General features: G+C 63.0%; 48 protein-coding genes, 1 tRNA gene and 1 pseudogene (2 of these 50 only partly in view). 21 read left to right on the top strand and 29 right to left on the bottom strand.

The features are described 5' to 3' along the window. The 4 genes in view from NKJ90_RS00775 to NKJ90_RS00760 are tightly spaced (each overlapping or abutting the next) and all read right to left on the bottom strand, a layout consistent with a single transcriptional unit that may run on beyond the window. Nucleotides 1-308: the beginning of an enoyl-CoA hydratase/isomerase family protein gene (locus NKJ90_RS00775; RefSeq protein ID WP_023759720.1), read on the bottom strand. The gene continues 469 nt to the left of window position 1, outside the view; 308 of the gene's 777 nt are visible here — the first part of the coding sequence; the start codon lies at nucleotides 306-308; its stop codon lies beyond the left edge, outside the window. Then, nucleotides 301-1,902 carry an acyl CoA:acetate/3-ketoacid CoA transferase gene (locus tag NKJ90_RS00770; protein WP_023759721.1) on the bottom strand — a complete coding sequence of 534 codons (1,602 nt, stop codon included), beginning with the start codon at nucleotides 1,900-1,902 and terminating at the stop codon, nucleotides 301-303. Before NKJ90_RS00770 ends, NKJ90_RS00775 begins: the two co-directional genes overlap by 8 nt. Beyond that, complete coding sequence (locus NKJ90_RS00765; RefSeq protein WP_023759722.1) at nucleotides 1,899-2,915, bottom strand: Gfo/Idh/MocA family protein; 1,017 nt, start codon at nucleotides 2,913-2,915, stop codon at nucleotides 1,899-1,901. The genes NKJ90_RS00770 and NKJ90_RS00765 overlap by 4 nt, the downstream gene beginning before the upstream one ends. Continuing rightward, on the bottom strand, nucleotides 2,912-3,970 hold the full coding sequence (locus NKJ90_RS00760) for a LacI family DNA-binding transcriptional regulator (RefSeq protein WP_352485531.1): 1,059 nt from the start codon (nucleotides 3,968-3,970) through the stop codon (nucleotides 2,912-2,914). Before NKJ90_RS00760 ends, NKJ90_RS00765 begins: the two co-directional genes overlap by 4 nt. 244 nt (nucleotides 3,971-4,214) lie before the next feature. Here NKJ90_RS00760 and NKJ90_RS00755 point away from each other — a divergent pair, with 244 nt between their 5' ends. Next, nucleotides 4,215-5,369 carry a dihydrodipicolinate synthase family protein gene (locus NKJ90_RS00755; protein WP_352485530.1) on the top strand — a complete coding sequence of 385 codons (1,155 nt, stop codon included), beginning with the start codon at nucleotides 4,215-4,217 and terminating at the stop codon, nucleotides 5,367-5,369. Nucleotides 5,370-5,490: 121 nt separating this feature from the next. Here the strand turns inward: NKJ90_RS00755 and NKJ90_RS00750 are convergent. Together NKJ90_RS00750 and cpdR are read right to left on the bottom strand one after the other, a co-directional pair. Beyond that, a tRNA-Val gene (locus tag NKJ90_RS00750) sits at nucleotides 5,491-5,565 on the bottom strand. Nucleotides 5,566-5,681: 116 nt separating this feature from the next. Beyond that, nucleotides 5,682-6,044, bottom strand: a complete 363-nt coding sequence (cpdR, locus tag NKJ90_RS00745; protein ID WP_006199474.1) for a cell cycle two-component system response regulator CpdR — start codon at nucleotides 6,042-6,044, stop codon at nucleotides 5,682-5,684. Nucleotides 6,045-6,206: 162 nt separating this feature from the next. Between cpdR and NKJ90_RS00740 the strand changes: the two genes are divergently transcribed. Further along, entirely contained in the window at nucleotides 6,207-7,148 is a 942-nt protein-coding gene (locus tag NKJ90_RS00740; RefSeq protein WP_023759723.1) for an N-formylglutamate amidohydrolase, read from the top strand. Between the two features lie 392 nt (nucleotides 7,149-7,540). Continuing rightward, entirely contained in the window at nucleotides 7,541-8,314 is a 774-nt protein-coding gene (gene hisN / locus NKJ90_RS00735) for a histidinol-phosphatase (protein ID WP_023759724.1), read from the top strand. A 57-nt stretch (nucleotides 8,315-8,371) separates the two neighbouring features. Here hisN and NKJ90_RS00730 read toward each other — a convergent pair whose 3' ends face one another. Further along, nucleotides 8,372-9,349 carry an alpha/beta fold hydrolase gene (locus NKJ90_RS00730; protein ID WP_023759725.1) on the bottom strand — a complete coding sequence of 326 codons (978 nt, stop codon included), beginning with the start codon at nucleotides 9,347-9,349 and terminating at the stop codon, nucleotides 8,372-8,374. Nucleotides 9,350-9,820: 471 nt separating this feature from the next. Here NKJ90_RS00730 and NKJ90_RS00725 point away from each other — a divergent pair, with 471 nt between their 5' ends. From NKJ90_RS00725 to NKJ90_RS00710, 4 genes are all read left to right on the top strand, one after another. Next, entirely contained in the window at nucleotides 9,821-10,288 is a 468-nt protein-coding gene (locus tag NKJ90_RS00725; protein WP_023759726.1) for an Hsp20 family protein, read from the top strand. Nucleotides 10,289-10,587: 299 nt separating this feature from the next. Next, entirely contained in the window at nucleotides 10,588-11,076 is a 489-nt protein-coding gene (locus NKJ90_RS00720) for a Csu type fimbrial protein (RefSeq protein WP_084025440.1), read from the top strand. Nucleotides 11,077-11,113: 37 nt separating this feature from the next. Beyond that, nucleotides 11,114-11,845 carry a fimbrial biogenesis chaperone gene (locus NKJ90_RS00715; protein WP_352485529.1) on the top strand — a complete coding sequence of 244 codons (732 nt, stop codon included), beginning with the start codon at nucleotides 11,114-11,116 and terminating at the stop codon, nucleotides 11,843-11,845. Nucleotides 11,846-11,865: 20 nt separating this feature from the next. Next, a complete protein-coding gene (locus tag NKJ90_RS00710) occupies nucleotides 11,866-14,229 on the top strand; it encodes a fimbria/pilus outer membrane usher protein (protein WP_156938557.1) in 2,364 nt (787 codons plus the stop codon). A 19-nt stretch (nucleotides 14,230-14,248) separates the two neighbouring features. Here the strand turns inward: NKJ90_RS00710 and NKJ90_RS00705 are convergent, their stop codons facing one another. Both NKJ90_RS00705 and NKJ90_RS00700 read right to left on the bottom strand, forming a co-directional pair. After that, nucleotides 14,249-15,187 (bottom strand): Csu type fimbrial protein, encoded by a 939-nt coding sequence (locus NKJ90_RS00705; RefSeq protein ID WP_050589535.1) that lies wholly within the window; start codon nucleotides 15,185-15,187, stop codon nucleotides 14,249-14,251. Between the two features lie 137 nt (nucleotides 15,188-15,324). After that, nucleotides 15,325-16,374 (bottom strand): threonine aldolase family protein, encoded by a 1,050-nt coding sequence (locus tag NKJ90_RS00700; protein ID WP_023759731.1) that lies wholly within the window; start codon nucleotides 16,372-16,374, stop codon nucleotides 15,325-15,327. 487 nt (nucleotides 16,375-16,861) lie between these two features. On the opposite strand from NKJ90_RS00700, the gene gltB reads away from it, so the two are divergent. Then, nucleotides 16,862-21,613 (top strand): glutamate synthase large subunit, encoded by a 4,752-nt coding sequence (gene gltB, locus NKJ90_RS00695; protein WP_023759732.1) that lies wholly within the window; start codon nucleotides 16,862-16,864, stop codon nucleotides 21,611-21,613. A 140-nt stretch (nucleotides 21,614-21,753) separates the two neighbouring features. Next, the gene (locus NKJ90_RS00690; RefSeq protein ID WP_352485526.1) at nucleotides 21,754-23,208 is read left to right on the top strand and encodes a glutamate synthase subunit beta; all 1,455 of its coding nucleotides are present in this window, start codon (nucleotides 21,754-21,756) and stop codon (nucleotides 23,206-23,208) included. Nucleotides 23,209-23,238: 30 nt separating this feature from the next. Here NKJ90_RS00690 and NKJ90_RS00685 read toward each other — a convergent pair whose 3' ends face one another. After that, entirely contained in the window at nucleotides 23,239-24,453 is a 1,215-nt protein-coding gene (locus NKJ90_RS00685) for an SGNH/GDSL hydrolase family protein (RefSeq protein ID WP_023759735.1), read from the bottom strand. Between the two features lie 77 nt (nucleotides 24,454-24,530). Then, the gene (locus NKJ90_RS00680) at nucleotides 24,531-25,751 is read right to left on the bottom strand and encodes a lytic murein transglycosylase (RefSeq protein ID WP_023759736.1); all 1,221 of its coding nucleotides are present in this window, start codon (nucleotides 25,749-25,751) and stop codon (nucleotides 24,531-24,533) included. Nucleotides 25,752-25,960: 209 nt separating this feature from the next. Here NKJ90_RS00680 and galU point away from each other — a divergent pair, with 209 nt between their 5' ends. Beyond that, a complete protein-coding gene (gene galU / locus NKJ90_RS00675; protein WP_352485525.1) occupies nucleotides 25,961-26,863 on the top strand; it encodes a UTP--glucose-1-phosphate uridylyltransferase GalU in 903 nt (300 codons plus the stop codon). Nucleotides 26,864-26,915: 52 nt separating this feature from the next. On the opposite strand, the gene NKJ90_RS00670 is transcribed toward galU, so the two are convergent. Next, complete coding sequence (locus NKJ90_RS00670) at nucleotides 26,916-28,709, bottom strand: outer membrane beta-barrel protein (RefSeq protein WP_031260316.1); 1,794 nt, start codon at nucleotides 28,707-28,709, stop codon at nucleotides 26,916-26,918. Nucleotides 28,710-28,959: 250 nt separating this feature from the next. Here NKJ90_RS00670 and NKJ90_RS00665 point away from each other — a divergent pair, with 250 nt between their 5' ends. After that, nucleotides 28,960-29,961 (top strand): KpsF/GutQ family sugar-phosphate isomerase, encoded by a 1,002-nt coding sequence (locus NKJ90_RS00665; protein ID WP_023759739.1) that lies wholly within the window; start codon nucleotides 28,960-28,962, stop codon nucleotides 29,959-29,961. A gap of 4 nt (nucleotides 29,962-29,965) precedes the next feature. Here the strand turns inward: NKJ90_RS00665 and NKJ90_RS00660 are convergent, their stop codons facing one another. The 13 genes and pseudogenes from NKJ90_RS00660 to NKJ90_RS00600 all read right to left on the bottom strand — a co-directional run bounded on the left by NKJ90_RS00660 (nucleotide 29,966) and on the right by NKJ90_RS00600 (nucleotide 44,683). Continuing rightward, nucleotides 29,966-30,430, bottom strand: a complete 465-nt coding sequence (locus NKJ90_RS00660) for an NfeD family protein (RefSeq protein WP_023759740.1) — start codon at nucleotides 30,428-30,430, stop codon at nucleotides 29,966-29,968. Nucleotides 30,431-30,507: 77 nt separating this feature from the next. Beyond that, nucleotides 30,508-31,458 carry an SPFH domain-containing protein gene (locus tag NKJ90_RS00655; RefSeq protein WP_023759741.1) on the bottom strand — a complete coding sequence of 317 codons (951 nt, stop codon included), beginning with the start codon at nucleotides 31,456-31,458 and terminating at the stop codon, nucleotides 30,508-30,510. Between the two features lie 87 nt (nucleotides 31,459-31,545). Then, a complete protein-coding gene (locus tag NKJ90_RS00650) occupies nucleotides 31,546-32,790 on the bottom strand; it encodes an NAD(P)/FAD-dependent oxidoreductase (protein ID WP_023759742.1) in 1,245 nt (414 codons plus the stop codon). Between the two features lie 152 nt (nucleotides 32,791-32,942). Continuing rightward, nucleotides 32,943-34,007 (bottom strand): ferrochelatase, encoded by a 1,065-nt coding sequence (gene hemH, locus NKJ90_RS00645; protein WP_023759743.1) that lies wholly within the window; start codon nucleotides 34,005-34,007, stop codon nucleotides 32,943-32,945. A gap of 136 nt (nucleotides 34,008-34,143) precedes the next feature. Continuing rightward, nucleotides 34,144-36,147: pseudogene (locus NKJ90_RS00640) on the bottom strand (5'-nucleotidase C-terminal domain-containing protein). Nucleotides 36,148-36,333: 186 nt separating this feature from the next. Beyond that, nucleotides 36,334-36,711 carry an outer membrane lipoprotein Omp10 gene (gene omp10 / locus NKJ90_RS00635; protein ID WP_023759745.1) on the bottom strand — a complete coding sequence of 126 codons (378 nt, stop codon included), beginning with the start codon at nucleotides 36,709-36,711 and terminating at the stop codon, nucleotides 36,334-36,336. 187 nt (nucleotides 36,712-36,898) lie between these two features. Beyond that, nucleotides 36,899-38,344: a homospermidine synthase gene (locus NKJ90_RS00630; RefSeq protein WP_023759746.1), complete on the bottom strand. Its 1,446-nt coding sequence runs from the start codon at nucleotides 38,342-38,344 to the stop codon at nucleotides 36,899-36,901. Between the two features lie 128 nt (nucleotides 38,345-38,472). Then, nucleotides 38,473-39,411, bottom strand: coding sequence for a heme-dependent oxidative N-demethylase family protein (locus NKJ90_RS00625; RefSeq protein ID WP_352485521.1), 939 nt, complete (start codon nucleotides 39,409-39,411; stop codon nucleotides 38,473-38,475). Beyond that, nucleotides 39,408-39,695: a YciI family protein gene (locus tag NKJ90_RS00620; protein WP_023759748.1), complete on the bottom strand. Its 288-nt coding sequence runs from the start codon at nucleotides 39,693-39,695 to the stop codon at nucleotides 39,408-39,410. Before NKJ90_RS00620 ends, NKJ90_RS00625 begins: the two co-directional genes overlap by 4 nt. A 14-nt stretch (nucleotides 39,696-39,709) precedes the next feature. Beyond that, nucleotides 39,710-40,372: an aminotransferase class IV family protein gene (locus NKJ90_RS00615; protein ID WP_031260321.1), complete on the bottom strand. Its 663-nt coding sequence runs from the start codon at nucleotides 40,370-40,372 to the stop codon at nucleotides 39,710-39,712. Beyond that, nucleotides 40,321-41,466, bottom strand: a complete 1,146-nt coding sequence (locus tag NKJ90_RS00610; RefSeq protein ID WP_023759750.1) for an aminodeoxychorismate synthase component I — start codon at nucleotides 41,464-41,466, stop codon at nucleotides 40,321-40,323. Before NKJ90_RS00610 ends, NKJ90_RS00615 begins: the two co-directional genes overlap by 52 nt. A gap of 227 nt (nucleotides 41,467-41,693) precedes the next feature. Beyond that, complete coding sequence (locus NKJ90_RS00605; RefSeq protein WP_023759751.1) at nucleotides 41,694-42,473, bottom strand: helix-hairpin-helix domain-containing protein; 780 nt, start codon at nucleotides 42,471-42,473, stop codon at nucleotides 41,694-41,696. Between the two features lie 362 nt (nucleotides 42,474-42,835). Beyond that, nucleotides 42,836-44,683 (bottom strand): M3 family oligoendopeptidase, encoded by a 1,848-nt coding sequence (locus tag NKJ90_RS00600; protein ID WP_502904881.1) that lies wholly within the window; start codon nucleotides 44,681-44,683, stop codon nucleotides 42,836-42,838. A 160-nt stretch (nucleotides 44,684-44,843) separates the two neighbouring features. On the opposite strand from NKJ90_RS00600, the gene NKJ90_RS00595 reads away from it, so the two are divergent. Then, nucleotides 44,844-46,379 (top strand): sigma-54-dependent transcriptional regulator, encoded by a 1,536-nt coding sequence (locus tag NKJ90_RS00595; protein WP_023759754.1) that lies wholly within the window; start codon nucleotides 44,844-44,846, stop codon nucleotides 46,377-46,379. Between the two features lie 367 nt (nucleotides 46,380-46,746). Further along, nucleotides 46,747-48,576, top strand: a complete 1,830-nt coding sequence (gene mepK, locus NKJ90_RS00590; protein WP_023759755.1) for a peptidoglycan L,D-endopeptidase MepK — start codon at nucleotides 46,747-46,749, stop codon at nucleotides 48,574-48,576. A gap of 194 nt (nucleotides 48,577-48,770) precedes the next feature. Here the strand turns inward: mepK and NKJ90_RS00585 are convergent, their stop codons facing one another. Next, entirely contained in the window at nucleotides 48,771-49,409 is a 639-nt protein-coding gene (locus NKJ90_RS00585) for a 2-dehydro-3-deoxy-phosphogluconate aldolase (RefSeq protein WP_023759756.1), read from the bottom strand. A gap of 261 nt (nucleotides 49,410-49,670) precedes the next feature. Here NKJ90_RS00585 and trhO point away from each other — a divergent pair, with 261 nt between their 5' ends. The 4 genes from trhO (at nucleotide 49,671) to NKJ90_RS00565 (ending at nucleotide 52,512) form a co-directional block, all read left to right on the top strand. Then, nucleotides 49,671-50,591 (top strand): oxygen-dependent tRNA uridine(34) hydroxylase TrhO, encoded by a 921-nt coding sequence (gene trhO / locus NKJ90_RS00580; protein ID WP_023759757.1) that lies wholly within the window; start codon nucleotides 49,671-49,673, stop codon nucleotides 50,589-50,591. 120 nt (nucleotides 50,592-50,711) lie between these two features. Then, complete coding sequence (locus NKJ90_RS00575) at nucleotides 50,712-51,449, top strand: tellurite resistance TerB family protein (protein WP_023759758.1); 738 nt, start codon at nucleotides 50,712-50,714, stop codon at nucleotides 51,447-51,449. A 122-nt stretch (nucleotides 51,450-51,571) separates the two neighbouring features. Beyond that, nucleotides 51,572-51,754: a hypothetical protein gene (locus tag NKJ90_RS00570; RefSeq protein ID WP_031260322.1), complete on the top strand. Its 183-nt coding sequence runs from the start codon at nucleotides 51,572-51,574 to the stop codon at nucleotides 51,752-51,754. A 2-nt stretch (nucleotides 51,755-51,756) separates the two neighbouring features. Continuing rightward, on the top strand, nucleotides 51,757-52,512 hold the full coding sequence (locus NKJ90_RS00565) for an SDR family oxidoreductase (protein ID WP_023759759.1): 756 nt from the start codon (nucleotides 51,757-51,759) through the stop codon (nucleotides 52,510-52,512). On the opposite strand, the gene NKJ90_RS00560 is transcribed toward NKJ90_RS00565, so the two are convergent. After that, nucleotides 52,513-52,887 (bottom strand): YciI family protein, encoded by a 375-nt coding sequence (locus NKJ90_RS00560; RefSeq protein WP_023759760.1) that lies wholly within the window; start codon nucleotides 52,885-52,887, stop codon nucleotides 52,513-52,515. Between the two features lie 58 nt (nucleotides 52,888-52,945). After that, nucleotides 52,946-54,130 carry a pyridoxal phosphate-dependent aminotransferase gene (locus NKJ90_RS00555; RefSeq protein WP_023759761.1) on the bottom strand — a complete coding sequence of 395 codons (1,185 nt, stop codon included), beginning with the start codon at nucleotides 54,128-54,130 and terminating at the stop codon, nucleotides 52,946-52,948. Between the two features lie 83 nt (nucleotides 54,131-54,213). On the opposite strand from NKJ90_RS00555, the gene NKJ90_RS00550 reads away from it, so the two are divergent. The 4 genes from NKJ90_RS00550 to denD all read left to right on the top strand — a co-directional run bounded on the left by NKJ90_RS00550 (nucleotide 54,214) and on the right by denD (nucleotide 57,183). Beyond that, a complete protein-coding gene (locus tag NKJ90_RS00550; RefSeq protein ID WP_023759762.1) occupies nucleotides 54,214-54,900 on the top strand; it encodes a GNAT family N-acetyltransferase in 687 nt (228 codons plus the stop codon). 26 nt (nucleotides 54,901-54,926) lie between these two features. Then, entirely contained in the window at nucleotides 54,927-55,898 is a 972-nt protein-coding gene (locus tag NKJ90_RS00545) for a cation diffusion facilitator family transporter (protein WP_023759763.1), read from the top strand. A gap of 78 nt (nucleotides 55,899-55,976) precedes the next feature. Further along, nucleotides 55,977-56,189 carry a hypothetical protein gene (locus tag NKJ90_RS00540; RefSeq protein ID WP_023759764.1) on the top strand — a complete coding sequence of 71 codons (213 nt, stop codon included), beginning with the start codon at nucleotides 55,977-55,979 and terminating at the stop codon, nucleotides 56,187-56,189. A gap of 16 nt (nucleotides 56,190-56,205) precedes the next feature. Further along, nucleotides 56,206-57,183 carry a D-erythronate dehydrogenase gene (gene denD / locus NKJ90_RS00535; protein ID WP_023759765.1) on the top strand — a complete coding sequence of 326 codons (978 nt, stop codon included), beginning with the start codon at nucleotides 56,206-56,208 and terminating at the stop codon, nucleotides 57,181-57,183. Between the two features lie 24 nt (nucleotides 57,184-57,207). Here the strand turns inward: denD and NKJ90_RS00530 are convergent, their stop codons facing one another. After that, on the bottom strand, nucleotides 57,208-57,671 hold the 3' portion of the coding sequence (locus NKJ90_RS00530; RefSeq protein WP_023759766.1) for a nickel/cobalt transporter. Its footprint extends 724 nt past the window's final position; the window shows 464 of its 1,188 coding nt (coding positions 725-1,188); its start codon lies off the right edge, out of view — the gene reads right to left on this strand; the stop codon is at nucleotides 57,208-57,210.

Below are 57,671 nucleotides of genomic sequence, written 5' to 3'. Positions count from 1 at the left end.
ACGGCGATGGTCGGCTGCCGCAGCTGCGCCAGCCGGTCGAACACCCGGTGGCCGTAGCGCACCCATTGCACCTGGAAATCGGCCGCGCTCATCTGCGCCCAGGCCTCGACATCGCCGCCGGCGCAAAAGCCCTTGCCCTCGCCTGAAAGCAGCACGACGCGCACGCCTTCCGCCAACTCGGCCGCGTCGAGCGCCGTCTCCAGCGCCCGCAGCATCGGGATGTCGAGCGCGTTGAATTTTTCCGGCCGGCGCAGCGTGACGGTGCCGATGGCGCCATGCTGCTCGAAGGTAACGAGACGTTCAGCCATGCGCGCCTCCGAGCGAGGCGCCGCCATTCAGCGACAGGCCTATCGGCTGGTCCAGGTAGAGCGCCTCTGGTGTCGTCTTGAGGTCCTTGGCGACGCCGAGCGGGATCTCTGCCTGCGCCAGCACATCGCGCTGCAGATCGATGCCCGGGGCGAGTTCGGTGACGACCAGACCTTCCGGCGTCAGCTTCATCACGCAGCGCTCGGTGACATAGGTGATGTCCTGCCCCTGCGCGACCGCCCGCTTGCCCGAAAACGAGATGTGCTCGACCTCTGCGACGACCTTCTTGATCTTGCCCTCCTGGTCGATGCGGATGCCGCCATCGGCCAATGAGAGCTTGGCGCCAGCGTTGAAAAAGCCGGAGAAGACAATCTTCTTCGCCCGTGCGGTGATGTCGACAAAGCCGCCTGCGCCGGCTGTCACATGCGGCCGCGCCGAAAGCTTCGAGACGTTGACCGAGCCATGACGGTCGATCTGCAGGAAGGACAGCAGTGACGCATCGAAGCCGCCGGCCTGGAAATAGATGAACTGGTGCGGCGAGGGCATGAAGGCGTCGGCATTCGACGAGCAGCCGAACTTGAAGTCGAGCAGCGGCACGCCGCCGACCGCGCCCTGTTCGATGACCCAGGTGACCTTGCCGTGCTGGCCTTCCTCGAGAAGGATGCGCGGCACATTGGCCGAAATGCCGAAGCCGATGTTGACGGCCATGCCGTCGCGCAATTCCATGGCGACGCGGCGCGCGATCACCTTCTGGATATTCATCTCCGCGTTGCGGAAACTCGACAGCGGCCGGAAGATCTCGCCCGAGATTGCCGGATCGTAAGGCGTCAGCGTCGTCTGCAACTGGTCGGGCGCGACGACGATATGGTCGACCAGCACGCCGGGCACGCGTACGTCATGCGGCTTCAGCGTGCCGTTCTCGACGACGCGCTTGACCTGCGCGATGACGATGCCGCCATTGTTGCGGGCAGCAAGCGCCTGCTCCAGCCCGCCGAGATAGGCGCCCTCATGCTCGTAGGTGAGGTTGCCGCGCTCGTCCGCCGTGGTGGCGCGGATGATCGAGACATCCGGCACGATGGAGCGGAAATAGAGCCATTCCTCGCCGTCGAACTGCTGCACGGAAACGATCGGCTCGCTGGCGGCGGCGTTCATGGCGCAGCCTTGGTGGCGGGGATCGGCGAAGGTGTCGAGACCGACCTTGGTCAGCACGCCCGGCCGCTTGGCGGCAGCCTCGCGGTGCATGTCGAACAGGATGCCGGACGGCACGTTGTAGGCGGCGACCGAATTGTCGCCGATCATCTTCCAGATCTGCGGCGGTTCGGAAGAGGAGGGGCCGGACGGGTAGGAACCGCACAAAGTCCGCTTCAGCAGGCCGGGCTTGGCCAGATGGTCGATACCCCTGACGCCATACATGTCGCCCGCGGCGATCGGATGCAGCGTGGTGATGTTCTTCGGATGGCCTTCCCCATCGAAGCGCTCGCCGATGGCGGCCAGCACGGCGTCCGGGCAGCCGAGGCCGCTTGACGAGGACACCGACACGACCATGCCGTCCTTGATCAGGCTTGCGGCTTCAGATGCGGAAACGACCTTATTCAATTCATGCTCCCGAGTTTCGGGTCGATCTTGACGGCCTTGCCGGAACTTGCCGATTGCAGCGCTGCTTCGGCAGCGGTCAGCGACCAGATGCCGTCCTCTCCGGTTGCGGCAGGCTGGCCCTCGCCACGGATCGCGGTGTGGAACTGGCGCACGGAGCGCGCATAAAGATCCTCGCGGTCGAAGCTCAATTCCTCTTCGCCTGCTGCCGTGCGCAGCAGCACCGAGCCGATCGGCTTCTGAGTCATCACGTTGCTGGCGATCAGCGACCCTTCCGAACCGTGCACCTCGAAGCCGGTGCCGGCGAATTTGGTGGTGAAGCCTTCATGCGACTGCGCAATGACGCCCGATTTGAAGCGCCAGATGCACATGGCGCCATCCTCCAGCCCGCTGCCGGCCATGCCGGCCGACTGCGTGAAGCAGGAAACCTCGACCGGATCGTCGCCGAGCACGAAGCGCAGCGTGTCGGCATCATGCACGGTGATGTCGAGCACCACGCCGCCGCCCGCTTCGGCTTTGGTGATGCGCCAGCCCTGCAGATTCTCAGGCAGATAGACGGAATGGAAGACGCGCGCGGCAATCGGCTTGCCGATGCGGCCGGCGGCGATCGCCTCGCGCATGGTGCGGTGCGCGCCGGCGTTGCGTAGATGATGGTTGGTGCCGAGCACGACGCCGGCGGCCTTGGCGGCGGCAACCATCTTGCGGGCGTCGCTGCTGCTTAGCGCCAGCGGCTTTTCGCACAGCACGTGCTTTCCCGCCCTGACGGCGGCGAGCGCCTGCTCGAGGTGCAATTCATTGGTGGTCGAGATGTAGACGGCGTCGATATCGGCGCCGAGGAGGCCATCGAGCGTCGAAACGGCAAGCGGAATGTTGTTTTCCCCGGCATAGGCCATCGCGCGCTCGGGGCTGGCACTCATCACCGCCGCGATCTCGCCATCGCCTTGCGCGCGGATGGCGTTGATCATGAACTGTCTGGCGATCGTGCTGGCACCGATCAAGCCCCATTTGACGCTCATGCCGCGCCCCCCGAACCCGCGGGCCTGTTTCGGGTGCGGCGATCCGGGCCGCAGCTTTCCCTGACCACGAGATTGACCGCGCCGATATGGTCCTCGGCCCGCGTGGTGCGCGACTGGATCATTTTCAGCATGACATGCGCGGCACGTTCGCCCAGGCCCGCCGAGTCCACCGCGACGCTGGTCAGGGCCGGCATATGATGCTCGGCCTCGGCCACGTCGTCGAAGCCGACGATGGCGAAATCAGCGCCCGGCTCAAGCCCACGCTTGCGCAGCGCCAGCATCGCGCCAAAGGCGACGGCGTCATTAAAGCAGAGTGCCGCGGTCGGCGGTTCAGCCATCGCGAGAGCGGTCTCCAGGCACGCGATACCACCTCTGCGGCTGGTCTCGCCTTCGACGACAAGTGCGTCCCGGGCGGCGATCCCCTGCGTCTCACAGGCTTCGCGAAATCCGCCAAGCCGCTCATGATAGACCACCAGATCGGACGAGCCGCCGAAGAAGACCAGCCGGCGATGTCCCTTGCCGATCAGATGAGCGGTGGCGAGATAGGCGCCGCGATGATTGTCCGGCGCGATCACGGGGATGCGGCTTTCCGGCAGCCGGCGCATGGCGAAGACCACAGGCAGGCCCGCCGTTTCGATCCGCCGAAAGGCGCCCGGCGTCGTGCCGCGGGCCGGCGACACGATGAGACCGGCGACACCTTGCTCCATCAGCGATTTCAGCACTTCCTCCTGGCGCACCGGATTTTCAGCCGTGTTGGCGATGAATGGCACGATCCCGGCCGACTGGAAGACGCGTTCCATGCCGACCGCCAGTTCTGCGAAGAAAGGATTGGTGAGATCGTTGATGACCATGCCGATGACGTTGGAGTGAGCCTTGCGCAGGTTGGCGGCGCCGCGGTTGTAAACGTAACCGACATCGTCGATCGCCTTGCGAACTTTGCTTGCTGTCTCAGGCCGGATCAGCCCGCTACCCTGGAGCACGAGCGATACCGTCGATTTGGACACGCCTGCTTCACGGGCGATGTCGAATATCGTCGCCTTGGCCCGGCTGGCCATTCAGATGCATCCTCCCAACTTTATGATCGCGTTTTATTGGAACGTTCTAATCATCGGTTGGATCTTGAGTCAACCCCAGATCTTTTCCCGGTCGGGAACGATCGATCGTACGTACTCCAATGTCATATTGTATAAGGCTTTTATCTGTTGCAATGCAGCATTTGCCTGTGAATGAACTCTGAATCCTAAAGGTTCTTGATTTATTGGAACGTTCCATTTATAGGCGCGGGAAAGGGAGAGATCGATGGACATTTCCTTGCCTGGCGAGGATGGCCGCAGTGCCCGCTACGCGCTTGCCGGCCAGCCGGTGCAGCCGGTGATCGGCGCGCGGTTTACGCGCATCGCCTATGCCGCCGCACACGTCGTTGCCGATCCGCTTGCGATGACCGATCCGTGGTCTAGGCCGGTGGTCGACTGGGACAGGACGATGGCGTTCCGGCACCACCTGTGGCGGCTAGGCTTTCGCATCGCCGAGGCGATGGACACGTCGCAGCGTGGCATGGGTTTCGACTGGACAAACGCGCAGGAATTGATCCGCCGCTCGATCGCCGAGGCGCGTACCGTCGATGGCGCCGACCTGGCCTCGGGCGCTGGCACCGACCATCTGGCGCCGGCCGCTGCCAGAACGCTCGACGATGTCATCACCGCTTATGAGGAGCAGCTCGGTTTTATCGAAGGGCTGGGCGGCAAGGCGATCATGATGGCCAGCCGGGCGCTCGCGGCGACAGCCAAGGGCCCGGCTGACTATGTGCATGTTTACGACCGCATCCTCGGCCAGGCCTCCGGCAAGGTCATCCTGCATTGGCTGGGCGACATGTTCGATCCGGCGCTCAAGGGCTATTGGGGCAGCAGCGATTTCGAGGCCGCGCTCGACACCGTCGTCGCCATCATCGACCGCCACGCCGGCAAGGTGGACGGGATAAAAATCTCGCTGCTCGATGCCGGCAAGGAGGTCGCGCTCAGAAACCGCCTGCCGGACGGCGTCGTGATGTTCACCGGTGACGACTTCAACTACCCCGAACTGATCGCCGGCGACGAGCAAAGGCATTCGCATGCGCTGCTCGGCATTTTCGACGCCATCGCGCCGGTCGCCAATGCCGCATTGGCGAAACTGGCGGAGGGGAATCGCGCCGGCTATGACGCATTGATGGCGCCGACCGTGCCGCTAGCGCGAAAAATCTTCGAGGCGCCTACCGAATATTACAAGGCCGGCATCGTCTTCATGGCCTGGCTGAACGGCCATCAGGACCATTTTGCTATGGTCGGCGGCATGCAGTCGGCGCGCGGCATCCGTCACTATGCCGATGTGTTCCGCCTTGCCGACCAAGTCGGATTGCTGGCCGATCCAGACCTAGCGGTTGCCAGAATGAGGAGCCTCTGCGCCGTCGCGGGCGTCTGAGCCGGAGGGTCCCTCACGGAACCAATGTCCTGGCTTCTAACGCAGGTATCTCACGCAGGCCCGCTCTGGTCAGTGCCGGGACGGGCGCATTGCGCTCAAGCTCGCCAATGTCTGGATTGGATGGTGGGCGTGACAGGGATTGAACCTGTGACCCCTGCAATGTCAATGCAGTGCTCTCCCGCTGAGCTACACGCCCATCCGAAGCCGCGCATACACCATTTTTGATCCAGCGCGTCAATAGCAGGAAAAAGGAAAGAAGGCGTCGTCTCGCCGCAGTGGCGAAGAGGTGCGGCGCCTCGCTTGGAAAGCGGCTCAGGCCGCCTGAAGCATCTTCTCGACCTCGTTGACGAGATCGCGCAGATGGAATGGCTTCGACAAGACCTTGGCGTCTTTCGGCGCCTTGGAATCCGGGTTCAGCGCAACGGCGGCGAAACCGGTGATGAACATGACCTTCAAATCAGGATCGATCTCGGTGGCGCGGCGTGCCAGCTCGATGCCGTCCATCTCCGGCATGACGATGTCGGTCAACAGCAGCGAAAACGGCTCCTCGCGCAGCCGCTCATAGGCGCTGGCGCCATTGTCGAAATCGCTGACCTGGTAACCGGCGCGCTCCAGCGCCTTGACGAGGAACCGACGCATATCGTCGTCGTCTTCCGCCAGAAGAATGCGTGCCATGATGTCCCGTCCGAATCACCCGCCCGAGATTGCCGTTGGGCAAGCCCGTTAACCATCCTGTATATGAGGAGGTGAGGGTAAACATCAAGTGAACGCGGACGGCGATGATCCATATTTGCCCGGCGGCTCGACCCCTGAAATGCTGGACACGCGGCCAGCAAGGTGGCACTTTCGCATCATGATGCACTGGTGTTTTCGGGTTCGTTCAAATTGAAGACGGCAGCCGAGGATTTTTCGGTCTTTCCGCCCTTCGAAATCCGGTCGGGCGCCGAGCAGCGCGTCCCCTTCCTCTTCAACTCACCGCATAGCGGCCGCTACTATCCCGAACGCTTCCTGGCCATGGCAAGACTGGATCGCAACGCCATCCGCCGGTCGGAGGACTGTTACGTCGATGAGTTGTTCGGCGGCGCCGTCGCGCTCGGCGCACCGATGCTGGCGGCGAATTTTCCGCGCGCCTATCTCGACGTCAACCGCGAGCCTTGGGAACTCGATCCGCGCATGTTCGCCGAGCCGGTGCCGTCCTTCTGCAACATCCGCTCGGCGCGGGTGGCCGGCGGACTTGGCACGGTGCCGAAACTGGTCGGCGAGGGGCTCGACATCTATCCCGGCCGCTTGCCTCTGGCCGAGGCGGTCGCCCGCATCGAGGCCGTCTACAAGCCTTATCATGAGACGCTGAAGCGGCTTTTGACCAGGACCCATGCGCGTTTCGGCTTTGCCGTGCTGATCGATTGTCATTCGATGCCGGCGAGCATTCGTGTCGGCGACAACGGCTTGCGGCCCGACTTCATCATCGGCGATCGTTTCGGCATCTCGGCCACCACGGCCTTGACCGAGGCCGCGATCGGCCTGCTCACCGCCATGGGCTATGCGGTCGCTCACAACAAACCCTATGCTGGCGGCTTCATCACCGAGCACTACGGTCGCCCGGCGCGCCATCTGCATGCGCTGCAGATCGAGGTCAATCGCGGGCTCTACATGAACGAGCGGACATTTGAGAAGGTCGCCGGCTTTGACGCTCTGGCCGACGATTTGACGCGATTTTCAGCTGACCTGATGTCGATGCCCGACCATCATTTCGTCGACCTGCCGCTGGCTGCGGAGTGAAGTTCGCCTTGTTGGTGCATGTCGTTGGCCCAAAACCGCTGCGCACCTCGGGTCAGGCCCGTGGGCACGCTTTTGGGCGACATGCCTTGGAAATCCCGGCGTAAAAAAAGACCGCATCGTTTGCACGATACGGTCGAAGTCTAGGGAGGAAACGCCCAAGGAGGGCATGGACAGGATAAGCTGTCCGAGAACAAGGGTATTGTGCGCTGCACAAATGTCAAGCGACCTTCAGGCTTTTTTAATTCACTGTGATGTGGAAATTGCGTTTCGAAGATGCTTGTGTGACATCCGGGCAACAGATGTCGTCGCGGAAAAATCATCGAACACCCTTGTTTTGGGACAAAATTGTCGGCAGAGCACGGCTCGGGCATGCCGCAATGCGGGAGAATCAGTTGGACATCAGCATCGATTTCATGCGCCGCATAGCGCAGGCGGCGGCGGCGGAGACCTTGCCGCGCTTTCGCAGCCAAGGCGCTGTCGCCAACAAGGAAATGGGCAGTTTCGACCCGGTCACCGAGGCCGATCGCGAGGCCGAGCGCGCTATCCGGACGCTGATATCGGCGCAATATCCCGACCATGGCATTCTCGGCGAGGAGCACGGCAGCGAGAACATTTCGAGCCGGCATGTCTGGGTGATCGACCCGATCGATGGCACGCGCGCCTTCATTTCCGGCCTGCCGGTATGGGGGACGCTGGTCGGGTTCACCGTCGACGGAGACGCCGTTGCCGGCATGATGTCTCAACCCTTCACCGGTGAACTGTTCTACGCCAACGCCTCGGGTTCTCACTATGAGGGTCCAGGTGGCTCGCGAAAACTGACAACCCGCAAGACGACGAAGCTGGCCGAGGCGACGCTGTTCACAACCACGCCGGCACTGTTCAAAGGCGAGGCGCGCAATCGCTACGACCAGTTCGAAAAGCAGATCCAACTCGCTCGCTACGGCGCCGATTGCTACGCCTTTGCCATGATAGCCTCAGGAAGCGTCGACATCGTCGCCGATCCCGGCTTGAAGCCTTACGACATCGTCGCGCTGATCCCGATCATCGAGAAGGCAGGCGGCGTCGTCACCACATTCGACGGCGGGCCGGCGGAACAGGGTGGCGATGTGCTGGCAGCGGCGACGCCGGAGCTCCATGCCGCGGCCATGGCCGCCTTACGCGGCTGACCGCTTCACGCTTTTCTCGAAATTGCCTCAGCGCGACCTGAACCAGTGATCGGCGCTTCAGGCAGTCGGGTCGTCGCTGCCGGGAATGAAGGCATCGAAGGCGGCGAGCAACTGCTCACGGTAGATGTCGGCTTCCTGCAGGATTTCGTGACGGGAACCGTCGATCATCAGCAGCGAACCGAGCCGCAGACGCCTGGCGTAGGCTTCCACGGCCTTGGTCGAGACGACCTGGTCGGCGCCGGCTGCGATTATCAGCAGTGGAATCTGGATCCGAGCCATGAAGTCGGGGTCGCTGACGGCTTCAGAGGCTTTCGCGGCTGCCCGCAGCCAACGGATCGTGGGTCCACCAAGTGCCAGTTGCGGGTACTCTTCGTAGATCCGCGTGTTGCGCCGATAGCGCACCGGGTCGCTCGTCAGCTTGTTGGTCTCGAACGGGGCCGTCACCTTCGGCCGCGGGCCCCAGGCGGCATAGAGCCGGCCGAGGCCGACAGCGCAGAATAACGAACAGACGCGGCGAACCGTCGATATCGAGACCGGCAGGTCGGGCAGCGTCAGGAATGGCGCGATCAGCACCATGCGCCGCACGCGGTTCATCATTGACCGTGCGGCAAGCAGCGTGATCAACGCCCCTGCCGAATGCGCCAGGATGTAGTACGGCCCTCGGCAATCGGGCAGCACGATCTCCTCGAAAAACTGTTCGAGGTCCGCGGTATAGTCGCGGAAGCGCTTGACATAGCCGCGCTGGCGATCGCGGATCAGCCGGTCGGAACCGCCCTGGCCGCGCCAGTCGAGGGTGGCGACGCCAAAGCCGCGATCGGCGAGGTCGCGGATGGTTTCGAAATATTTCTCGATGCACTCGTTGCGGCCAGACAGCAGGACCACGGTGCCCTTGATCGGGCGGGCGACCGCGCCGAACAGGCCGTAGCGGATCTTCTTGCCGTCGCGCGTGGTGAAGAAGCCGGCAGAGGCGTTTTCCGGCCGCGGATTGCCCTCAATTTCGTGAAAAAGGCGGTTGTCGTTGAAAAGATCCGTCATTCGGCGCTTCGTGCTTGGCGTCTCGCATGCCTGCCTGTGCCGGCCGGCTCTGCTAAGGTGATAGACGCCCATGCGCCAAAAGCAAAGCAATTCACGGCAACGGAGGCTGTAACGGGGAAGGCCGGAAGCCGCTTGAAAGCATGCTTCCGGCCCCTGTCGATCCGGGAGGAAGGGACGTTGACACCCGGTCGGCCTCGTCGCGGTGCCTGTCGGCGCCGCCAGTCCTTGATCCTGGAATGCACTTTAGCGCCGGCTGTCTGAACGCGCGCCGAAGCGCCGGTTCATCTGCCGTTCATCAAGGCATCAGCCACACGGTTTTTTGCCGCCGGATGTAATCTTGAAATGCATTCGATTGCTCCCCAAATGTCTGATGCGGCCGCCAATGTTGGGGTCGCTGGTCCAGCAGAAATGCCGCTCAAGGGTTTCGCACCGGCCATACGCAAACCATGTTGCTCAACAGGAGAACACCCCATGCGTCACGTTGATTTTTCCCCGCTTTATCGTTCGACCGTCGGCTTCGACCGTCTCTTCACCATGCTCGATTCGCTTGCGCAGCCGGATGGCGCGCAGACCTATCCACCCTATAACATCGAGCGTACCGGCGAGGATTCCTATCGCATCTCGATGGCGGTTGCCGGCTTCTCGGACGAGGAAATCTCGATCGAAGCCCATCGGAATGTGTTGACCGTGAAGGGTGAGCGCAAGGACGAAGGCACCGGCGAAGGGTCCGAACTGCTCTATCGCGGTATCGCCTCGAGGGCTTTCGAGCGCCGCTTCCAGCTTGCCGATCACGTCGAAGTCGTCGGCGCCGCGCTGAAGAACGGCCTGCTCTTCGTCGATCTCAAGCGCAACATTCCCGAGGAACTGAAGCCCCGCAAGATCGCGATCACCTCGGCTCCGGCCAAGGCCAAGCAGATCGAGGCCAAAACCGCCAATTAAACCTGCAGCCTCCCAAGGCAAAGGCGGCGCTGAAAGGCGTCGCCTTTTTTTGTATCAGTTCGCTCGACGAGAGGCCGGAACTGCGCAGTCTTTGACTTGAGGGTGATCGCGCTCGCCGGATGGGGCGACCAAAGGATTTCGCGGGAAACGAGCGCGATTGTTACTTTAGCGTTATCTAAATAAGTAATCCCTTTTTAACCAAGTTCGAACATATTTAGCTCGGCCAGTCCACAGGCCCCGGAGGCTCCAACGCCCGTTTCACCTTCTCTCCGGAACCATCGAAAAAGGACTCTCGACGAATGTGGCGAAGAAAAACGGCAGCGTGCCTGGCGATCCTGGCGCTTCTCGGCGCCGAGGCACGCGCGACGACGACGACATTAAACATGACCGTGCAGATGACAATCACCGCATCCTGCACCATTGGCAGCGCATCGACGCTGAACTTCGGCTCATCGGGCCTCATTGCAGCCAATGTCGACCAGACATCGACGGTTCAGGTTCAATGCACGAACACGACCCCCTATAATATTGGTTTGGACGCCGGCACTGGATCGGGCGCGACGGTTGCCGCGCGCAAGATGACCAATGGCGCCGCCACTGTCACCTATTCTCTTTACAGCGACAGCGGCAGAACGACCGTCTGGGGAAACACAATAGGAAGCAATACGGTCTCTTCGACGGGTACCGGATCTTCACAAAGCTTTACCGTGTATGGACGCGTGCCAGCGCAATCAACACCTGCGCCAGCCCTTTACACAGATACGGTGACGGTCACGGTCACTTACTAGGTCTGCCGCATCGACGGTCGACGCCCGGGGGGTGCAAATGAATTTGGCAAGGCTGACTTTGGCTTTGATGGGAGCATTGTTGTTCGGCGGTGCGCAGGCGCACGCGGAATCGCTTCAAGTGCAGCCTGCTCTCGTCGATGTCGTCGCTCCCGGCGCGGCGTCGACGATCACGCTGCGCAATGACGGGCAGACGCCAAGCAACGTGCAGATTCGTGTTTTTCGCTGGTCGCAAGCTGATGGCCAGGAGAGCCTGCTGCCCACGCAAGATGTGGTCGCCTCTCCTCCGGGCGCTACACTTCAGCCGGGCGCCGACTATGTGGTTCGCATCGTGCGCGTGGCCAAGCGGCCGATTGCCTCTGAAGAGGCTTATCGCCTCCTTGTCGACGAGCTACCGGACGCCAGCCGGGCCAAGACCGGCACGGTTAGATTGTTGGTTCGCCACTCGATCCCAGTCTTCTTCAGTTCGCCGGAAAGAACGCCACCGGCCGTGGACTGGACCGTATCGAAGCAGGACGGCAGGCTGATCGTGTCGGCCCACAACAAAGGCAGTACACGCCTGCGTGTCTCCGCACTCTCGCTGCGCGACGCGGGCGGACACAAGATCTCGTTCGGGGGAGGGCTCGTCGGCTATGCGCTCGGTCAGTCGACCATGCGATGGACGGCGCCTGCTGGCGGGCGCAAATTCGCCGCGAAGGGATCGATCTCGATCGCCGGTCAGGGAAATGATGGTGCCATCGAGGCCACAGCGCCGGTTGTCGCCGCGCCGTGAATCCGGCTTGCTTGCTGGCCATGTCGATCCTGATCGCTGCACTGACGCAGTCCAATCAGGCAGCCGGAGCGGTCCAGCAGCTTCAACTCGAAGTCTTCATCAACGACGCTCCAACCAATCAGATCGCGGCATTCATTTCTACCGACGGGCAGCATATCGGCGCCACGCCTGATGAGCTGCAGGCATTGGGGCTGGATCTGGGCAAGGGTCGATCCACCGCCACAACCATCATGCTCGACGGTGTCCAGGGCCTGACTTACCGCTACGAGGCGGCGCAGCAGCGTATTTTCCTGACCGTAGGTAACGGCCTGCGCGGGACGATATCCTATGACGCCGCGCCCGATCGCGAGGCATCGCCTGACGTTCACGCGGGGTTTGGCGGCGTCCTCAACTACAATCTGTTCGCGGCGTCACGACAGGAGCCGGACGCAAGCGGCTTCTCCTTCAGCGGCGTGTCCGCAACCCTGGACGCCAGGGCATTTTCGCCGGTCGGCACGTTCAGTCAGTCGGCGATCATGCGGCTGACGGACAACGGACGGACCGATGCGCTGAGGCTCGACACCGCCTATACTTATTCCGACCCGGCGAAGCTGGTGACGTATCAGGCTGGCGATGTCATCTCCGGTGGTTTCGCCTGGACCAGGCCGATCCGCGTCGGCGGGCTTCAGGTGCGCCGCAATTTCGGGCTTCGCGCCGACCTGATCACGCAGCCGCTGGCCTCGGTGAGCGGCAGCGCGGCGGTGCCGTCGACGGTCGACGTCTACGTCAACGACTTGAAAACCTATTCACACCCAGTCGACACGGGTCCGTTCCAGATCACCGACATTCCCGTCACCACGGGCGGCGGGCAGGCACTTGTCGTGCTGCGCGATGCCGCCGGCCATGAAACGCGCACGAGCGTACCGTTCTACGCCTCACCCAGTTTGCTGAGGCCGGGCCTCTTCGACTTTTCGCTGGAGGCTGGCATGCCAAGGCTCGGGTATGCGACGACGTCGGATGCCTACGCCGTCAATCAGCCCGTCGTGTCGGCAAGCCTGAGAAAAGGCATCTACGACTGGTTGACGCTGGAGAGCCATGCGGAGGCCGGCAAGGATCTGGTCAATGGCGGAATAGGCATGGCGATGCGAACCGGCTCGCTTGGCGTCGCCTCGTTCGCGCTGGCCGGCAGTCATGGCCGGGCCGGCAACGGCCTGCAGGCCTATGCCTCCTACGAGATCAGGATCGGGACCCTCAGCGTCAATGCCAGTTCGCAGATGACGCTCGGTTCCTATGACGATCTCGCCTCGGTGACCGACCGGCTTCAGGATAGCGAAGCGCCCAGTCACGCGTTCTTCAATCTATCGTCGTTCGATCCGGAAGCGACGGACGCGGTGGCCAGATCCAGGCCGCCCAAGAGGGTGAACAGCATTTCCGTCGGAACGCCACTGTCCTTCGACAGCGGCAGCGTCAGCGCAAGCTACATCGACCTGACATCGGCCGGCGGCGAGAGCTCCAAGGTCGTCACTGCGTCCTACTCGCGCACGCTGCCTTTCGGCTACCTCAACGCCACGGCCTTCGCTGAGCTTGGCGGGCGAAGGAGCGCCGGTCTCTTCGCCGGACTGTCGATGCCGATCGGCGGCGATGCAATGGCATCGACGGCTGTCTCGGCCGGCAAGGACGGGCTCGACATGATTGCCGACGTGAGCAAGCCGCTCGGCGAGGAACCGGGCAACGTTGGCTGGCGGACAAGCCTTAGCCAGGGCGGATCCGCGGAGGGCTCCGCAGCGATTGCCTATCGCTCTTCCCATGGCCGTGCCGATGCCGCCGTCGGCCGTTCAATCTCGGGCACCACGGCGACAGCCCAGTTCGATGGGGCAATCGCAACGATGGGATCCGGCGTCTTCCTGACGGACCGCATCGACGACAGTTTCGCCGTCGTCGAAACAGGCGTGCCCGATGTCGGCGTGTTGTACGAGAATCGACCGGTGGGGGTTACGGATGGCAAGGGCCGGCTGCTGCTGCCGGGCCTGCGCTCCTATCAGAAAAACAGAATCGCCATCGATACCACCAACCTGCCGATCGATGCCGATGTATCCACAACGCAGGATGTCATCGCGCCGGCCGACCGGGCCGGTGTACGGGCCGATTTCCGGATTCGCACGAATGTGGACGCCGCAGTCCTGGTCCTGTCAGGCCCGGACGGACAGCCGCTCATGGCGGGGTCGCACGGCACGATCAACGGCAAGCAGGACTTCGTCATCGGCTATGACGGGCGTGCCTATGTCGAGGGGCTGGCGCGCAAGAACACTGTCGTGGCCGAAACCGCCAGCGGTACGTGCAGTGCTGCGTTCAACTATACGCCGAAGACAAACGCGCAAGTGGTCGTCGAGATTTCCTGCCGTTGATGCCGGCGGTCGCCGGATGTCAGTAGGTGACGGTGACGACGACCGTGTCGGTGTAAGTTCCTGGCGCGGGGGTCGTCTGTGCGGGCGCCTCGGCATATACGGTGTAGGGCTGGTCCAACCCGGTGCCGGTGCCGCTGGCGGTGTCGGTGCCGATCGTGTTCCCCCAAACCGTAGCCATGCCGCTGTCGCGGTAAAGCGAATAGCTGACGAGCTTGGTGCCGCTCGTCATCTTCCTGGCGGCGATTGTAGCTCCGGAACCCGTTCCCGCACTGAGTCCGATAGAGTAAGGCGTCGAATTGGTGCAGCGGACGGTGACCGAACCTGTCGAATCGACATTCGACGCCAGTACCCCGACGGAGCCAAAATTCACGTTGGTGGCCGAGACGTTGCAGTTCGCGTTGATTGTCGCGGTCCAGGTGGAGCCGCTTGAGACGGCTTGTCGGCTGCCTGTCGGGCACGCCGTTGCCGTCACGTAGTCGTAGCCAATCGCCGGCGCGGAGGTCATGGTCCAGATGTATGATCCGGGTCCGGCGGTGGTCTGGTTCGCGGCCACCCTGCCATAAACCGTCAGCGTGGCATTGGCGCTACCGGAGAAGCCCATGTTGAGATCGTAGGTCGTTCCGATGGGATGGAGGGCATAGGCCGTCGTGGCCAGGCCCCAGGATCCCCAGATCGTCGTTCGCGCCGCGTCGCTGTAGAGCTCATGCACCAATCGTTGGGTGCCCGACGCCAGCCGGCGATTGCCGGCCGTGTTGGTCTGGCCGGGCGAAAGTTCGACGCACAGGCGCACGGTCGAGAAGATCACGCCCGAGCAGCTGATCGAGAAGGTCGCAGTCGTGTCGTCGACGGCACCACTTAGGATATCGACAGCGCCGTACGACCCGCTGACGGCCGTGACGGAGCAGCTCTGGGACCAAGCCCCTTGCAAGCTGGAAACGAGAAATATCGTGACCAGCACTGCCCGTAGCCGCACTGTCCAGTGTAGCGCACGGCGTAGCGGTCTCCCGAAACCCGATCCCTTGCCAACCATTATGTCTGCCTATCACGGCCCAGGCTAATTCGAAACGGGCTCCGAGCTCTTTCGGGAGAAACCTATCAGGCGAGCATGAGGCCAAACCGGTCGACGTCTTCCGCGGTCGTCGCGAAGCTGGTGACGAAGCGATAGAGCAGCTCGTCCTCACTGATGTGGCCGTCAAAGCCATGTGGCCTGTGCCAGTCGTAGAAGGCAGCGCCGGCTGCCTGCAGCCTTTCGGCCTCGGCTTTCTTGATCACTGCGAACACCTCATTTGCCTGCGGCAACCATGCCAGCTTGGCCGTGGCCGAATCCTCGATCGCCGCAGCAAGGCGCGCGGCCATGGCGTTGGCGTGGCGGGCGGTGTCCAGCCACAATCCGTCCTTGAAATAGGCCTCGAACTGCGCGGCGACGAAGCGCGATTTCGAAAACAGCTGGGCGGCGCGTTTACGCAGGAAGGCCAATTCCTTGGCGCGATCAAGATCGAACAACACGATTGCCTCGGCGCACCAGCAGCCGTTCTTTGTGCCGCCGAAGGAGAGGATGTCGACGCCGCGTTTCCAAGTCATTTCGGCAGGCGTGGTGTCGAGCGCGACCAGCGCGTTGGCAAAGCGGGCGCCATCCATGTGCAGGGGCACCGAATGTTGTTTGGCGATCGCCGAGATCGTCTCGATTTCATTCAGCCCGTAGACGGTGCCGACCTCGGTCGACTGGGTGATCGAAACAGCCATCGGCCGTCCCCAATGGACGATTTCGGGCGCAAAACGGCCGATGGTCCGTTCCAGATTGTGCGGGTCGACCTTGCCAAGCGCGCCGTCGATCTCATGCAGGCGCGAACCGCCGGAAAAATATGACGGCGCGCCGCATTCGTCCTCGATGACATGCGATTCGCGGTGGGCGAAGGAGATGCCGCCAGGCTTGTTATAGGCGGTCAGCGCCAGAGAGTTGGCGGCAGTGCCGGTTGCGACGAAGAACACCGCGACCTCTCGTTCGAAGATCTCATTGAAGCGCTGATAGACGGCTTGGTCGAGTGCACCGTCGCCATAGGCGGTGGAATAGCCCCCCGCATTGGCCGACAGGCCAGCAACGATATTGGGATGGGCGCCTGCCCAATTGTCGGAAGCGAAGAACATTCATCTGCCTATGTCTAGGGAAATCGGGTTTTGGGGAAGTCAGCCTGAAGTTGACCGGTTTCGCATGCTGATCGCAAGGGGGCCGGGCGCCGAAAAATCGGTAAAGCCAGCCAGCCGACAGAAGAGAGATTGGCGACTGAACCTTACGTTTCTCCCCGGCTTCACGTAATTTTCTGTCGCAAGAGGCCCAAGTTTTTTGTGAATCGATCTTGTATGCGTCCGGGATTTCTGTCATAAAAATTTAGGACAGTAGTGCTGTCTTATTTTGTCGCACAAAACGAGCTGGATTGGCGTATCATTTGGGCCTCTCCGGCTGTTGCTGCGAGCGACAGGTGGACGGCCCCGATTTGGCCTGTACGAATACGAACCATGCGGAAAGCCGCCTGGTCCGGTAAGGATTTCGCAAGACGTGCCGCAAGGATCAGGGTGAGCCAAGCGCTTGCCGAGGCAAACCAGCGCCCGAGGGGCTGGGAACGGAGGACAGGAGATGACGGACATGACGCAATCTGCGACGAACGGCCAGGCCGCGCAGACGAAAGCGGCAACCGTCAAAAATACGTCCCTGACCAATCTCGGCCGATCCAACAACGGTCGCACCGTCAACGGCTTTTCCGCCCGAGGTCTCTACGACCCGCGTAACGAGCATGACGCCTGCGGCGTCGGCTTCATCGTCAACATGAAGAGCGTGAAGTCGCATCAGATCGTCAAGGACGGACTTGCCGTGCTCGAAAACCTGACGCATCGCGGCGCCGTCGGCTCGGATCCCCTGGTCGGCGACGGCGCCGGCGTGCTGGTGCAGCTTCCCGATCGTTTCTTCCGCGAGGAAATGGCGGCCCAGGGCATCGACCTGCCACCGGCGGGCCAATACGGCGTCGGCCACTGGTTCATGCCGCAGGATGCGGCACTTCGCGCCCATGTCGAGGACATCATTGCCGAATCGGCGCAATCCGAGGGGCTTCCGCTCATCGGTTTCCGTGACGTGCCCGTCGACAATTCGTCACTGTCGAAGGCGGCTGATATCGTCGCGTCGGAACCGTTCCATCGGCAGATATTCATCGGCCGCACGCCAGACATTACCGACGACGAGGAGTATGAGGCCAGGCTCTATCTGCTGCGCAAGGTCATATCCGGCCGGATCTATGCCGAGAACGACAACAAGGACATCGGCGCCTATTGCGTGTCTTTGTCGGCGCGCACCATCGTCTACAAGGGCATGTTCCTGGCCTATCAGGTCGGTGCCTATTACAAGGACCTCAAGGATTCGCGCTTCGAGACCGCGCTGATCCTCGTCCACCAGCGCTTCTCGACCAATACGTTCCCGTCGTGGAAGCTGGCGCATCCCTATCGCATGGTCGCCCACAATGGCGAGATCAACACCGTGCGCGGCAACAACAACTGGATGGCAGCGCGGCAGGCTTCGGTCGATTCCGAACTGTTCGGCAACAACATCTCGAAGCTTTGGCCGATCTCCTATGACGGTCAGTCCGACACCGCCTGCTTCGACAATGCGCTCGAGTTCCTGTTCCAGGGCGGGTATAGCCTCAGCCACGCCATGATGATGCTGATCCCGGAAGCCTGGGCCGGCAACAAGCTGATGGATGCCGACCGCAAGGCCTTCTACGAATACCATGCGGCCCTTATGGAGCCGTGGGACGGACCGGCGGCGGTCGTCTTCACTGACGGCCGCCAGATCGGCGCTACGCTCGACCGCAACGGATTGCGCCCGGCGCGCTACATCGTCACCGACGACGACCGGGTCATCATGGCCTCGGAAGCCGGCGTGCTGCCGGTGCCGGAGGAGAAGATCGTCAAGAAGTGGCGGCTGCAGCCCGGCCGCATGCTTCTCATCGACCTGGAAAAGGGGCGCATCGTCTCCGACGAGGAGCTCAAGTCGGAAATCGCGGCCAAGCATCCCTACAAGACCTGGCTCGCCAACACGCAGCTCATCCTGGAAGATCTGAAGCCGGTCGAGCCGCGCGAACTGCGCAAGGACGTCAGCCTCCTCGATCGCCAGCAGGCGTTCGGCTACAGCCAGGAAGATACCAAGCTGTTGATGTCGCCGATGGCGACGACGGGCCAGGAAGCGGTGGGCTCGATGGGTACCGACACGCCGATCTCGGCCATGTCGGACAAGTCGAAGCTTCTCTACACCTATTTCAAGCAGAACTTCGCCCAGGTCACCAACCCGCCGATCGATCCGATCCGCGAGGAACTGGTGATGAGCCTGGTGTCCTTCATCGGGCCGCGGCCGAATATCTTCGACCTGGTCGGCAATTCGCGCCGCAAGCGGCTCGAAGTGCGCCAGCCGATCCTGACCAATGGCGATCTCGAAAAGATCCGCTCCATCGGCCACACCGAGGACCGCTTCGACACCAAGACGATCGACATCACCTATGGCTCCGCCGAAGGGGCGGCAGGCATGCAAGGCGCCATCGACCGCCTGTGCGAGCGGGCGGAGGCGGCGGTCGCCGGCGGCTACAACATCATCATCCTGTCGGACCGCCAGGTCGGGCCGGACCGCATCGCCATCCCGGCGCTTTTGGCGACGGCCGCGGTCCATCATCACCTGATCCGCAAGGGGTTGCGCACCTCGGTCGGCCTCGTCGTCGAATCCGGCGAGCCGCGCGAGGTGCATCATTTCTGCTGCCTTGCCGGTTATGGCGCCGAGGCGATCAACCCGTACCTCGCCTTCGACACGCTGCTCGACATGCACAAGCGTGGCGAGCTGCCGAAGGAAGTGGACGCCTACGAAGTCGTCTCGCGCTACATCAAGTCGATCGGCAAGGGCATTCTCAAGGTGATGTCCAAGATGGGCATTTCGACCTACCAGTCCTATTGCGGCGCCCAGATATTCGACGCCGTCGGGCTGAAGACCGATTTCGTGCAGCGATATTTCACCGGCACCGCTACGCTGATCGAAGGTGTCGGGCTGGACGAGATCGCGGCCGAGACGCTCAGCCGCCACAATGACGGTTTCGGCAACGACCCGGTGCTGCGCAACAGCCTCGAGGTCGGCGGCGAATACATGTTCCGCATGCGCGGCGAGGCGCATATGTGGTCGCCCGACGCGGTCGCCACATTGCAGCACGCCGTGCGCCAGGGATCGTGGGAGACGTTCAAGGACTATTCCGCCCAGATCGACAGCGAGACGGCCCGCGCACAGGCCATTCGCGGCCTGTTCAGGATCAAGCTAGCCGAGGAAACCGGCCGCAAGAAGGTCGCGCTCGACGACGTCATGCCGGCGGCCGACATCGTCAAGCGCTTCTCGACCGGGGCGATGTCGTTCGGCTCGATCTCGCGCGAAGCGCACACGACGCTGGCGCGTGCCATGAATCAGATCGGTGGCAAGTCGAACACCGGCGAGGGCGGCGAGGAGGCCGACCGCTACCTGCCGTTGCCTGGCGGCGGCAAGAATCCCGAACGCTCGGCGATCAAGCAGGTCGCCTCGGGTCGTTTTGGCGTCACGGCCGAATATCTCGTCAATTCCGACATGATGCAGATCAAGGTGGCGCAGGGCGCCAAGCCCGGCGAGGGCGGCCAGCTGCCCGGTCACAAGGTCGATGCCACCATCGCCAAGGTCAGGCATTCGACGCCGGGCGTAGGCCTGATCTCGCCGCCGCCGCATCACGACATCTATTCGATCGAGGATCTGGCGCAGCTGATCTACGATTTGAAGAACGTCAATCCGGCCGCCGACGTGTCGGTCAAACTGGTGTCGGAAGTCGGCGTCGGCACGGTTGCGGCGGGCGTCGCCAAGGCGCGCGCCGACCACATCACCATCTCGGGCTATGATGGCGGTACCGGCGCCTCGCCGCTGACCTCGCTCAAGCATGCCGGCAGCCCGTGGGAAATGGGTCTCGCCGAGACTCACCAGACGCTGGTTTTGAACGGCTTGCGGTCACGCGTCGCGCTGCAGGTCGACGGCGGCTTGCGCACCGGGCGCGACGTCATCGTCGGCGCGCTGCTCGGCGCCGACGAGTTCGGCTTCTCGACCGCGCCGCTGATCGCGGCCGGCTGCATCATGATGCGCAAGTGCCATCTCAACACCTGCCCGGTCGGCGTCGCTACGCAGGATCCGGTGCTGCGCAAGCGCTTCAAGGGCACGCCGGAACACGTCATCAACTTCTTCTTCTACGTTGCGGAAGAGGTTCGCGGTCTGCTCGCCGAAATGGGCTACACCCATATCGACCAGATCATCGGCGACACCGACCTTCTGGAAAAGCGCGACCTGATCGTCCACTGGAAGGCGCGCGGGCTCGACTTCTCGAAGATGTTCTTCAAGCCGGATGCGCCGCATGAAGCGGCGCACTGGACCGAGCGGCAGAAGCATCCGATCGACGACGTGCTCGACCGCAGGCTGATCGAACTGGCCAAGCCGGCGCTCGAAAGCAAGCAGCCGGTCAAGATCGAGGTCGACATCCGAAATGTCGACCGCTCGACCGGCGCCATGCTGTCGGGCGAGGTGGCCAAGCGCTTCAAGCACAAGGGCCTGCGCGAGGATACGATTTCGGTGAAGCTGACCGGCACCGCCGGCCAGTCCTTCGGCGCCTTCCTGGCGCGCGGCATCTCGTTCGAGCTTGTCGGCGCAGGCAACGACTATGTCGGCAAGGGCCTGTCGGGCGGACGCCTCGTCATCCGGCCGCCAGAAGCGGCCAAGATCGTCGCGGCTGACTCCATCATCGTCGGCAATACGGTGCTCTATGGCGCTACCGAGGGCGAGGCCTATTTCGCCGGTGTCGCCGGCGAGCGTTTCGCGGTGCGCAATTCGGGCGTGGCGGCTGTCGTCGAAGGCGTCGGCGACCATGGCTGCGAGTACATGACCGGCGGCATCGTCGTCGTCATCGGCCAGACCGGGCGCAACTTCGCCGCCGGCATGTCGGGCGGCGTCGCCTATGTGCTCGACGAAGCGGGCGATTTCGCCGAGCGCTGCAACATGGCGATGGTCGAGCTGGAACCGGTTCCGGAAGAAGACGATTTGATGGAAAGGCTGCTGCATCACGGCGGCGACCTCGACCACAAGGGACGCGTCGATGTGTCAGGCGACATGACCAGCCATGACGAGGAGCGGCTCTATCAGCTGATCTCGAACCATGTGCACTACACTGGTTCGGTGCGCGGTCGCGAGATCCTCGACGACTGGACGACATTCCGGCCGAAATTCCGCAAGATCATGCCGGTCGAATACCGCCGCGCGTTGATCGAGATGGAACGCATGCGCATGGGCGTTGCGGCGGAATAGACTTGGGATTGCCGGGAGGCTCAGGTCTCCCGGCCTATCTTCATCGACAGTTTGACCTCGTGCGAAAGGTTGCCACGGCTGCCTCAAGAGGTTAACGGGTGCGGCGAAAACCGCACCATCTGGACAGCAGGAACTGGACTATGGGCAAGGTAACAGGCTTTCTTGAAATAGACCGGCAGGTACACAAGTACCAGCCGGCCTCCGACCGCATCCGGCATTTCCGTGAATTCACGCTGCCGATGTCGGACAAGGAGGTCGAGAAACAGGCCGCGCGCTGCATGGATTGCGGCATTCCGTTCTGCCATGGGCCGACCGGCTGTCCGATCCACAACCAGATCCCCGACTGGAACGACCTCGTCTATAATGGAGACTGGGACAACGCGATCCGCAACCTGCATTCGACCAACAATTTCCCGGAGTTCACCGGCCGCATCTGCCCCGCGCCCTGCGAGGAAGCGTGCACGCTGAACCTCGAGGACATCCCCGTCGCCATCAAGACGGTCGAGCAGGCGATCGCCGACAAGGCCTATGAAACCGGCCACATCAGGCCTTATCCGCCGGAGAAGAAGACCGGCAAACGTGTCGCCGTCATTGGCTCCGGACCGGCCGGCATGGCGGCTGCCCAGCAGCTCGGCCGCGCCGGCCACGACGTCCATGTCTATGAGCGCGAGAGCCGACCCGGCGGGCTGATGCGTTACGGCATTCCCGACTTCAAGATCGAGAAGCACTATATCGACCGGCGCATCGAGCAGATGCAGGGCGAGGGCGTCACCTTCCATTGCGGCGTCAATGTCGGCGTCGACAAGCCGGTTGCCGAGTTGCTCGCCGAACATGATGCCGTGCTCTATTGCGGCGGGTCGGAAACGCCGCGTGCGGCCGGTATTCCCGGCGACGATCTCGGCGGCGTGCATGATGCGATGCCCTATCTGGTGCAGCAGAACAGGCGTGTCGGCGGCGAGCCGATCCAGTCTGTGGCGTGGCCGTCGCATCCGATCATCGCCGGCGGTCAGCATGTCGTCGTTGTCGGCGGCGGCGATACCGCGTCCGACTGCGTCGGCACCGCTTTCCGCCAGGGCGCGGTGCGCGTCACCCAGCTCGACATCCGTCCGCAACCGCCGGAGAAGGAAGACAAGCTTTCTGTCTGGCCCTACTGGGCGACCAAGATGCGCACCTCGTCCTCGCAAGCGGAAGGCGCGGAGCGTGAATTCCAGGTGGCGACACTCGAATTCATCGGCGAGGAAGGCCAGTTGACCGGCGTCAAGTGCTGCGAGGTCGACGAGAAGCGCAAGCCGATCCCCGGCAGCGAATTCGTCATACGCGCCGATCTCGCCTTCATCGCTATCGGTTTTGCCGGACCGGCGAAGGCCGGCGTGGCGACGGAGCTGGACGGTAAGATGAAGATCGTCACCGACAACCGCCGCTCCAGGAATGTCGAGGCCAACGACCGTGACTACAGGACCAGCGTCGACAGGCTCTATGCGGCCGGCGACGTGCGCCGCGGCCAGTCATTGGTCGTCTGGGCGATCCGCGAGGGCCGACAGGCGGCACGATCGATCGACGAGGCGCTAATGGGGTCGAGCGTTCTGCCGCGCTGAGCCAAACGGCCTCAGAGCCGCTCTGCGATACTAACGACTGATCGCGGTCGTGGTGTCGGTCGCGGTGGTAGCCTTCGGCGGCCAGGAGAAATCGTCGGCGCGGCCGGGCGAGGCGTTTGGTGCCTTGCCCTCGATTATTAGCTTTTCACCCGGCAGGTCCGGATTGGCCTTCGCTAGCGGTGCCGCGCCAAGCAGCTCGGTGCCGCCATCGAGTGCCGGATCGCTGAGCAGCATCGGTGCGGTTCGGTCGATGACAATGGGGGCCGCGGCCGGCGCCGGCGCCTCCACGGGAGCGCCTGCGGGGGCAGATGCCGTGACCGCGCTCCCCGGCGCGGTCAGTCCGAGGATCTTCAACAGCGGCTTTTCGGTATAGAAGGCGAGCTTGCGCTTGCCTGCCTTCGAAACGTTGATGCCGTCATCGGCACGCAGTCGCACCGGCTGGCCGTTGATGTCGGGGCCGCTGGTGACGAAGGCACCGTTCTCATCGACGAAGCCGTCCCAGATATCGACGAATTCGCCGCCATGGCTTTCGGCCGCCTGACGGTAGATGTCGTTGAAGGCAAGCATGTCGGAGGTCATCTTCTGTACCCGAAAGGCCGGCATGCCGACCCAAAGGAAAGGCACCTTGGCCTCCGTAATGGCTTTGCCGAACGCGTCGGCGCGACGCTCGTATTCCTTAGTCCAGTTTTCGGACCGCGGCAGTTCGCGAATGTCGCCGATTTTCATCTGTTGGCGGTCGTTGGAGCCAAGCATGACGATCACGGCGGCGGGTTTTTCGGTCTCGATCAACGACTTGATCTGTTCGGGCCAGTTGTAGAAGTCGTCGCGCACGAAGCCGGACGAACCATTGCTGCGCACGACGATCCTGACGCCGGCATTCTCGGCAAAGGCGGTGTCGAGGCCTTCAGCGAGACCGGCCGCCATGAAGTCACCGACCACCAGGACGGCGCGGGCGTCCGGCGCCTTTTCGACCACAGGGGTTTCCGGTTCCGCGGGCGGGCGGGGCGCGCGAGGTTTTTTCACCATCGGCCTGGGCCTTGCCTTCTGGATATCCTGCGGCGGCTCGAATCGCTCGCTGCGGCGCGGGAACAGAAGGTCGCGCAACGACCAGCCGCGGTCTTGCTGCTCCTGCGCCATTGCAGGTGCGTGAAAGACGCCGGCCACACCGACGGCGAGCACGATTACGGCCAGAATGAGCACCGGCATGCGACGAACAAGCCCTGCGATGCGCGCAGCCGAAGCCAATCGTTTCCTCCATCCCTTGGCAGATTGCTACAGCGTCCTTTGCGCGCCCGAAGGGCCGCGCGGCACTGCATGCGGCTCTATTTCTGCCGGAGCCACTTCAGCACTTCCATGCTCGGATAGCCATCCTGGGTCAAGCCGGCGCTGGCCTGGAAGGCCATGATGGCTGACTTCGAGCCGTCGCCGATCTTGCCATCGAACTTGCCGTCGTAGAGGCCGTGCTGGGAAAGCCGCTTCTGCAGCTCTTGCCTTTCCTCGAAGGTGAGCTTGGTGAAAGGCCGCTTCCAGTCCTGCACGAGACCGCTGGAGCCGGCGATCTCGTCGGCAAGAAGACCGACGGCAAGCGCATATTTGTCGGCGTTGTTATAGGCTTTGATGACGGAGAAATTCTTGATCATCAAGAAGGCCGGCCCACTGCGGCCGTCCGGCACTTTCAGCGTTGCCTTGTCGGAGCCGTTCTTGAACGGCTTGCCGTTGGCCCTGACCACGCCGAGAGCCTGCCACTGCGACAGCGTCTTGGAGCCGCCGGGAAGCTTGCCGGCAGGCAGGACAACCTCATAGCCCCAGGTCTTGCCGGCCTGCCAGCCATTCTTCGCCAACAGGTTGGCGGCGGTCGCCAGCGCATCGGGTATCGAATTCCAGATGTCGCGCTTGCCGTTGCCGTCCATGTCGACGGCATAGTGCAGATAGCTGGTCGGGATGAACTGGGTGTGGCCCATGGCGCCGGCCCACGATCCGCTCAGATGGCTTTCGTCGATATCGCCGGTCTGCAGGATCTTCAGCGCGGCGATCAGCTGGGTGCGGGCGAATTTCGCGCGCTTCGGATCGGCATAGGCCAAGGTCGCCAGAGAGCGGACCACGTTGCGCATGATGTCGTCGCGCTTGAGGATCTCGCCATAGTTCGATTCCATCGACCAGATGGCCAGCACGATGTGGCGGTCGACGCCGAACCTTGACTCGATCCTGTCCAGCCACGGCTTCCATTTCCTGGCCATCTGCTGGCCGACCGAGACCGACTGGTCATGAACGCGGTTGTCGAAATAGTCCCAGGCAGGGGCGGTGAATTCAGGCTGCGTGCGCGCCTTTTCCAGAACCACCGGGTCAATATCCCGAATGTCCCTGAAGGCCTGGTCGTAGAGGGCGCCGGAAACGCCGCTCTGCACGGCGGTGGCGCGGAAGCCGGCAACCCATTGCCGGAAGCCGGCATCGGCGAAAGCGGGGCCAGGCATCAGCAGAGCGAGCGAGAGGCTGGCTGCCGTTATGACGCTGGTAAAACGTTTTGCGGCATTGCGAACGGACATCTTTTCCTCCTTCTCTGTCTCAGGAAAGACCATTCATCGCCGAACCAGGTTAGGAATTAGTTTACCATAGGCGCCGCCGGGAACGAAAAGACGTCTCGAAGCTTTCCGACGATCGCTCCAGCCCTGTCGCCCAGTAATCCTCAATTCCGGCGTGAAAATGTCTTGCAGCGGGGATTGCGGAGCTAGCCATCAAGCGGATAATTGACTGCATGAAGAGAGTTCGCAAGGCAGTGTTCCCGGTCGCCGGTCTCGGCACGCGGTTTCTCCCGGCCACCAAGGCCGTTCCCAAGGAAATGCTGACCGTCGTCGACCGACCAGTCATCCAATATGTGGTGGATGAAGCGCGCGAGGCAGGCATCGAGCATTTCATCTTCGTCACCGGCCGCAACAAGGCCGTCATCGAGGACCATTTCGACATTCAGTTCGAGCTCTATGACACGCTGGCCCAGCGCGGCAAGGACGACCAGCTCGCCCGCCTGCAACGGCTGCAACCGGCGCCGGGGCAGACCAGCTTCACCCGCCAGCAGGTGCCGATGGGGCTCGGCCACGCCGTCTGGTGCGCCCGCGAGCTCGTCGGCGACGAGCCGTTCGCGCTTTTGTTGCCCGACATGATCATGCAGTCGGAGAAGAGCTGCATGAAGGCAATGGTCGAGCTCTACGAGGAAACCGGCAACAACATCATCGCCGTGCAGGAATGCGATCCCGCCGAAGCCCACAAATACGGCATCGTCGGCCGGGGCGAGGACACGCATCACGGCTTCCGCATCACCGAGATGGTAGAAAAGCCGAAGACCGGCACCGCGCCGTCCAATCTCTACATCAACGGCCGCTACATCCTGCAGCCCGAGATCTTCAATATCCTCGAAGGCCAGGAAAAGGGCGCCGGCAACGAGATCCAACTCACCGACGCGATGCTGAAGTTGGAAAAGCAGCAAGCCTTTTATGGCTACCATTATCAGGGCCGCACGTTCGATTGCGGGTCGCCGGACGGTTTTGTCGAGGCCAATGTCGCCTTCGCATTGTGGCGCAGCGACATGAACGGGAACATGGCCGGCGTGATCCGCACGCTTCTCGATGAGATAAGACCATCGGAGCGGCTCGGCGTCGCTTGAGGCAGTCAAGCTGGGGACTTGTCGCTTGCCAGACTGCGCCTGGCTGGCTTTCCTATCTCTGCACTTTTACACCGAGGAAGATGCTGTTGGCGGTGTAGTCGCGGCCCGGTAAATTGCTGGTCAGCTGTTCGGTCCTCACCCTTGTCGTTAGGCCGGCATAGCGGTTCAGCCACCAGGTCAGGCCCGCCTCGGCGCTCCAGATCCTGTCGTGGCCGTCGATGCCGACATAGTCACGCCAGTCCAGGCCCAAAGCCGCATTTCCGGTGAGGTTGGCGCGAATCTGGCGTTCGGCGGTCAGGCGGCCGGAATAAAGGATATCGCCACTTTCATTGGCTGTGGTCGTGGGCTCGACGGTGGTCCGCCCGGTCAGGCCGATCGTGGTGCCGCGTTCGGGCGACCATTTGAGGTCGGCGTTGACGGTGGCACCCGAAATCGCATCCAGGTCTTTGTCATCGATCGCTTCCCTGAGCCAGCCGGCCGAGAATTCACCCGACAATTTCTCACCCATGTCGAGCGCAAGGCCGGCGCGGGCGCCTAGCCGCGTCGACGAGCGCTCGAAGCCTTCATTGTCGATGCGTTGATCATAGGCCCGACGGCCGACCTCGATTTCGGTGAAAGGGGTGAGGGCGGGGGAGATCTCGTAGCCGGTGCGCAAGGTCGCGGTGTAGAGCGTGGAGTCTCGATCCTTCTGGGACAGCGAGGTGCCGTTCGAAAGCTTGGCGTCGCCGTAGAAGTCGTGCGAGACCGCACCGGTCAATGTGTACTGCATCTTGCCGATGTGTTTTTCGACGGCGAGGCTGCCGTTGACGGTCTGCCGCAGCGGCTGCTTGCTGACGCCCGCGATGGCGTCAGGCGAGGATGCCGATTCCGGTACGGCCTCGTAGCCGAGCTTGGCAATGGCGCGCAGTTCATTGTCGAGGTCGACATTGAGCTGGCCTTCGATGCGCCCTTGCTCGTTGTGAACGGGGTAACCCGAGACGGTCTCGCGGAACAGGCCATAGCCGTCGATCGTGGCGGAGTTCTCGCGCCAGTCGGAGGCGGCGGAAAAGCGCAGCGCCGTCTCGGACAGCAGTGCCGACTTGCCGGCATTGCTCGAATCGCCGTTCGACGTGGCGGTCAGGCCCTGTTCGATCGTCGGCCGGATGACGAAGGAGCCCCATTTGACGCCGGTGGCGGCGAACGGGTCATCCTCCGGCTTCTTTTTCTGGCCTTCGATGGCATCCGTGCGTTTTGCGCCTGGGTCGAGCTTCTGCTTGTCGGCGCTGTCGATGGTGAGGGCGCGACGGTTGGCCGTCTCCTCATCGGGGGTGTCAGCGCTGTCGCTGGCGTCCGTCGTGGAGGCGGTCGTGGAAGCAGTGATGTCGGTGGCTGTTGCCGTCGACTTTTTTTTCTTTCTAGACTTGTCCGCAGCCTTGTCCTTGGTCTGGTCAGCCGCATTCTGCCCGGCGGTCGACGAGCGACGGCGAGGCTTCTGCGGCGCTTGAATGCCGGCAGGGGTGTCGCCGGTGACCTCCGGCGGACCGAAAATACTGCCGTCCGCGGTTGCATCGGCGGCATCGGTGTCGTCAGGCACAGCGCCGGCGCTGGCCGGCAGATAGGTGCGGGCCGACGCGTCGTCCTGCGCGGCGTTGGTCTGCGCCTGACCCTGCGCTGCTTGGGCTAGCTGCCTCGCCTTGCGCTGCTGGTCGGACAGGATCGCCGATTCCGAAACCTCGCCGCGCAGTTCCGTTTCCTGGGCATGGAGCGCCGTTGGGCGCAGCAGGGCAAACATGCTGGTCGCCAGCAGCAACGCGCAGGCCGCCTTGCCCTTTCGTCCTGTCGATTTTTCTGGCTGGACCCTGGACATCGCCACCACTGCTTGCGCGGCGCACGCGCGCCATACTTACCGAACCGTAAATGGGGATGGTTAACGGAGGGTTGAGGAGGCAGGCCGCTGGCCGCCCGAAGCGCTGATTTCCCAAGGGATTCATACCGCTCGCGTTAAGCCTTTTGTCTCCATGCCTGTCGCAATCGCAAACCGCCGCAAACATTCGGACGACATGCCTGCGGCCATTTCCGTTGGACAGCGCTCCGGCAAAGCGTTAATCGCATCAGCCATGCATGCGGGATCTCCTGACAACAAGCCTTCGGACGGGCAAGCGGCGATCGCTTCGGCGCTGAGGACGGTGGCGACAGAACAAGCTGGTGTCGCAGCCCTTGCCGAGGCCCTCGAGAACGGATTGGCCGGGCCTTTCTGCCAGGCCGTCGACATGATCGCCGGGGTTGAAGGCCGCCTCATCGTCACCGGCGTCGGCAAGAGCGGCCATATCGGTTCGAAGATCGCAGCGACGCTGGCCTCGACCGGCACGCCGGCTTTCTTTGTCCATTCCGCCGAAGCCAATCACGGCGATCTCGGCATGATCGCCAGGGACGACGCCATCATCGCCATGTCGTGGTCGGGCGAGAGCAAGGAATTGATGGGCATCGTCGCCTATTCCAGGCGCTTTTCCATTCCGCTTATCGCCATAACAGCCGGAGAGACATCCGCGCTGGCGCGGGCGGCGGATGTGGTGCTGCTTTTGCCGCGCGCGCCGGAGGCCTGCCCTCACGGCCTGGCACCGACGACATCGACGCTGCTGCAACTGGTGATGGGCGATGCATTGGCGATTGCTCTCCTTGAAGCACGCGGCTTCACGCCGGACCATTTCCGAACCTTTCACCCGGGCGGCCAGCTCGGCGTCAACCTGACGCAGATCCGCGAGATCATGCATGTCGGCGACAGGCTGCCGCTGGTGGTCACGGGCACCGGCATGCAGGACGCTATCCTGGAACTGTCGCGCAAGGGATTTGGCTGCGTGGCGATCGTCGACGCCGACGGTGCGCTGGTCGGCATCATCACCGATGGTGACATCCGCCGTCATATCGGCAGCAATCTGCTGGCGATGACGGTGGATCAGGTGATGACGAAAGGACCGAAGACGGCGGCGCCGGACACATTGGTCGCAACGGCGCTGCAGACGATCAACAATTCAGCCATCACCAGCCTGATGGTGGTGGAGGGCCGGAAACCAGTCGGCCTCATCCACCTGCACGATCTCTTGCGGATCGGCGCGGCCTGAACGTTCAGACGGGCTCCACTGTCAGTTCCAGATCGGTGTCGGCCGCACCCGTCACGCGCACTTGCGTGCCGGCCGGCAGATCCGGACCGGAGACACGCCACAGCGTGTCGCCCAGCTTGATGCGGCCACGTCCATCCCGGATCGGTTCGGCAAGTGTCGCCATACGGCCGACCATTTGCGCGCCGCGGCGGTTGAGCAGCGGCTGGTCGGTCGGGTCATTGCGACTGCCAACCAGCTTCTTGCCGATATAGGCTGAGACCAGCGACAGCGCCAGGAAGGCGAGGACCTGAACCTGCCAGGTCCAGAAACCGGTGTCCCAGATCAGTAGCGACACGGCGCCGATGATCAGGGCGGCGATGCCGATCCACAGCATGAAGATACCGGGCGCGATGATTTCCATCACCAGCAGGGCGAAGCCGAGAACCATCCAGTTCCACGGGCCAAGTTCGGAAATGATGCGGTCGATCATGGGTGTGTTTCTTCTTGTTTGAGTATGACGTTTTCCGAAAACCGATTTCCACTTTTCGGGGTCATGCTCCTACGATCTCAGTTGTCGCTTGGGCGCACGACTGGCGGGCGTGCGGCCTGCCTTTGCGCGCCGGTCGTGCCTTCGCTGCGGAAGACTTCCTTGGCAATCTCGCCAATGCCACCGAGCGAACCGATCAGCGACGACGCCTCGAACGGCATCAGCACGATCTTGCTGTTGGTGGCGGTGCCGATCTTACCCAACGCCTCGGTGTATTTCTGGGCAACGAAGTAATTCAGCGCCTGCACGTCGCCCTTGGAAATTGCTTCCGATACCACCTGCGTGGCGCGGGCTTCCGCCTCAGCCGAACGCTCGCGTGCCTCGGCGTCGCGGAAGGCGGCCTCCTTGCGGCCTTCGGCTTCGAGGATCTGCGATTGTTTGAGGCCTTCGGCGGCGAGGATCTGCGCGCGCTTGTTGCGTTCCGCCGTCATCTGCCGGCCCATCGATTCGATGAGGTTGGCCGGCGGGTTGATGTCCTTGATCTCGACGCGCGTGATCTTGATGCCCCACGGATGCGCTGCTTCATCGACGACGCGCAGCAGCCGCTCGTTGATGGCGTCGCGATTCGACAAAAGCTCGTCCAAATCCATCGAACCCATGACGGTGCGGATGTTGGTCATTGTCAGGTTGAGGATGGCGTTCTGCAGACCCGCAACCTGGTAGGCGGCCTGAGCCGCATTGAGGATCTGGTAGAAGGCGATGCCATCGACACCGACGATGGCGTTGTCGCGGGTGATGATTTCCTGGCTTGGAACGTCAAGCACCTGCTCCATCATGTTCATCTTGGCGCCGATGCGGTCGACGAACGGGAAAATGAAATTGAGGCCCGGGCTCAGTGTCTTGGTGTAGCGGCCAAAGCGCTCCACCGTATAATTGTAGCCTTGCGGGATCGTCCTTATGCCTTTGATCAGAAGCACCAATACCAGAAGGGCAAGTGCACCAACCGCAATATCGAAACCACTGAAATCCATTTGGCTCTCCCCAGACGAAGGCCGCACAAGCCATTCTCGCGCAGCCGACTTCACCAAAGGCTTAAGTGTATTTCAGATGCGTTACAATCAGGTGATGATGCATTGTTTGTCGGATTGCGACTTACGGTTGAAAGAAAACAGCCTTGCATCCATGTCGTCCAGCCCGTTGATCGAAGCCGAGACAATCTCGGAAGCGATCTGCGAGAAGGTAATGCCATTGCCGCTGTAGCCCATCACGGCATGGATACGAGGGTGGCTGGGAATGGCGCCGATATAGGGCAGGCCGGTGGTCGTGGTGCCGAAAGAACCAGTCCAGGCGAATTCAGGCCTGTTGTCGAGATGCGGAAATATCCGGCCAAGCTTTTCGGCAATGCGTGCGCTCTTGTCGCCGATCAGCTCGTCGCGCCGCGCCTCGTCGACAAAATCCTCGTCCTCGCCGCCGCAGATGACCCGGCCGTCGGCCGTCGCGCGCATATAGAGGTAGGGGTCCGACGCCTCCCAGATGAAGGCTGCCTGCCGCCAGATCTTTCGCGGTTGCGGTCGTGTCGCGATCGCCCAGGTCGAGCGGATCTGGTGGGCAGTCGCCGGCACGATATCGACCAGTTCGTAGCCGGTGGCAAGCACGACATGTTGCGCGGTGACGGCCGGGCCGTCCCTGGTTGCGACCACTACCGCGTCGGCTTTGTCGACGATCGCCGTCGCTTCGGCGGGGGCGTAGAGACCTGCCTTGCGCTCTAGGGCCTTGAGCAGCAGCCCGGCCGTCAGCTTGCGCGGGTTGAGCGCTATATTGCCATGGCTGAGGACGGCGCTGTTGCGATCGATGCCGAACTTCTCCGCCAGCGGCGCTGGTGTGAGATAGGCCGCGCCGATACCGGCTTGCCGCCGCGCGTCGGCCTCGTCACGCAGCTGCGATGGGCTGAGCAAGGTGCCGGCCAGGTAGAGCGACGGCGTGCGGCTCAGACTACAATTGATGCCGAGTTCGGCGATGCGGGCAGCAAGATTGGAAATGGCGAGCCGCGAGCGTCGCCAGGCTTGGTTCGCCGAGGCACTGCCGATTATCTTTGAAAGCGTCGAAAGCGGCTGATCGAGCTCGAATTGCACCAGCGCAGTGGTCGCGGATGTCGAGCCTTTCAGCGGGCCGCGCCGGTCGATGCAGATTACCGCATGGCCTTGCGCCGTCAGGGCCTCCGCCATCATGGCTCCGCTGATGCCCATGCCGACGATCAGCACATCCGTCTTGACGTCCCGGGTCAGGCTGTCCGTCGGCACCGCAGGCGCGCGATAGGCGGACCAGACGGGCCGGCCGGTTCTCAGGTCGAGCTTGCGAGGCATCGAATTCTCCGGAGGGCGCGCCTTAACGCTCCGGAGTTCGTGTTGTTCCGGTTCAGAGCGGCTCACCGCTTCACGGAAGCGGCGAGCCGCTCTAATTCTTGTTTGAAGCAATTCCGGACGGAAAGCCGTTTCACACTTTTTCTGGAATTGCTTTAGACCCAGCCGGACAGTTCGCGCCGCACCATCGCCTCGACCACTGCCATGCCCTCGGCGCTGTCGTTGAGGCACGGGATATGGGCGAAATTCTTGCCGCCGGCATGATGGAAGGTCTCGGCCGCCTCGCGGCCGATCTCGTCCAGCGTCTCGATGCAGTCGACGGAAAAGCCGGGATTGACGATGGCGATCGATTTCACGCCGTCCTTGCCGAGTTTCTCTACCGTCTTGTCGGTATAGGGCTGCAGCCATTCCTGCGCGCCGAAGCGCGACTGGAAGGTGATGATCAGCTTCTTGTCATCCCAGCCGAGCCGTTCACGCAACAATCGCGTCGTCTTTTGGCAATGGCAATAATAGGGATCACCCTTCTCGAAATAGGGCTTCGGGATGCCATGATAGGAGGTGATGACCACCTCCGGCTCGAAATCAAGCGTCGCCAGATGCTGTTCGATCGAGCGCGCCAGCGCTTCGATGTAGACCGGTTCGTCATAGTAAGGGGGCACGCTGCGGATGGCCGGCGCGCGGCGCATCTTCATCAAGGCGCGAAACAGCTGATCGTTGGCGGTTGCCGTGGTCGTCGCCGAATATTGCGGGTAGAGCGGAAATGAAAGAATACGGTCGCAGCCTTGCTCGACCAGACGCTGGGCAACGCTTTCGGTCGAAGGATTGCCATAGCGCATCGCCCAATCGACGACGACGTCGGGCAGGTCGCGCAGCGCTTCGGCCAGCTTCTCGCCCTGGGCGCGGGTGTAGGTGCGCAGCGGCGACTCGTTCTTCTCCCGGTTCCAGATCCGGGCATAGTTGGCGCCCGACGTCTTCGGCCGCCTGGTGAGCACCAGGCCATAGAGGATCGGATACCAGATCGCCCTGTTGAGCTCGATGACGCGCGGGTCGGACAGGAATTCTCGGAGATAGCGCCACATCGACTTGAAATCGGTGCCATCAGGCGTGCCAAGATTGACCAGCATGATGCCGATCTTGCCCGCCTTGACTGGCGGATGTCCGGCGGGCAACGGGCCAAGTGCCTTCGCGGCCTTGCGATCGACAGGGGTGGACAGCGTCATAGGGTTTCTCCGGGAGACGCGAACCTAACTATCTTGTGCGCACTTTCAATGCAGCGTCTGGCCGCACCTTAGCTCGAAAACAGGACGCCCGCCCGGTTTCTCGGGCGGGCGGTGTCTTTCAGGCATAGAAGCGATGCTATTTCGGCGGGATGGTCAGCGTTGCGCCGACCGGAAGACGGCGCGGCTCGTAGCCCTTGTTGGCGTCCGAAATGACTTTCCACTTGGTGCCGTCGCCATAGGCCTTCACCGCCAGATCCCAGTAGGTATCGCCGGCAACGATGACATGGCTGCTTTCGGCCGGTGCGGGCTCGGCGGGCTTTGCCGGCTCCGGTGCCGCAGGGGCAGGAGCCGGTGCTGCTTCAGCCGGTTTTGCCGGCTCGGCCGGTGCGACAGGCGCGGCTGGCGCTGTCTCTGTCGATACGGCCGGCGGTGTGTTGGCGATATCACCCGAGTTGGCCGGAAGTTCAGGCATTGCCGGGGCCGCTTCCGCAGGCTTGGCTGGTTCGGCCGCGGGTGCCGCCGCGACGGTCGCCGCGATCTCGGTGATGCGGCCGTCGAGCTTCGGCGTGTACGGCCGGTGGGCGCCGAGATAGTCGGCAACCACCTGTTCAAGACCTGGACCGTAATCGTAGGCGTTCTTCGCCTTGTCGGCGAAGACCTTCTAGCCGTCGCCGCCCTGGCGGACATAATTGTTGGTGGCGACCAGATAGTCCTTGTCCGGATTGAGCGGCGTCCAGGCGCCGCCTTCCATGACCTCCACCGATTTGACGCGGCCGGCATTGGGTGCGGCGGATCTGTCGAAGGTGTATTTCAGGCCGGCGACCTGCGGGAAGCGCCCGGCGCCGTCCTCGACCTGGCTGAGGCCGTTCTCGAGACCGGCTACCAGGTCCTTGCCGGAAATCTGGAAGGTTGCCAGCGTGTTCTGGAACGGCAGCACGGTCAGCACCTCGCCCATGGTCACTGTGCCCTTGTCGATCGATGCGCGCAGGCCGCCGCCATTGGAGATGACGATCTCGACGCCCTGTCCCTTGACGCGGTCCAGGATGGCATCGGAGACGAGGTTGCCCATCGCGCACTCGCGCGTGCGGCAGCTCTCGCGGCTGCCGTCGATAACGTCGGTCGTCTCGGCCACTTCCTTGTTCTTCAGTGCCTCGATCGGCGCGCCAAGCTCCTTGATGCGGGCGAGCACGGCCGGATCGGGCGTGATCGACTTGTCGAGATAGATGGGGTCGCCGCTGGCCGATTTGACGACGCCATTGTCGTCGAACACCACCTTGAACTCGCCGAGATATTTCGAGTAAGACGCCGCCTGCACGACCGGCACCTTGTAGCCGTCCGGGTTGTCGACCATCGTCGGGTAGGGCCCTTCAGCCTTGGGGTCGGTGTTCGACAGCAGCGAATGGCTGTGGCCGCCGACGACGACGTCGATACCCGGGATTTTTGCAATGACATCGCGCTCGCGCTTGTAGCCGATATGGGTCACGGCGATGATCTTGTTGACGCCTTCGCCCTTCAGCTTCTCGACCTCGGCAGTGATCGACTTGACGTCGTCCTCGATGGCGACGTTGGGACCGGGGGACGCGAGCTCCGGCGTGTCGTTGGTGATCGCGCCGATGATGCCGATCTTCTGGCCTCCGACCTCGACGACGATCGACGGCTTGACGCGGTCGCCGAGCTTGGATTGCGCATTGGCCTTCACATTGGCACCCAGCACCGGAAATTCGATCATGTCGAGGAACGGCGCCAATGCCGCTTCGCCGTCGTCGAATTCATGGTTGCCGAGCGCCATGGCGTCGAACTTCATCTGGTTGAGGAACTCGCCTTCGACCTTGCCCTTGTAGGTCGTGTAGAAAAGCGAGCCCTGGAAATTGTCGCCGGCGCTGAGCAGCAGCACGTTCTGACCATCCAGCTTCTTGCGTTCCTGGGCGATCGCGGTGATCAGCCGGCCCGCGCCGCCGATGCACTCGCCCTTGGTCTCTTCGTCGGCCGAGCAGGTCGACTCGTATTTGTTGTTGCCTTCGATGCGGCTGTGCCAGTCGTTGATGTGCAAGATGTTCAAAGTGTAGTCGGCAAAGGATGCGCCGGCCGACAGGCCGAGTGCTGAGGCGGACAGGGCGGCAACGGCAGCAAGCTTCTTCATCTTCGTCTCCCGGAAAGCTGATCAGAGGCCTTTAACGCTCTTGCTTGACTGGAACATAACAGTCGGCGCTTTGGCCATGTTCCCATCGCGTCCCGGATGACGCAAGCGGAAATCCGGGAACTTTGCCGGCGTAAAAAGGACGGCGGCCAATCGGCCGCCGTCCGTGGTCAGCGAATGCCAGCAGGTTCAAACGCGTCGTGTCAGCACGAAATTCTGGCCGCTGGAGCTGGTGCAGTTGAGCTGGCTTGTCGAAACCATCAGACAGTTGAAGCTGACTGGCGTCTGGCGGATTAGCGAGGTGCCGTTGATCTGTACCGAAGTGGCACCGGTCATCGTGTAGCTGCCATCGGCAAGCTTCTGGCCTGTGTCGGTGGCGACGGTTGTGAAGGTGCCGCCGGTGAAGGTCGACAGGCCGGTGCCCTTGGCATCGATCCAGGAGCCTTCAACGCCTTTCGGCGACGCCGCCATCGGCGGTCCGTCGGGGCCACTGGTGGCACAAGCAGCAAGCATCGCCACAATGGCCCCCGCCAAACTCATAGAAAGAACTTTGCGCGCAAAAGTCATGTGAAAATCCTCTCCTCTCGCATCGGCCGAAAAATCGGAATCGATTTTCGGAAAGCACGATGCGCGCATCCAAGTTTCCAGAGCGTACATCGTGCCTTCAAACGGGCACGCGTCGCTCTCGTCCGCATCCCTTCAATCGCCCGATTTCCGGGCGATTGCAAGGCAGCGCGGTATGCCCTGCGGGGCGCTATCGGACGAGGATGTTGCGGAACTGCCACGGGTCGTTCCGGTCGAGGTCTTCCGGGAACAGGCCGGGGCGGTTATCGAGCGGCGTCCAGTCGGTGTAGTGGCCCTCGACCGGCCCGAGATACTGGGACTGCACTTCCAGGCAGCGCTTGTAGTCCATCTCGTCGGCCTCGACGATGCCGGCCTCCGGGTTTTCCAATGCCCATACCATGCCGGCGAGAACCGCCGAGGTGACCTGCATGCCGGTGGCGTTCTGGTAGGGTGCCAACTTGCGCGCCTCGGCGAGCGAAAGATGCGAGCCGTACCAGTAGGCATTCTTGTCGTGGCCGTAGAGCAGCACGCCGAGCTCGTCGACGCCGTCGACCAACTCGTTCTCGTCGAGCACGTGGTGCACAGGCTGGGCCGTGCCGGCGGCGCCGAACATCTCGTGTAGCGACAGCACCGCGTCATTGCAGGGATGGTAGGCGTAGTGGCAGGTCGGGCGGTAGTGCACCTTGCCCTTCTTGCCGCGTACGGTGAAGAAATCGGCGATCGAGATCGCCTCGTTGTGGGTGACCAGGAAACCGTACTGCGCGCCGGGCGTCGGGCACCATGAGCGCACGCGCGTGTTGGCGCCGGGCTGCTCCAGGTAGATCGCGGCCTTGGAGCCATGCTTGTGCTTCTTGGCGTTCTTCGGCATCCACTTCTCATGCGTGCCCCAGCCGAGCTCCGCAGGCTGCAGGCCTTCGGAGATGAAGCCCTCGACCGACCAGGTGTTCCAGAACACATTCATCGGCTTCGGCTTCTTGGCGCGCTGGGTGTCGCGCTCGGCGATGTGGATGCCCTTGACGCCGGCCTTCTTCATCAGCTTGGCCCAGCCCTCGCGGTCGTCCTGCGCAGGCTCTGAAAACTCGAGCCCAAGATCGGTGGCGAGATTGACCAGCGCCTGCTTGACGAACCACGAGACCATGCCGGGATTGGCGCCGCAGGTGGAGATCGCCGTCGCGCCGCCGGGCTTGTCGTGCTTTTCCTGGATCATTGCCTCGCGTAGCGCATAGTTGGTGCGTCTGGCGTTGTCGGCCTCAGCATCGAAATAGAAACCGAGCCATGGCTCGACGACGGTGTCGATGTAGAGCACGCCGAGCTTGCGGCAGAGCCGCATCAGGTCTACCGAGCCGGTATCGACCGACAGGTTGACGCAAAAGCCCTGGCCACCGCCATTGGTCAGAAGCGGCGTCAAGAGCTCCTTGTAGTTCTTCTTGGTCACCGCTTCCTGGACGAAGGCGATGCCGCGATCGTCGAGCAGCTTGCGGTCGGTGTCGCGCGGGTCGACGACCGTCATGCGCGACTTGTCGAACTGGAAATGGCGCTCGATCATCGGCAGCGTTCCCCGGCCGATCGAACCAAAGCCGATCATCACGACAGGGCCGGTGATTTCACCGTAAACGGGCCAGTTTTCGGTCGCCATTTTATCGAACACTCCTTTAAAGCCCAGGAAACTGGGAACACGCACACAAAACCGGGCATCTTTGCCCGGCGGCCATGCGCTACATCACAGATCATTGTCACAAACCAGCGAAAAGCGCCAACCAGCGGCTAGCCGTCATTGGCCATGTGGTTAAGGACTGAGATCAGCCGGTCGCGGTCTGCGGTCAGGCCCTTGTAGTCGAGCTGGGCGAGATCGAGCGCTTCGAGTTGGGCGGCGAATGACACCGCGAGCATCGCCCGATCCGGGTGCCGGGCGAGGACGGCGAGCGGGTCGAGATGGATGCGGATGGTGAACAGGATATCGCGTGTAACAGGCAGTCTTCGCAATGTCTGACGCTCGACACGGATGAAGGCATGGGCGTCGATGTCGCCGTCGGGAAAGCGCGAGGGCCGGTTCGTGGCGCGGTCGATGCGCTGCAGGTCGGAGAGCGGATGGTAGAGCGCGTCGCCCGACTGGATCGACCAGTTGTAGCGCTCGACGGCTTGGCCCTGCAGACCGTCGAACATGCGGTTGATCAGCTCGGCCGGACGCGTGCCCGGGCCGAAACCCGGCACCGGGGCGTGGATGTCCTGCAGCGGCTTGCCGAACTTCTCGAGAAGCGACCAGGAAGAGGGAAAGCACAGCGAACCGGCGACAAGCCGCCAGCCGCTGTCGCTGCGGCGCATCAGGATCAGGTCTTCCTGGACCAGCAGCGAAGCCGTGACCAGCGGCGCATCGCCCAGACCGGAAGGAATGGCGGGATGGTTCGCGGCATCAAAGGCCTCGATGCCCGCATCGGTGGGGTGATAGATACCGGGAAATCTACCGGGCAGATATGCGCGGAGCAATTCGAGCACTTCCCGCTGGGCGTCCCGCGTGCCGTCCTCCTCGACAAAAACGCGCTCGGGGAGTTCCGCGTAGAGCCGGCGCTTCTCGGCGAGATAAGGCAGCAGATGATCGTCGACCTCGATCCAGTCCGCCGGATCGAGCGGCTTCAGTCCGATGCTGAAGAGTTTCGACGAACCATCATAAGGCGTGTGGGCGGGCAGCACCTCGGCCAAGCTCATATTTCCTTGAAATGATCGAGGCCGGCGGCGGTTATCCTCGCCAGGAATTCGGTGACATCATAGTCGGCCGCGCCTGCCTTGGCGAAAGGGTCGGCGGCCAGCCTAGCGTCGAGCACCTCGCGCGGACATCGTGCGATGATGATGCCGCCGGTCCTCGGCTTCTTCGGCCCGGAGGCAACGAAGATGCCGTCCGCATAGCAGGCGTTCAGCCATTCCACGTGCGCCGCCTGCAAGCGGTCGATTTCGGTCAGCGGCACCTTGTAGTTCAGCGAGACGACAAACATTGTTTGGGCTTCCCTCAGGTAAGTTTGGCCGGAATCAGTCCGCGCAGCGAGTTGCCGACGAACAGCGCCCTGGCGGTCTTCAGATCGTCCAAGCTGTAGATCGCTTCATGGGCGCGGCCTTCGTCCAGAAGCTCCGCGCGCAATACGCCAGGCAGCAGGCCGCAGTCGAGCCGGGGCGTCGCCAATGCTCCGTCGCCGAAATCGGCGAAGACGTTGGTGATGGTACCTTCACAGATTTCGCCGCGCTCGTTGGCCAGGATCACCTCGTCCGCCTGGGTGATGAGATATTCGGCGCGGGCATGCGTGTAGAGCTGCCGCCGGCTGGTCTTGTGGCGCAGCAGCGTATCGTGCGAATCGAGCCTCGTTCGCGCCAGCCGCAGCAGCCAGACCTTGTCGGCGGCGAGGGGTTCAAAGCGCTGTGCCGAGGCCGTCACCTCGCCGTCTTGCGACAGGACGAGGCGGGTGCGCATGGCAATGCGGGATCCGCTGACCGCGCTGCTCAATGCCTCGCCGACCTTGCCCGGATCATAGCGGAAGCCGAGTTCCGCCGCCGAACCATAGAGGCGGGCGAGATGGCGATCGAAGCGCAGGAAGCCCGAACCGGGTTCCCAGCGCATGGTCTCGATCAGCTGGAAATTGGCGGTGTTCCCGTCGCGAAGCGCGCTTTCAGCAGACACTCCTGATACTCCTCCTGCGCCGTCGAATCGAAGACGACGCCGCCACCGACATTGTAGACGGCCTCGCCACCGGAAAAGAGTGAGATGGTGCGTATCGCCACGGAAAAGCGCATCCTGCCGCCGGGCGCGATCCAGCCGATGGCACCGCAATAGACATCGCGCGGCGTGCCTTCCAGATCATGCAGGATTTCCATGGCGCGGATCTTTGGCGCGCCGGTGATCGAGCCGCAAGGAAACAGCGCCGCGAAGATCTGACGGATGGAAAGACCCGGCAGCAGTTTGGCCCTGACGTCGCTCACCATCTGGTGGACCGTCGGATAGGTTTCGATGCGGAACAGCGCCGGCACATCCAGCGTGCCGACCTCGCTGATCAGCGAGATATCGTTGCGCAGGAGATCGACGATCATGCGGTTTTCGGCCTGGTTCTTTTCGTCGTTGCGCAGAAAGATTTTCTGCCGTTCGTCCTCGGCCTTGGTCGCGCCGCGCGGCGCCGTGCCCTTCATCGGATGCGTCTCGATCATGCCCCCAGCGTCGATCTCGAAGAAGAGTTCGGGCGAGCGCGACAGCACGATGGGTTCACCGAGCGCGACGAGCGCACCATACTTTACCGGCTGGCGTTCGGTCAGCGCATCGAAGGCGGCCAGCGGGTCGCCTGACCATTGCGCATGCACCGGAAAGGTCAAATTGCCCTGGTAGCAATCACCCTGCCTGATGTGCTGGTGCAGCCGTGAGAACCGCTTCTCGTAATCCTCGGGCGACCACGTCGCGCGGGCGTCGAAGATCGGGCCATTGGTCGCCACGGTATTGCGCGGCGGCACCGCCTCTTCGACCGGCGCATCGAAAACGCCAAGGCACACGAGCGGAGTTCGGCGCCCGTCCGGCAGCAAGGGAACGAGCTTCGGTTCGAGCAAATAACCCGCCTCGTAGGAGAAATAGCCGGCAAGCCATTTGCCGGCATCGTGCGCGGCTTGCGCTGCTTCCAGCGCCGGCAGGAAATCCTTTGCCTCATGCGCCACGATGATATCGGCCGGCCGGTCGAAAACGAGCTGGCGCGCGCTTTCGTCGTTGCGGAAAATTGCGGCGGGCAGGGACATGGGCACCGGATGCTGCGGTCAATGAAGCCGTCGATCGCTCTATATGGGGGGCCGCTCGCGCGCAATCGAGGGAACGGCACGCCGCCACTCAAAGCCGACCTTGGGCCGACCTTGGGCCGACCTTTGAGCCGACCTTCGGGTCGACTCCGGGCAAACCCAAGGGCCAAAAGCAAACGGCGGCGCAGGATTGGCGCCGCCGTTTGCAATCTTCAGCTATTGCCTGACAATCAGGTGTTGCTGGCGGTTCCAGCAGTTGGAAACTGCTTGGCGAATTCCTTCTCGTTGCCGTCAGCGAGCAGCTTCGCTTGCTCGATCCAGCGCTCGCGTGCGATGCGGCCGTCGAAATTCATCACGTCCTCGATCCGCTTGATATCGGCGGCTGTCCAGCCGGCGATCTGGGCGAAGCTGGTGACGCCTTGCGCCTTGAGCAGCTTCTCGTTGACCGGCCCAATGCCAATCAGCCGGCGCAGATTGTCGGGCTTGCCGGATGCTGGCTTGGCCGGTGCCGGTGCGGCTTTCCTGGCTGGGGCTGCCTTTGGTGCGGTCGAACTCCTGGCTGCCGAGGTCGCGGCTGCCGGCTTGCTCGCCGCGGGCTTGACCGCAGGTTTCGACGCTGCCGCCTTTGGCGCCGCCGATTTCGCAGCCACTGCCTTTGCAGGGGCTGCCTTTGCGGCCACCGGCTTGGCAGGCGCCGGCTTTGTGGGCGCGGATTTGGCCGTCGAAGGCGGCGACATCAGGGGCGAGGGGGCGGCGTTTGTCGTGGCACTGGCAGCGGGCGTCGCCTGCGCGTCGCGCAGCCGGCGCTCAAGATCGGCGCGAGTCTTGCCGCATGCATCGAGTTCACCGGTCAGCCGGTCGCTGTCGGCCCGCAGTCTGTCGCGCTCGCTGCGTGTGCGGTCGATGTCGCCACGCAAGCTGTCCAACTCACCGCGCAGGCGGCCCCACAGGAACCAGCCCACAAGCACGCCTACCAGGAATGCCAGGAGCATGTAGAAAAAAGTGCCCATTGTCTCTCTCCAGTCAGATCCGTCTGCCGTTGGGTCATGACCTTCGGCGAAGGACTACTCGATGGTGGTTCCGCGGTTCGCAGAACAGCCGGCTTCGGTTCGAGCTGTCGGCAATCGGCCTTGCTTGCCATGGCCAACGGCCATCGTCGCGTTCGCCTGAGCGCTACTGCCGGCTGAGATCTTTCCTCGCCGATCCGCATGCGCTCCGGCTGAGCTTGGAGCGAAGGCTATCATAGAGCTTGTGGAAAGCTATCTGAAAACTTCGACGGAGAGTACTTCAAGAACAGATATTTAGAGCACGAATACAGCGATACCAACATGCATTCGGGCTAAACTGTTTGGTGACGCCTGCGCGACGCATTTCAAGTGTCGAGCACTTCCAACTCGTCGATCAGGCCGCTGATGACGCCAAGCCCGATCTGCCAGAAGGCGGGGTCGGTGGCGTCAAGGCCGAAGGGCGCCAGAAGCTCCGAATGATGCTTGGTGCCGCCGGCGCGGAGCATTTCGAAATACTTGTCCTGAAAGCCGCGCTCGGCGTTCTGATAGACGGCATAGAGCGAGTTCACCAGGCAGTCGCCGAAGGCATAGGCATAGACATAGAAGGGCGAATGGATGAAGTGCGGGATGTAGGTCCAGAACACCTCGTAGCCTTCGCGCAGCTTGATCGCCGGACCCAGGCTTTCGGCCTGCACTTCGAGCCAGAACTGGCAGAGCCTGTCAGAGGTCAGTTCGCCGTTCTTGCGTTCGGCATGCACCTTGCGCTCGAATTCGTAGAAGGCGATCTGGCGCACGACCGTGTTGATCATGTCCTCGACTTTCTGGGCGAGCATGGCCTTGCGCTCGCGCCTGTCCGTGGTCTGGTCGAGCAGGGAGCGGAAGGTCAGCATCTCGCCGAAGACGGACGCGGTCTCGGCCAGGGTCAGTGGCGTCGAGGCCATCAGCGCGCCCTGGCCGCTGGCCAGCACCTGATGCACGCCATGGCCAAGTTCGTGCGCCAGCGTCATCACATCGCGCGGCTTGCCCATGTAGTTGAGCAGCACGTAGGGATGCGCCGACGGCACGGTCGGATGCGCGAAGGCGCCGGGCGACTTGCCCGGACGCACCGGCGCGTCGATCCAGTTGCGGTCGAAGAAGGTTCGCGCGATCTCCGCCATGTCTGGCGAAAAGCGCTGATAGGCCGACAGCACGGTGTTCCTGGCCTCGTCCCAGCCGATGATCGCCTGAGGCGTGTCCGGCAACGGCGCGTTGCGGTCCCAATGGTTCATCGCCTCCATGCCCAGCCAGCGCGCCTTCATCGCGTAGTAGCGGTGCGACAGGCGCGGATAGGCATCGCGAACGGCGGACGCCAGGGCATCCACCACGCTGCGCTCGACGCGGTTTGCGAGATGGCGTGAGTCGGCAATGTCCTCGAAGCCGCGCCAACGGTCTGATATTTCCTTGTCCTTGGCCAGCGTGTTGGTGATTAATGTGAAGGTGCGCAAATTCTTGCGGAAGGTCGTGGCCAGCGCCTCGGACGCCCGGCGGCGCACCTCGCCATCGGCATCCTGGAGCCGGTTCAGCGCCGGCTCCAGCGTCAGTTCCTCGCCGTCGATGTCGAAGCGAAGATCGGTCATCGTCTCGTCGAACAGTCGGTTCCAGGCACCGCGTCCGGTGATAGATTTTTCGTGGAAGAGCTGCTCGACACGGTCCTCGAGTTGGTAGGGCTTGTCCTTGCGCAGATCGAGCACCCAAGGCCGGTAGTGGCCGAATGCCGGATCACCGGTGAGCGCGCCTTCGATGGCGGCATCGTCGATCAGGTTGAGTTCGAGCGCGAAGAACAGAAGGTGCGCGCTGGCGTCGGTCATCTTCTCCTGGATGTCGCCATAGAGCTTGGCGCGCTGCGGGTCGGCAGTGTTGCCGGCATAGACCAACCCCGCATAGGAGACGATGCGGCCGATCAGTTCCTCCAGTGCCTCGTAGGCGACAAGCGCCTCGCCCAGCCTGCCTGCGCCGCCGCGCTCTGCCTCGGCGGCCAGCGTGCCCTTCCAGCGGCTCTCGAAGCTGATCGCATCGGCGGCGGCCTTGGCGATGTCGCGCTTCAGTTCCGGCGCGTCCATGCCGGCATAGAGGTCGGCAAGATTCCATTCCGGCAGGTCGCCAAGCTCGGCCGCGCCCTGACTGGACGCTGGTGCCGCAAGCTGCCGAGCAGAAACCATGTGCCCAGAGACCATGTGCATTGCCGACACCTTCCGTGGCCAAGATTCAGGGGGAAACGAGAAGCCGGTCAAATCCTAAGGAATTCATTCACCGGGTTTTTTGAAACCTTATTTAGAACCCTGTGCCAAGATGGTCCACAGGGCAGAATTCCTCGGGCGGGCAGTCATACCAGTCATGACAGGTTCCATACTCATAGTCGATGACGATCCCGTGCAGCGCCGGCTGCTCGAAGCGGCGGTGACACGGTTCGGATACACGGCCATCGTCATCGATGGCGGCGCGGCTGCTCTCGATGTCCTCGACGGGCCCAGCGCCCGCGAGGTTTCGGTGGTCATCCTCGATCTGGTCATGCCCGGTCTCGACGGCATCGGCGTGCTGAAGGCGATGCGCGAGCGCGACATAAATGTCCCGACCATCGTGCAGACCGCCCAGGGCGGCATCGAGACCGTGGTCTCGGCGATGCGCCACGGCGCCTTCGATTTCGTCGTCAAGCCGGCGTCTCCGGACAGACTGCAGGCGTCGATCGGCAATGCGCTCAAGGTCGAGGCCGTCGAGGGCGAGGTCAAGCGCACGTCGCGCCGGCGCAGCGGCCTTCTGACCTTCAAGGACATGATCACGCACAGCCCGGCCATGGACAGGGTGATCCGCCTTGGCCAGAAGGCGGCGGTATCCAACATTCCGATCCTGATCGAGGGCGAGTCCGGCGTCGGCAAGGAGCTGGTGGCGCGCGCCATCCAGGGCAGCGGCGACCGCCGCTCGAAACCCTTCGTCACCGTCAATTGCGGCGCCATTCCCGACAATCTGGTCGAATCGATCCTGTTCGGCCACGAGAAGGGCTCGTTCACCGGCGCGACCGACAAGCACACCGGAAAATTCGTCGAAGCGCATTCAGGCACGCTGTTTCTCGACGAGATCGGCGACCTGCCGCTCGACGTGCAGGTCAAGCTGTTGCGCGCCGTGCAGGACGGCGAGGTCGACCCGGTCGGCGGACGCTCGACCGTCAGGGTCGACATCAGGCTGATTTCGGCAACGCACCGCAACCTCCTGCAGCAGGTCAAGGACGGCAAGTTCCGCGAGGATCTGTTCTATCGGCTGAACGTCTATCCGATCTTCGTGCCGCCGCTGCGCGACCGCCGCGACGACATCCCCTACTTGGTCACCCATTTCATGGATAAGGTGGCTCCGGCCGACCCGCGTCATCGACTGCAAGGCATTTCGGCCGCGGCGCTCGCCGTGCTGCAGGCCTATGACTGGCCCGGAAACATCCGGCAGCTCGAAAATGCCGTCTTCCGGGCCTCGGTGCTCTGCGAAGGCGATTTGCTGACCTCGGAGGACTTCCCGCAGATCCGGGCGCAGGTGGAAGGCACCGTCAACCTCGACACCGACGGCGATGCGCTGTCGCCGTCCTTGCCTCCGCAGGGGGACGAAGAAGAAGCCTTGCCCGGCGAGGTTAGCCCGGCAACCGAGTCCAATTCACCGGCCAGGTTGCCGCCCCGCTTCGGCACGTTGCGAGCGCTCGACGATCGCGGCAATGTACGCGCTCTGGCCGATGTCGAATTCGAGATGATCAAGCTCGCCATCGATCACTACAACGGCCAGATGAGCGAAGTCGCCCGCCGACTCGGCATCGGCCGCTCGACGCTCTATCGCAAGCTCAAGGAATACGGCATCGACCCCGAGACCGGCCGGGTCGACCGGCTCGCTTCCTGAGGCGCAAGCTCGGCACCAGTCTGCAATGCCACAACAGGCCACATACCGGCCGTTGGCGGATTGTGGCGGGCCTATGGACAGCGCTGTTCACGCATTAAGGCTAACGGTAACAGATCGTGTTCCACGCAAAGGCGGAAACATGATCTAAACCAGTGGTTTACCAAGAAACCCCGTGTACAATTTTTGGCGGGATATCGCCACTGTGTTACCGCATTTCGACTTCAATAAGCGATGATTAACCATTAGGATCGATATTCGGATGTGATCGCGACACATCCGTTTGGGCAAATCCGGGGACAAACGGCAGCCTGCAGGGCCTTTTGATTTGAACAGAATCGAACGACACACAAACGGGCGGCACCATCAAGTGAACGTCTGGCCGAAGTGGCTGGCGGCATTGATTGTTGCACTTGGTTTTGTTGCCGCGGCTGCGACCGGAGCCAGCGCCGAAACACGTTCGCTGAAGCTCTATCACCTCCACACACACGAGAAGGCCGAGATCGTCTACAAGCGCAACGGCCGCTACGTCCCGGAGGGTCTCAGGAAGATCAACATCATTCTGCGCGATTGGCGTCGCAACGAGCCGACCAAGATGGATCCGCGTCTGCTCGATCTGGTCTGGGAAGCGTACCGGGAAGCCGGCGCCACGGACTATATCCAGGTCGTCTGCGGCTATCGCTCGCCGTCGACGAACTCAATGCTGCGCAGCCGCAGCCGGGGCGTCGCCGAGAAGAGCCAGCACATGCTCGGCAAGGCGATGGACTTCTACATTCCCGGCGTGCCGCTGAAGAAGCTGCGCAATATCGGTCTCAAGATGCAGGGCGGCGGCGTCGGCTACTATCCGTCTTCCGGTTCGCCGTTCGTCCATATGGATGTCGGCAATGTGCGCCATTGGCCCGGCATCAGCCGCCAGGAACTGGTCAGCCTGTTCCCCAATGGCAAGACACTGCATGTGCCGAGCGACGGCAGGCCGCTGCCCGGCTTTGAGCAGGCACTCGCCTCCTACAAGGCGCGCAAGGGTTCGGGCTCGCCGGCCATCGAGTTGGCCAGCGCTGGTGGCAGCGGCAAGAAATCAGGCGGGTTCCTGTCGGCCTTTTTTGGCGGCGGCGACGACGAGGCCGACGACAGCGCCGATGTCGAAACCGCTTCGGCTGCACCTCCGCCCAAGGCGAGAAACCTGAAGCCGGCCGAGGCGGCAAAGACCAGCAACCTGCCAGGCATCGCCATCGTGGCGCCGGAGAACGCGCAGCGCGCCGAGATTCCGCAGGTGACCGAGGAGCAGGCCCCCGAGCCTGAACAGGACACGCCGGAGACGATCATAGCGGCATTGCCTGCACGCAGCGTTCCGTTGCCTGATTTCGCACCGCGGCCGAAGGCCGATGTCGGCGCTCAGCCGCCTGAAAATGTTCCGTTTGGGATGGCGGATGCGACAGCCACCACCGAGCAGGCCGTAGCGACCGCACATGCGCCTGCTACCGTTCCATTCGGCATGGCCGATGCAACGGCTTCGGCTGATCCGGCCCAGATTGCCGTCAACAACATACCGTTGCCGACATGGCGCCCCGACGCTTCTCTGCCAGCCGCTCTGGCTGCGTCGCCCAGCAAGACTGTGCTGATGGCGTTGGCCGATACGGCTGAGCACAGCAAGACCGCGACCGACGCGTTCTCGGTGCTGCCGACGGCGCGCCCCGAGATGGCCCGGCCGGACGCGGTCAAGGCCGTTCTCGACGAGGCCAATGCCCAGGTCGGCGCGGCCGGCGAATACCAAGTTGCTTCATTGTCCGAGTCCGAGCCGCGTTCGGCCTTCAACGATCCTTCGGGTAATGATGCCGCATCGCCGCGCGAGGCTGTCGTTGCCCGCCCGGCCGGCTCCGATCCGGCCGCCGCGATCGGCGCCGGCGTGAAAACCACCCGCAAGGAATCGAGAGCCACCGCGCGAGACCTGAAGCCGGGCCCCAAGGCCATGGTGGTTGCCGCCGCACCGCAGGCCGCCCGCTGGGCGCTGACCAGCGGCGAGCATGTCGCCACCGTTTCGAGCGCGACGACGGCGCCGGGCTATGCCTACAGCATCGTGCACACGGCGCCGAGCGAGGTCTATACGGCCGGCTTCCAGCAGGACAACCAGATGGCCGATGCCAACCGCTTCACCGGCAATGCCGTCAAGTTCCTCTCGGTCGCCCGCTTCCAGACCAAGTAAGCGACCAGCCAATCCACAAAGCCGCGCCGGGCAACCTGCGCTGCTTTTTGCTGCGAGACCGCCTGCCATCGGCCGATCACCCCGGTCTGACATCGCGGTGATCGCGGACGGCTCAAAACCTGCGACGGATCCTGCTCGCATCAGGCAACCCGGTCGACGGAAGCCGGCCGGGTTTTCATGCGGCGACGAAGGCCTTACTTCGCCAGCTTGCTTGCCGCACGCGCCAGGGCTTCGATCTCGTCCCACTTGCCGGCCTTGACCATATCGTCCGGGGCCACCCAGGAGCCGCCGACGCAGATGACATTGGGCAGGCTGAGATAATCGGCTGCGTTCTTGCCGGTGATGCCGCCGGTCGGGCAGAATTTCACATCGGCAAGCGGCGAGGCGAGGGCCTTCAGTGAGGCGATGCCGCCCGACTGCTCAGCCGGGAAGAATTTGAGAAAGCGCAAGCCGGCTTCCCGTGCGGCCATGATCTCGCCGGGCGTGATGGCGCCGGGTAGCAGCGGAACAGCGCTGTCGCTTGCTGCCGCCAGAAGCTCGCGGGTGATGCCGGGGCTGACGATGAATCGCGAGCCTGCGCTCGCTGCCTTTTCGAACTGCCTGACATCGAGAATGGTGCCGGCGCCAACGATGGCTTCCTCGACCTCACCAGCCACCCGCCGGATCGCCTCAAGCGCGTCGGCGGTCCTCAGCGTGATCTCGATCGCCGGCAGGCCGCCGCGTGCCAGGGCGCGGGCCAAGGGCACGGCATCAGCGACATTGGCGATCTTCAGCACCGGGATGACCGGCTGGCCGTTTAGGAGCGACAGGAGGTTTTCGGTCTTGCTGGGCATCTGTCTCTCCGTATCCTAGCGCATGTCGCCCCAAAGGGATCCCGGCTTTGGGAAAACGACATCCATAAAACAAAGACCTAAAGCGCGACGTATGAATTGGTTTCGGCGCGACGCGCTTGAGGGCAATTCAACCGATTAGCAGACGGGTGTTTTTCTGTCCATGAAACGAAGCGTGTCGCGATGTCACGCGCGGCCCCGATACTTGGCTGGATTCCGGCGCTGCCTTGAATCGGCTTGCGGGAGCGTTTAGTGGCTTCGGCCATGACATCACTTCAACCCTTTCGCGTTGCGGCGCTCTACCGGTTTGCCCGGCTCGACGCCTTCGAGGAGTTGCGCGCGCCGCTCGCTGCCTTCTGTTGCGGGCGCGGCATCAAGGGCACACTGCTTCTGGCGCATGAGGGTATCAACGGCACCGTGGCCGGCAGCGAAACGGCGATCGGCGAACTGATCGATTATCTCGAAGCCGTCGAAGGGCTCGCCGGCCTCGAGGTCAAATACAGCGTAGCCGCGGAAATGCCGTTTCATCGCATGAAGGTGCGGCTGAAGCGCGAGATCGTCACCATGGGCATCGCCGATATCGATCCGGCGACGAGCGCCGGCACCTATGTCGCGCCTGCCGACTGGAATGCGCTGATTTCCGAGCCCGACACTGTCATCATCGACACGCGCAACGCCTATGAGGTATCGATCGGCACCTTCAAGGGCGCAATCGACCCTGCTACCGCCAGCTTTCGCGAGTTTCCGGCCTGGGTGGAAGCACACCGGGCGGAGTTCGAAGGCCGCAAGGTCGCGATGTTCTGCACAGGCGGCATACGCTGCGAAAAGGCGACCGCCTACGTCAAATCGCTCGGCTTCGAGGACGTGTTCCACCTCAAGGGTGGCATCCTCAAATACCTCGAGGAGGTTCCGTCCGAACAGAGCCTCTGGCAAGGCGAGTGCTTCGTCTTCGACGAGCGCGTTTCTGTGTCGCACGGCCTCGCCGAGGGCGAGGCGGAACTCTGCCGCGCCTGCCGCCATCCGCTGACGCCGAACGACCTGACATCGCCCAAATTTGCCGCCGGTGTTTCGTGCCCGCATTGCTTCGATGCGCGTTCGGACGAGGACCGCCAGCGCTATGCCGAGCGTCAGCGGCAAGTCGAGCTTGCGCAGGCGCGGGGCAGGGATCCGCACATCGGATCCTAGTTTGGCTCTGTTATCGACAGCCGCAAGGCGACGGTTTGTCATTGTAATGCAAGGATCCGGGACCTACGTCTTCGACGTTCGAAACCTGCCCGTTCGGCCGGGCAATCCTGGAGGCACTGAATGTTCGATCCCAAGAAGCTTCTCGACGATCTGCTCGGCTCGCAAATCCCGGGCACCAGTGGCACCGTTCGCGACAAGGCGGGCCAGGCCGTGCAGATGGCCAAGGACAATCCGCTGGCCGCTGGAGCGCTCGCTGCAGTGCTGCTCGGAACCGGTGCCGGCCGCCAGGTGACGGGTACCGCGGTGAAGCTCGGTGGATTGGCCGCGATCGGCGGGCTCGCCTACAAGGCTTACCAGAACTACAAGGCCGGCAATGCTCCGGCCGAGGCGCCGGCAGGCGGCGAACCTGAATTGCTGCCGCCGCCCAAGGACACCGCCTTCCACCCGTCGCAGGCGCCGCAAGGCGAGGACGAATTCACGCTGACGCTGGTGCGGGCGATGATCTCGGCAGCAAAGGCCGACGGCCATGTCGACGATGACGAGCGCCAGAAGATCGCCGGCAAGCTCAGTCTTTCGGGCATCGGCTCCGACGCCGAAAAATTCCTGATGGCGGAGCTGGCGAGCCCGCTCGACCTCGACGCGCTGGTGGCAGGCGCCCAGACCGATGCGCAGAAGCTCGAACTCTACACGGCATCGCGCCTGACCATCGATCCCGACACACGCGCCGAGCGCGGCTACCTCGACCTGCTGGCCGGCCGGCTTGGCCTGCCGGATGCGCTGGTCGATCATGTCGAGGCGACAGTTTCGGCAGCCAAGGTGCCGGCCAAGGCCGGAACTTCACCCAATCCGCGCTGGTAGGCCAAAACGGCACAGGCGGCTTGTCTGGCGTTAACCTTTCGTTAACCCAGCAAGCGCATCATTCTAACCAGTTGGATCGGCTTTCCTCCTCCCAAGCCCGGTCCAGATCAGGGCGGTCGCCAATGACCGCCCTTTTTGTCGGCACGATCTGCTCGCCCGAGCATGATCTCGAGCAAAATCGGATCCCAATTTTCGGATCATGCTTTGTGCTTCGGCTTGCCATCGCCGCCGTCATTTGCGATCCCTTTGCTTCGTGCGCAAACCCGGAAAATAGCGCGCGCGCGCGTCGCTTCGGAGGACAATAGCCATGACCGTAAAAAGAACCGCCATCGTCACCGGCGCCGGCACCGGCATCGGCAAGAGCGTCGCTACGGCGCTGCTCAAGGCCGGCTGGAACACGGTGTTTTGCGGGCGCCGCAAGCCGGTGCTGGATGCCGCGGTCGCCGAGGCTGGCCGCACCGATGCCAAGGCATTGGCGGTTGCCTGCGATATCAGCAAGGCCGGCGAGGTCGACGATCTGTTCGAGACGGTGGCGGCGGCCTTCGGCCGCGTCGACCTGCTCTTCAACAATGCCGGCATGGGCTACAAATCGACGCCCATCGACGAGATCCCGGTCGAGGTGTGGAACGATATCGTCGGCGTCAATCTCACCGGTTCATTCTTGTGCGCTCGCGCCGCCTTTGGCGCCATGCGCAAGCAGCGGCCGATGGGCGGCCGCATCATCAACAATGGCTCGGTGTCGGCCTACGCGCCGCGCCCGGGCTCCGTGCCTTATACCGCGACCAAGCATGCCATCACCGGGCTGACCAAGACGCTGGCGCTCGACGGAAGGCCCTACGACATTGCCTGCGGCCAGATCGACATCGGCAACGCACTGACCGACATGGCGCAGCCGATGACGGTCGGCGTGCCACAGGCCAACGGCTCTATCGCTGCCGAAGCGGTGATGGACGTTCAGCACGTTGCCGACGCCGTTGTCCACATGGCCAGCCTGCCGCTCGACGCCAATGTGCTGTTCATGACGGTGATGGCGACCAAGATGCCGTTCGTCGGGCGTGGGTAGTTATTTCCCGGCCAATGGCACGCCCGGCAGGTAGAGCGCGATTGGACGGATTTCGTAGACGGCGGTCGGATTAACGCGGCGCAGGTCGCGGGCGATAACGATCGCATCGTCACGTGTCCCGCAGTCGACCACATAGAGACCGAGAAGCTGTTCCTTCGTCTCGGCGAACGGCCCGTCAAAAATGGTTCCATCGCCCGGTCCACGCAAGGTGCAGGCCGACTGGGTCGCCCCAAGCCGCGCCGATGGGCCAAGATTGCCTTCCCGGTAAAGCCGATCGTTGATTTCGAGCAGGTCGGCCATCAATGCCGCGTCCTGCTCCGGCGTCAGCGCGGTGATGGCTCCTTCCACATGGTAGGCGAGGATGGCGTAAAACATCGAGTCACCTTCTGTCGTGATTGCAAACATCCAGCGCCGGTCGCAAGGCCCGACAGCCTCACTTGGCCAGGAACGCTCCGATCCGCTCCAGTGCCCGCAAGATGTTCTCCTCGGAGTTGGCGTAGGAGAGCCTGATATAGCCTTCGCCGAGAATGCCGAAATCGGGGCCGCCAATCAATGCCACGCCGGCCTCGTCGAGCAGGGCCGAAGCAAGCTTCTTTGCTTTCCAGCCGGTCTTCGAGACGTTGGGGAAGGCGTAGAACGCTCCCTTGGGCGTGATGCAGGATATGTCAGGCAGGGCGTTCAATCCGTCAACCACGATCTTCCTGCGGCGGTCGAAGGCGCGCATCATCTTGTCGACGTCGTCCTGCGGGCCGTCGATGGCCGCGATGCCGGCAAACTGGCTCGGCGCGTTGACGCAGGACCAGCAATTGACCGCTAGCTTGCGCACCTTGTCGTAGAGGTGAGCGCCCTTGTCGCCATTCGGCCAGATCGACCAGCCCATGCGCCAGCCTGTCATCGCCCAGGTCTTCGACCAGCCATTGAGCACGATCAGCCGATCGCGGATCCCGGGGAAGCCAAGCAGCGAGCAATGCGTCTCGCCGTCATAGGTCATGACGTCGTAGATCTCGTCGGAGAGGATGGCAACCTGGGGATGTGCCTCCAGACCCTTGACCAGTTTCTCGATCTCGGCGCGCGGCGTGACGCCGCCGGTCGGATTCGCGGGCGAATTGAGGATCAACAGCCTGGTCTTGGAGGTGATCAGCGCCAGCGTTTCCTCTGCGGAGAAGGCAAAGCCGTTTTCCTCGCGCATCGGCACTGGAATAGGTGCCGCGCCGGTGAACTCGATCATAGAGCGATAGATCGGAAAGCCGGGATCGGGATAGAGGATCTCGGCGCCAGGCTCGCCGAACATCAGGATCGCGGCGAACATGGTCGGCTTGCCGCCGGGCAGGATCATCACCGCTTCGGGCGACACCTCTACGCCGGTGGTGGTCAGCGTGCGCCGCACCACCGCCTCGCGCGTCGCCAAAAGGCCATTGGCCGGCGTGTAGCCGTGATGGCCGTCGCGCAGCGCCTTGATCGCCGCCTCGACGATGTGCTGCGGCGTCTTGAAGTCGGGCTGGCCGATGCCGAGATTGACGATGTCGCGGCCTTGTTGGGCCAGTGCTGTGGCCCTCGCGAGCACGGCAAAGGCGTTTTCCTCGCCGAGACGGTCGAAGGCCGAAATCGTGTGGAGCATTTTTCCCGTCCGTGTGGTTCTTACTGTTGGGTCGCGTTTTTGTGAGCCTCAGGCCGCAAAAGTCAAACGGATTGGAGCTTTCGGTGTCGGAAAATCTCAAAGACTGGCAACCGCGCCCGCGGCCCGAACGAAAGGCCATCGACGGCCGGTATGTCCGGCTTGAACCGCTGAGCGCTGCAAAACACGGCGACGGTCTCTATGAAGCGTCGTCCGTATCCGATGTCGATGGGCGCTTCGCCTGGCTGCCCGACTATCCGCCGGAGACCCGTGCCGCCTTCCAGCCATGGCTGGACAAGGTGGAGGCCAGTGAAGATCCGCTGTTCTTCGCGGTTATCGACAAGGCCAGCGACAAGGTCGCCGGACGCCAGACGCTGATGCGCATCGATCCAGCCTACGGCGTCATCGAAATCGGCAACATCTACTGGGGGCCACTCATCTCGCGCAAGCCGGGAGCGACCGAAGCGCAGTTCCTGTTCATGAAATACATCTTCGACGAGCTTGGCTATCGCCGCTACGAATGGAAATGCAACAACCACAACGAGCCATCTAAGCGGGCGGCAGAACGGTTCGGCTTCAAGTTTGAAGGCATTTTCCGCCAGCATCTCATCGTCAAGGGTGAAAACCGCGATACGGCATGGTATTCGATCATCGACAAGGAGTGGCCGGCCTTGCGCAAGGCCTATGAAGCGTGGCTCGATCCGGCCAATTTCGATGGCGACGGCCAGCAGAAGCGACGGCTTGAGGATTTTCGCGTGCAGTTCGGTGCGTGAGATCAGGCGCGTAACGGGAGTTGCCATTGGCCCACATCCACGATCACAGCGGGCACGATCACATTGGGCACGATCATGCGCCCGGTCATGTGCCTGGCTCGACCGACAAGAAACGCGTGCTTACCGCGGCCTGCCTGACTGGCGGCTTCATGGTCGCCGAAGCGCTCGGCGGCATCCTTACCGGCTCACTGGCATTGTTGGCCGATGCCGGCCACATGCTCGCCGATTCGATCGCGCTCGGCCTTGCCTGGTATGCGTTTCATCTTGCGGGGCGTCCGGCGACCGTGCGCCTCACCTATGGCTTCGGCCGGGTCAAGACGCTGGTGGCCTATACCAACGGCATCGCCATCTTCGTCATCGCGCTTTGGATCGTCTACGAGGCTTGGAGGCGGCTGCAGGCGCCGGCACCGGTGCTTGGCGGACCGATGCTGGTGGTGGCGACCCTCGGGCTGCTGGTCAATATCGGGTCCTTCCTGGTGCTGCATGGCGGCGATCACGAGAACCTGAACATGCGCGGCGCCATCCTGCATGTGCTGGGCGACCTGCTCGGCTCAGCCGCCGCCATCGCGGCCGCGTTGGTCATCCTGGCGACCGGCTGGACGCCGATAGACCCGATCCTGTCGGTCCTGGTCTCGCTGCTGATCCTGTATACGGCATGGTCGCTGATGCGCGCAGCCGCCCATGTCCTGCTCGAGGGGGTGCCGCCCAGCCTCGACCGCGATCTCATCGCCATGGACATCGAAGCGACGGTCCCCGGCGTCCGCGAAGTGCATCACATGCATGTCTGGTCGCTCGACGGAACCAGCAACATGGCGACGCTGCATGCCTGTCTCGACGAGGGCGTCGACGCGCACCAGGCGGTCAGCGCCGTCAAGAAGCGGCTTGCCAGCGAGCACGGCATCAGCCATGCCACCGTGGAACCGGAATTCGGACAGTGCGCCGACTATAGCCACGAGCATGGGCATGAAGCGGCTGCGCATCACGACCACCATCACTAGGACCGATCGATTGGTCCTGCCTCAGGAGTTCCAAACCTTGAAAACCAGCTTGATGAACGCCCACTGCCCGGACGCGGCATGATGGATCGCGACACCAGGAATGCGGCCATCGCAGCGGTGTGGATCATGCTTCTGTTCGGCATCGGCGCCTACTATCTGCCGACCATGATGCTGGCGCTCGGCAGCCTTTCGACCGTGCTGGCCGGCGCCTTTGCCATCGTCTTCGTGCTGGCGTTCTTCTCGGTGTTCTGGCTGCGGGCCCGCAACCAGCGCAAAAACCAGGGTAAATAGGCAAGGGATTTTCGACATGCGCATTCTGATCACCGGCGCCGCGGGTATGGTCGGCCGCAAGCTCATCGCCCGGCTGGCCAAGGACGGCACGCTGCGCGGCGGCAGGATCACCGCGCTCGACCTGCACGATATCGTGCCGCCGCAGGCACCTAGCATGGATAGGGTCAGCATCACCTTCCACACCGGCGATCTTGCCGAGGCGGGTGCCACCGAGCGCCTGGTCGCATCGCGCCCCGATGTCGTCTTCCATCTCGCCGGTATCGTATCCGGCGAGGCGGAGGCGAATTTCGAACTCGGCTACCGCGTCAATCTCGATGGCACGCGCGCGCTGTTCGATGCCATTCGCCTGGCGGGCTTTGCACCGCGTGTCGTCTTCACCTCGTCGATCGCGGTGTTCGGCGCGCCGTTCCCGGATGTCATTCCGGACGACTTCCATCCGACGCCACTGACCTCCTACGGCACCCAGAAGCAGATGAGCGAAGCGCTGCTGGCCGACTATACCAGGCGCGGCTTCTTCGATGGCATCGGCATCCGGCTGCCGACCATCTGCGTGCGGCCCGGCAAGCCGAACAAGGCGGCGTCAGGCTTCTTTTCTGGCATCATCCGCGAGCCCTTGAGCGGCCGCGAGGCGATCCTGCCGGTGCCGCGCTCCGTCGTGCACACCCACGCCAGCCCGCGTTCGGCAGTCAATTTCCTGATCCATGCGGCGGAGATCGATGGCGCTGCCGTGGGGCCGCGCCGCAATCTGACGATGCCGGGCGTCGCCGTCACCGTTGGCGAGCAGATCGAGGCGCTGGAACGCATCGCCGGACCGAAGGTGGCAAGCCTGATCCGCGAGGAGCCGGACGAGACGATCTGGGCGATCGTCAAGGGCTGGCCGACCCGGTTCGAGGCGCGGCGGTCAAGGGAACTCGGCTTTGTCGCCGAAAAGAGTTTTGACGAGATCATCCGCGCTCACATCGAGGATGAACTCGGCGGCAAGATCGCGAGTTAAACCCGCAGCACTACGGTGGGGATATCATCCGCCTGACGCTAGGCTCGCCGACAAAAGCAACAGTCCGAACAGGAACACGAAGGCGGCGCCGCCGATCTCGACGATCGAGTGGATGCGGTTGCCCATGCGGCCGTCGCCGGCGAAATACACCGCCCAGTTCTTTGCCGTCACCGCCAGTGTCGCCAGCGCCGAGACGGTGATGGCAGTGCCCAGCGACATCGCCAGCACCGACAGCAGGCCGCCGAGCCAAAGTCCGTTGAGAAGCGCGAAGCTGAGCACGATCAGCGCGCCGGAACAGGGGCGGATGCCGACCGCCGCCACCGCCGACCAGGCGGTGCGCCAGTCAAAGCGGTCGCCCGACAGCAACGCCGGGTCGGGCGCGTGCGAATGGCCACAGGTGTCGCAGACCTCGCCGGCCGCGTGATCGTGATGGGCATGATCGTGGGTGGCGTGATCATGGTCATGCGTTCCGTGGTCGTGATGATCGT

Source organism: Mesorhizobium sp. M0051, from assembly GCF_040323235.1.
GTDB lineage: Bacteria > Pseudomonadota > Alphaproteobacteria > Rhizobiales > Rhizobiaceae > Mesorhizobium.
Note: the sequence above shows the minus strand (reverse complement) of the source record. Positions and strands in the feature narration are given on the sequence as shown.

Coding starts and splice junctions, on each gene's coding strand:
- NKJ90_RS00765 (WP_023759722.1), bottom strand. CDS start 2,915: ATGAGCGTCAAATGGGGCTTGATCGGTGCCAGCACGATCGCCAGACAG.
- NKJ90_RS00760 (WP_352485531.1), bottom strand. CDS start 3,970: ATGGCCAGCCGGGCCAAGGCGACGATATTCGACATCGCCCGTGAAGCA.
- NKJ90_RS00755 (WP_352485530.1), top strand. CDS start 4,215: ATGGACATTTCCTTGCCTGGCGAGGATGGCCGCAGTGCCCGCTACGCG.
- cpdR (WP_006199474.1), bottom strand. CDS start 6,044: ATGGCACGCATTCTTCTGGCGGAAGACGACGACGATATGCGTCGGTTC.
- NKJ90_RS00730 (WP_023759725.1), bottom strand. CDS start 9,349: ATGACGGATCTTTTCAACGACAACCGCCTTTTTCACGAAATTGAGGGC.
- NKJ90_RS00725 (WP_023759726.1), top strand. CDS start 9,821: ATGCGTCACGTTGATTTTTCCCCGCTTTATCGTTCGACCGTCGGCTTC.
- NKJ90_RS00720 (WP_084025440.1), top strand. CDS start 10,588: ATGTGGCGAAGAAAAACGGCAGCGTGCCTGGCGATCCTGGCGCTTCTC.
- NKJ90_RS00715 (WP_352485529.1), top strand. CDS start 11,114: ATGAATTTGGCAAGGCTGACTTTGGCTTTGATGGGAGCATTGTTGTTC.
- NKJ90_RS00710 (WP_156938557.1), top strand. CDS start 11,866: ATGTCGATCCTGATCGCTGCACTGACGCAGTCCAATCAGGCAGCCGGA.
- NKJ90_RS00700 (WP_023759731.1), bottom strand. CDS start 16,374: ATGTTCTTCGCTTCCGACAATTGGGCAGGCGCCCATCCCAATATCGTT.
- gltB (WP_023759732.1), top strand. CDS start 16,862: ATGACGGACATGACGCAATCTGCGACGAACGGCCAGGCCGCGCAGACG.
- NKJ90_RS00690 (WP_352485526.1), top strand. CDS start 21,754: ATGGGCAAGGTAACAGGCTTTCTTGAAATAGACCGGCAGGTACACAAG.
- NKJ90_RS00680 (WP_023759736.1), bottom strand. CDS start 25,751: ATGTCCGTTCGCAATGCCGCAAAACGTTTTACCAGCGTCATAACGGCA.
- galU (WP_352485525.1), top strand. CDS start 25,961: ATGAAGAGAGTTCGCAAGGCAGTGTTCCCGGTCGCCGGTCTCGGCACG.
- NKJ90_RS00670 (WP_031260316.1), bottom strand. CDS start 28,709: ATGTCCAGGGTCCAGCCAGAAAAATCGACAGGACGAAAGGGCAAGGCG.
- NKJ90_RS00665 (WP_023759739.1), top strand. CDS start 28,960: ATGCATGCGGGATCTCCTGACAACAAGCCTTCGGACGGGCAAGCGGCG.
- NKJ90_RS00660 (WP_023759740.1), bottom strand. CDS start 30,430: ATGATCGACCGCATCATTTCCGAACTTGGCCCGTGGAACTGGATGGTT.
- NKJ90_RS00655 (WP_023759741.1), bottom strand. CDS start 31,458: ATGGATTTCAGTGGTTTCGATATTGCGGTTGGTGCACTTGCCCTTCTG.
- NKJ90_RS00650 (WP_023759742.1), bottom strand. CDS start 32,790: ATGCCTCGCAAGCTCGACCTGAGAACCGGCCGGCCCGTCTGGTCCGCC.
- hemH (WP_023759743.1), bottom strand. CDS start 34,007: ATGACGCTGTCCACCCCTGTCGATCGCAAGGCCGCGAAGGCACTTGGC.
- omp10 (WP_023759745.1), bottom strand. CDS start 36,711: ATGACTTTTGCGCGCAAAGTTCTTTCTATGAGTTTGGCGGGGGCCATT.
- NKJ90_RS00630 (WP_023759746.1), bottom strand. CDS start 38,344: ATGGCGACCGAAAACTGGCCCGTTTACGGTGAAATCACCGGCCCTGTC.
- NKJ90_RS00625 (WP_352485521.1), bottom strand. CDS start 39,411: ATGAGCTTGGCCGAGGTGCTGCCCGCCCACACGCCTTATGATGGTTCG.
- NKJ90_RS00620 (WP_023759748.1), bottom strand. CDS start 39,695: ATGTTTGTCGTCTCGCTGAACTACAAGGTGCCGCTGACCGAAATCGAC.
- NKJ90_RS00610 (WP_023759750.1), bottom strand. CDS start 41,466: ATGTCCCTGCCCGCCGCAATTTTCCGCAACGACGAAAGCGCGCGCCAG.
- NKJ90_RS00605 (WP_023759751.1), bottom strand. CDS start 42,473: ATGGGCACTTTTTTCTACATGCTCCTGGCATTCCTGGTAGGCGTGCTT.
- NKJ90_RS00600 (WP_502904881.1), bottom strand. CDS start 44,683: ATGGTCTCTGGGCACATGGTTTCTGCTCGGCAGCTTGCGGCACCAGCG.
- NKJ90_RS00595 (WP_023759754.1), top strand. CDS start 44,844: ATGACAGGTTCCATACTCATAGTCGATGACGATCCCGTGCAGCGCCGG.
- NKJ90_RS00585 (WP_023759756.1), bottom strand. CDS start 49,409: ATGCCCAGCAAGACCGAAAACCTCCTGTCGCTCCTAAACGGCCAGCCG.
- trhO (WP_023759757.1), top strand. CDS start 49,671: ATGACATCACTTCAACCCTTTCGCGTTGCGGCGCTCTACCGGTTTGCC.
- NKJ90_RS00575 (WP_023759758.1), top strand. CDS start 50,712: ATGTTCGATCCCAAGAAGCTTCTCGACGATCTGCTCGGCTCGCAAATC.
- NKJ90_RS00570 (WP_031260322.1), top strand. CDS start 51,572: ATGACCGCCCTTTTTGTCGGCACGATCTGCTCGCCCGAGCATGATCTC.
- NKJ90_RS00565 (WP_023759759.1), top strand. CDS start 51,757: ATGACCGTAAAAAGAACCGCCATCGTCACCGGCGCCGGCACCGGCATC.
- NKJ90_RS00560 (WP_023759760.1), bottom strand. CDS start 52,887: ATGTTTTACGCCATCCTCGCCTACCATGTGGAAGGAGCCATCACCGCG.
- NKJ90_RS00555 (WP_023759761.1), bottom strand. CDS start 54,130: ATGCTCCACACGATTTCGGCCTTCGACCGTCTCGGCGAGGAAAACGCC.
- NKJ90_RS00540 (WP_023759764.1), top strand. CDS start 55,977: ATGATGGATCGCGACACCAGGAATGCGGCCATCGCAGCGGTGTGGATC.
- denD (WP_023759765.1), top strand. CDS start 56,206: ATGCGCATTCTGATCACCGGCGCCGCGGGTATGGTCGGCCGCAAGCTC.